48 protein-coding genes are annotated in these 45,173 nt (G+C 36.9%); 23 read left to right on the forward strand and 25 right to left on the reverse strand.

Features of this window, described 5'->3' with window-relative positions; all coding sequences use genetic code 11:
• Window positions 1–200: 200 nt before the first annotated feature.
• The 6 genes from H7K77_RS15290 to H7K77_RS15315 all read left to right on the forward strand — a co-directional run bounded on the left by H7K77_RS15290 (window position 201) and on the right by H7K77_RS15315 (window position 4,279).
• Complete coding sequence (locus H7K77_RS15290; protein WP_186578896.1) at window positions 201–344, forward strand: cytochrome c oxidase subunit 2A; 144 nt, start codon at window positions 201–203, stop codon at window positions 342–344.
• A gap of 12 nt (window positions 345–356) precedes the next feature.
• On the forward strand, window positions 357–818 hold the full coding sequence (locus H7K77_RS15295; RefSeq protein ID WP_186578898.1) for a cytochrome c oxidase subunit II: 462 nt from the start codon (window positions 357–359) through the stop codon (window positions 816–818).
• Window positions 819–831: 13 nt separating this feature from the next.
• Entirely contained in the window at window positions 832–2,508 is a 1,677-nt protein-coding gene (locus H7K77_RS15300; RefSeq protein WP_186578900.1) for a cbb3-type cytochrome c oxidase subunit I, read from the forward strand.
• A 109-nt stretch (window positions 2,509–2,617) separates the two neighbouring features.
• Complete coding sequence (locus tag H7K77_RS15305; protein WP_186578902.1) at window positions 2,618–3,244, forward strand: SCO family protein; 627 nt, start codon at window positions 2,618–2,620, stop codon at window positions 3,242–3,244.
• Window positions 3,244–3,810, forward strand: coding sequence for a hypothetical protein (locus tag H7K77_RS15310; protein ID WP_186578904.1), 567 nt, complete (start codon window positions 3,244–3,246; stop codon window positions 3,808–3,810). Before H7K77_RS15305 ends, H7K77_RS15310 begins: the two co-directional genes overlap by 1 nt.
• 106 nt (window positions 3,811–3,916) lie before the next feature.
• Window positions 3,917–4,279, forward strand: coding sequence for a cupredoxin domain-containing protein (locus H7K77_RS15315; RefSeq protein ID WP_186578906.1), 363 nt, complete (start codon window positions 3,917–3,919; stop codon window positions 4,277–4,279).
• A gap of 139 nt (window positions 4,280–4,418) precedes the next feature.
• Here the strand turns inward: H7K77_RS15315 and H7K77_RS15320 are convergent, their stop codons facing one another.
• Complete coding sequence (locus H7K77_RS15320; protein WP_186578908.1) at window positions 4,419–4,874, reverse strand: GNAT family N-acetyltransferase; 456 nt, start codon at window positions 4,872–4,874, stop codon at window positions 4,419–4,421.
• Between the two features lie 163 nt (window positions 4,875–5,037).
• Between H7K77_RS15320 and H7K77_RS15325 the strand changes: the two genes are divergently transcribed.
• Window positions 5,038–6,654 carry an HsdM family class I SAM-dependent methyltransferase gene (locus tag H7K77_RS15325; protein ID WP_186578910.1) on the forward strand — a complete coding sequence of 539 codons (1,617 nt, stop codon included), beginning with the start codon at window positions 5,038–5,040 and terminating at the stop codon, window positions 6,652–6,654.
• 198 nt (window positions 6,655–6,852) lie between these two features.
• Window positions 6,853–7,599, forward strand: coding sequence for a hypothetical protein (locus H7K77_RS15330; protein WP_222599394.1), 747 nt, complete (start codon window positions 6,853–6,855; stop codon window positions 7,597–7,599).
• Between the two features lie 162 nt (window positions 7,600–7,761).
• Here H7K77_RS15330 and H7K77_RS15335 read toward each other — a convergent pair whose 3' ends face one another.
• From H7K77_RS15335 to H7K77_RS15345, 3 genes are read right to left on the reverse strand one after another with little or no spacing between them, the layout of a single operon-like run.
• Complete coding sequence (locus H7K77_RS15335; protein WP_186578914.1) at window positions 7,762–7,926, reverse strand: FeoB-associated Cys-rich membrane protein; 165 nt, start codon at window positions 7,924–7,926, stop codon at window positions 7,762–7,764.
• Between the two features lie 17 nt (window positions 7,927–7,943).
• Window positions 7,944–9,956 (reverse strand): ferrous iron transport protein B, encoded by a 2,013-nt coding sequence (gene feoB / locus H7K77_RS15340; protein ID WP_186578976.1) that lies wholly within the window; start codon window positions 9,954–9,956, stop codon window positions 7,944–7,946.
• A complete protein-coding gene (locus tag H7K77_RS15345) occupies window positions 9,956–10,180 on the reverse strand; it encodes a FeoA family protein (protein ID WP_186578916.1) in 225 nt (74 codons plus the stop codon). Before H7K77_RS15345 ends, feoB begins: the two co-directional genes overlap by 1 nt.
• 188 nt (window positions 10,181–10,368) lie before the next feature.
• Between H7K77_RS15345 and H7K77_RS15350 the strand changes: the two genes are divergently transcribed.
• The 3 genes from H7K77_RS15350 to H7K77_RS15360 all read left to right on the forward strand — a co-directional run bounded on the left by H7K77_RS15350 (window position 10,369) and on the right by H7K77_RS15360 (window position 13,415).
• Window positions 10,369–10,527, forward strand: a complete 159-nt coding sequence (locus tag H7K77_RS15350; protein WP_186578918.1) for a hypothetical protein — start codon at window positions 10,369–10,371, stop codon at window positions 10,525–10,527.
• 506 nt (window positions 10,528–11,033) lie between these two features.
• On the forward strand, window positions 11,034–12,095 hold the full coding sequence (locus H7K77_RS15355) for a hypothetical protein (protein WP_186578920.1): 1,062 nt from the start codon (window positions 11,034–11,036) through the stop codon (window positions 12,093–12,095).
• A 96-nt stretch (window positions 12,096–12,191) separates the two neighbouring features.
• A complete protein-coding gene (locus H7K77_RS15360) occupies window positions 12,192–13,415 on the forward strand; it encodes a helix-turn-helix domain-containing protein (RefSeq protein ID WP_186578922.1) in 1,224 nt (407 codons plus the stop codon).
• Between the two features lie 68 nt (window positions 13,416–13,483).
• On the opposite strand, the gene H7K77_RS15365 is transcribed toward H7K77_RS15360, so the two are convergent.
• The 4 genes from H7K77_RS15365 to H7K77_RS21065 form a co-directional block, all read right to left on the reverse strand.
• Entirely contained in the window at window positions 13,484–13,909 is a 426-nt protein-coding gene (locus H7K77_RS15365; RefSeq protein WP_186578924.1) for a hypothetical protein, read from the reverse strand.
• Between the two features lie 320 nt (window positions 13,910–14,229).
• Window positions 14,230–16,530, reverse strand: a complete 2,301-nt coding sequence (locus tag H7K77_RS15370; RefSeq protein WP_186578926.1) for a glycoside hydrolase family 3 C-terminal domain-containing protein — start codon at window positions 16,528–16,530, stop codon at window positions 14,230–14,232.
• A 131-nt stretch (window positions 16,531–16,661) separates the two neighbouring features.
• Complete coding sequence (locus H7K77_RS15375) at window positions 16,662–17,411, reverse strand: DUF2087 domain-containing protein (RefSeq protein ID WP_186578928.1); 750 nt, start codon at window positions 17,409–17,411, stop codon at window positions 16,662–16,664.
• A gap of 358 nt (window positions 17,412–17,769) precedes the next feature.
• Entirely contained in the window at window positions 17,770–17,925 is a 156-nt protein-coding gene (locus tag H7K77_RS21065; RefSeq protein WP_222599395.1) for a hypothetical protein, read from the reverse strand.
• A 392-nt stretch (window positions 17,926–18,317) separates the two neighbouring features.
• Here H7K77_RS21065 and H7K77_RS15380 point away from each other — a divergent pair, with 392 nt between their 5' ends.
• Window positions 18,318–18,830 (forward strand): GNAT family N-acetyltransferase, encoded by a 513-nt coding sequence (locus H7K77_RS15380; RefSeq protein ID WP_186578930.1) that lies wholly within the window; start codon window positions 18,318–18,320, stop codon window positions 18,828–18,830.
• A 383-nt stretch (window positions 18,831–19,213) separates the two neighbouring features.
• On the opposite strand, the gene H7K77_RS15385 is transcribed toward H7K77_RS15380, so the two are convergent.
• The 10 genes from H7K77_RS15385 to H7K77_RS15425 form a co-directional block, all read right to left on the reverse strand.
• On the reverse strand, window positions 19,214–19,351 hold the full coding sequence (locus tag H7K77_RS15385) for a YvrJ family protein (RefSeq protein ID WP_186578932.1): 138 nt from the start codon (window positions 19,349–19,351) through the stop codon (window positions 19,214–19,216).
• 68 nt (window positions 19,352–19,419) lie between these two features.
• The gene (locus tag H7K77_RS15390) at window positions 19,420–19,632 is read right to left on the reverse strand and encodes a DUF2922 domain-containing protein (protein ID WP_186578934.1); all 213 of its coding nucleotides are present in this window, start codon (window positions 19,630–19,632) and stop codon (window positions 19,420–19,422) included.
• 37 nt (window positions 19,633–19,669) lie between these two features.
• Complete coding sequence (locus tag H7K77_RS15395) at window positions 19,670–19,891, reverse strand: DUF1659 domain-containing protein (RefSeq protein ID WP_186578936.1); 222 nt, start codon at window positions 19,889–19,891, stop codon at window positions 19,670–19,672.
• A 104-nt stretch (window positions 19,892–19,995) separates the two neighbouring features.
• On the reverse strand, window positions 19,996–20,757 hold the full coding sequence (locus tag H7K77_RS15400; protein WP_186578938.1) for a peptidylprolyl isomerase: 762 nt from the start codon (window positions 20,755–20,757) through the stop codon (window positions 19,996–19,998).
• Between the two features lie 824 nt (window positions 20,758–21,581).
• The gene (locus H7K77_RS21560; protein WP_268911924.1) at window positions 21,582–21,707 is read right to left on the reverse strand and encodes a hypothetical protein; all 126 of its coding nucleotides are present in this window, start codon (window positions 21,705–21,707) and stop codon (window positions 21,582–21,584) included.
• 43 nt (window positions 21,708–21,750) lie between these two features.
• Window positions 21,751–22,560 carry an energy-coupling factor transporter transmembrane component T family protein gene (locus H7K77_RS15405; RefSeq protein ID WP_186578940.1) on the reverse strand — a complete coding sequence of 270 codons (810 nt, stop codon included), beginning with the start codon at window positions 22,558–22,560 and terminating at the stop codon, window positions 21,751–21,753.
• Entirely contained in the window at window positions 22,557–23,414 is an 858-nt protein-coding gene (locus tag H7K77_RS15410; protein ID WP_186578941.1) for an energy-coupling factor transporter ATPase, read from the reverse strand. The genes H7K77_RS15405 and H7K77_RS15410 overlap by 4 nt, the downstream gene beginning before the upstream one ends.
• Window positions 23,390–24,217 carry an energy-coupling factor transporter ATPase gene (locus tag H7K77_RS15415; RefSeq protein ID WP_186578943.1) on the reverse strand — a complete coding sequence of 276 codons (828 nt, stop codon included), beginning with the start codon at window positions 24,215–24,217 and terminating at the stop codon, window positions 23,390–23,392. The genes H7K77_RS15410 and H7K77_RS15415 overlap by 25 nt, the downstream gene beginning before the upstream one ends.
• 16 nt (window positions 24,218–24,233) lie before the next feature.
• Entirely contained in the window at window positions 24,234–25,172 is a 939-nt protein-coding gene (gene menA, locus H7K77_RS15420) for a 1,4-dihydroxy-2-naphthoate polyprenyltransferase (RefSeq protein WP_186578945.1), read from the reverse strand.
• A gap of 12 nt (window positions 25,173–25,184) precedes the next feature.
• Entirely contained in the window at window positions 25,185–26,240 is a 1,056-nt protein-coding gene (locus H7K77_RS15425; RefSeq protein ID WP_186578947.1) for an FAD:protein FMN transferase, read from the reverse strand.
• 387 nt (window positions 26,241–26,627) lie between these two features.
• On the opposite strand from H7K77_RS15425, the gene H7K77_RS15430 reads away from it, so the two are divergent.
• From H7K77_RS15430 to H7K77_RS15470, 9 genes are all read left to right on the forward strand, one after another.
• A complete protein-coding gene (locus H7K77_RS15430) occupies window positions 26,628–28,541 on the forward strand; it encodes an FAD-dependent oxidoreductase (protein ID WP_186578949.1) in 1,914 nt (637 codons plus the stop codon).
• 79 nt (window positions 28,542–28,620) lie between these two features.
• Window positions 28,621–29,040 carry a NusG domain II-containing protein gene (locus tag H7K77_RS15435; protein WP_186578951.1) on the forward strand — a complete coding sequence of 140 codons (420 nt, stop codon included), beginning with the start codon at window positions 28,621–28,623 and terminating at the stop codon, window positions 29,038–29,040.
• 42 nt (window positions 29,041–29,082) lie between these two features.
• Window positions 29,083–29,619 (forward strand): Gx transporter family protein, encoded by a 537-nt coding sequence (locus H7K77_RS15440; RefSeq protein WP_186578978.1) that lies wholly within the window; start codon window positions 29,083–29,085, stop codon window positions 29,617–29,619.
• A 19-nt stretch (window positions 29,620–29,638) separates the two neighbouring features.
• On the forward strand, window positions 29,639–30,619 hold the full coding sequence (locus H7K77_RS15445) for a polyprenyl synthetase family protein (protein ID WP_186578953.1): 981 nt from the start codon (window positions 29,639–29,641) through the stop codon (window positions 30,617–30,619).
• 220 nt (window positions 30,620–30,839) lie between these two features.
• Window positions 30,840–31,619 carry a hypothetical protein gene (locus tag H7K77_RS15450; protein ID WP_186578955.1) on the forward strand — a complete coding sequence of 260 codons (780 nt, stop codon included), beginning with the start codon at window positions 30,840–30,842 and terminating at the stop codon, window positions 31,617–31,619.
• A gap of 7 nt (window positions 31,620–31,626) precedes the next feature.
• On the forward strand, window positions 31,627–31,998 hold the full coding sequence (locus tag H7K77_RS15455; protein WP_186578957.1) for a GntR family transcriptional regulator: 372 nt from the start codon (window positions 31,627–31,629) through the stop codon (window positions 31,996–31,998).
• Window positions 31,995–32,702, forward strand: a complete 708-nt coding sequence (locus tag H7K77_RS15460) for an ATP-binding cassette domain-containing protein (RefSeq protein ID WP_186578959.1) — start codon at window positions 31,995–31,997, stop codon at window positions 32,700–32,702. The genes H7K77_RS15455 and H7K77_RS15460 overlap by 4 nt, the downstream gene beginning before the upstream one ends.
• Window positions 32,703–32,705: 3 nt before the next feature.
• Window positions 32,706–33,623, forward strand: coding sequence for an ABC transporter ATP-binding protein (locus tag H7K77_RS15465; protein ID WP_186578960.1), 918 nt, complete (start codon window positions 32,706–32,708; stop codon window positions 33,621–33,623).
• Window positions 33,616–34,563 carry an ABC transporter permease gene (locus H7K77_RS15470; protein ID WP_186578962.1) on the forward strand — a complete coding sequence of 316 codons (948 nt, stop codon included), beginning with the start codon at window positions 33,616–33,618 and terminating at the stop codon, window positions 34,561–34,563. Before H7K77_RS15465 ends, H7K77_RS15470 begins: the two co-directional genes overlap by 8 nt.
• Window positions 34,564–34,638: 75 nt before the next feature.
• Here H7K77_RS15470 and H7K77_RS21315 read toward each other — a convergent pair whose 3' ends face one another.
• Together H7K77_RS21315 and H7K77_RS15480 are read right to left on the reverse strand one after the other, a co-directional pair.
• On the reverse strand, window positions 34,639–35,628 hold the full coding sequence (locus H7K77_RS21315; protein ID WP_235988956.1) for a polymer-forming cytoskeletal protein: 990 nt from the start codon (window positions 35,626–35,628) through the stop codon (window positions 34,639–34,641).
• Between the two features lie 191 nt (window positions 35,629–35,819).
• On the reverse strand, window positions 35,820–36,665 hold the full coding sequence (locus H7K77_RS15480) for an alpha/beta fold hydrolase (RefSeq protein ID WP_186578964.1): 846 nt from the start codon (window positions 36,663–36,665) through the stop codon (window positions 35,820–35,822).
• 194 nt (window positions 36,666–36,859) lie between these two features.
• On the opposite strand from H7K77_RS15480, the gene H7K77_RS15485 reads away from it, so the two are divergent.
• Window positions 36,860–39,088, forward strand: coding sequence for a UvrD-helicase domain-containing protein (locus tag H7K77_RS15485; RefSeq protein ID WP_186578966.1), 2,229 nt, complete (start codon window positions 36,860–36,862; stop codon window positions 39,086–39,088).
• Between the two features lie 126 nt (window positions 39,089–39,214).
• Here H7K77_RS15485 and H7K77_RS15490 read toward each other — a convergent pair whose 3' ends face one another.
• From H7K77_RS15490 to H7K77_RS15505, 4 genes are all read right to left on the reverse strand, one after another.
• A complete protein-coding gene (locus H7K77_RS15490; protein WP_186578968.1) occupies window positions 39,215–40,183 on the reverse strand; it encodes a sugar phosphate isomerase/epimerase family protein in 969 nt (322 codons plus the stop codon).
• A gap of 43 nt (window positions 40,184–40,226) precedes the next feature.
• Window positions 40,227–41,252 carry a Gfo/Idh/MocA family protein gene (locus tag H7K77_RS15495; protein WP_186578970.1) on the reverse strand — a complete coding sequence of 342 codons (1,026 nt, stop codon included), beginning with the start codon at window positions 41,250–41,252 and terminating at the stop codon, window positions 40,227–40,229.
• A 79-nt stretch (window positions 41,253–41,331) separates the two neighbouring features.
• A complete protein-coding gene (locus tag H7K77_RS15500) occupies window positions 41,332–42,054 on the reverse strand; it encodes a ThuA domain-containing protein (protein WP_186578972.1) in 723 nt (240 codons plus the stop codon).
• A 24-nt stretch (window positions 42,055–42,078) separates the two neighbouring features.
• Entirely contained in the window at window positions 42,079–42,840 is a 762-nt protein-coding gene (locus H7K77_RS15505) for a sugar phosphate isomerase/epimerase family protein (RefSeq protein WP_186578980.1), read from the reverse strand.
• A gap of 205 nt (window positions 42,841–43,045) precedes the next feature.
• Between H7K77_RS15505 and H7K77_RS15510 the strand changes: the two genes are divergently transcribed.
• Window positions 43,046–43,822, forward strand: coding sequence for an AraC family transcriptional regulator (locus tag H7K77_RS15510; protein ID WP_328701138.1), 777 nt, complete (start codon window positions 43,046–43,048; stop codon window positions 43,820–43,822).
• 90 nt (window positions 43,823–43,912) lie between these two features.
• On the opposite strand, the gene H7K77_RS15515 is transcribed toward H7K77_RS15510, so the two are convergent.
• Window positions 43,913–44,725 (reverse strand): STAS domain-containing protein, encoded by an 813-nt coding sequence (locus H7K77_RS15515; RefSeq protein WP_222599399.1) that lies wholly within the window; start codon window positions 44,723–44,725, stop codon window positions 43,913–43,915.
• Window positions 44,726–45,173: the final 448 nt, after the last annotated feature.

Here is a 45,173-nt window from a genome sequence, read left to right on the forward strand (position 1 = left end):
GACCCCACAGGAAGCGGTTTTCTTCCGAGGAGGCTGAGGCGTTGCCCACGGAAAGCAACTGCCCGGAGCGGAAATCAACGTTGCACTCATCCTTTTCAGCTGAACATTAAACTATGACGTATGTTATCTCAACTATGCAATTACAAAGCAACAAAAATTACGTAAACAGCCTAGGTAATAAAGGTAAGGAGGAATTACAGATGGCACTTTCAAGAGAAACGGAGAAAAAGCAACCAAATGAACAACAGTCCTACAAAGGCACGTTATTATCAGTTGGCTTTGTCGCTGCGGTCATATTAGCTATGTGGATCGGTGTGTTTTGGATATACATGATTAGAGTTTAAGGAGGAAATACGATGAATCGTTTGGAAGAATTATGGCTCACAGTAAGTGTTGGTATTTTAGTTATCTTTATGTTCATTATCGGTTACCAAACCTTCGCACTAGGTATGGGGCCACCTAGTCACAAGGAAACGATTGATCCGCAACAAGTTGACCAAATAGAACCATTCGACGAGCCAGGTTTAAAGATGCTAGGTGACAAACAATATGAAGTTGTCATGATATTACAAGCATTTGCTTTTACACCAAGTCATATTGAAATTCCTATAGGTTCTGAGGTTGAATTTACAATGACTTCTAAAGATGTGACTCACGGATTTCAAATACCCGGCACAAACATAAATGCAATGGTTATGCCCGGCCACATCCAGAAAATTAGCCACACATTTAATGAACCTGGTGAATATCTCGTCGTCTGTAACGAGTATTGCGGGATTGGTCACCAAGCTATGAGTACGACTATTACAGTGAAGTAAGGAGGCACCAAACATGGAACAAACTATAAAAGAAACCATTCGTTACCCAAAAAAGTTATTAGGTGTTAATCCTAATGATGCTAAAGTATCTTTAGCCTATTTAAGTGTTGCATTCATTTCATTACTTATTGGCGGTTTATTAGGGTTAGTACAAGGACTTGAACGTGCTGGACTAATTGAGCTCCCTTCCTGGTTAAACTATTATCAAGTGCTCACTGCACACGGACTTTTATTACTTGTCGTCTTTACCGCAACCTTTACGGTTGGTTATCAATTCGCAAATTTATCTCATTCTTTTGGAGGACTTTTACCAAAAGTTCGTACATTAGCGTGGGTTGGCTTTTATCTTATGATTATTGGAGTCGGAATGGTTGTAACAATGATTGTCCTCAATGAGGCATCGGTTCTCTACACCTTCTATCCTCCTTTAGCGGCACATCCTATTTTCTATGTTGGATTAGTATTTGTCGTACTTGGTATATGGGCATGCTGCTTAGGTGTATTTATCAATTACCGCCACTGGAGAAAAAATCATCCTGGCCAAGTTACACCTTTATTAGCCTTCTTTGCAATGGGTGTGTTTGTACTTTGGTTCTTTGCAAGTATCGGTGTAACCATAGAGGTTCTAACATTAATACCATGGTCAATGGGGTTAGTAGAAACAACAAATGTAATGGTTGCACGAACCTTATTTTGGTGGTTCGGACATACGTTAGTGAATATTTGGTATCTTGTTGCTACATCTGCATGGTACGTCATTGTACCGAAAATAATTGGCGGTAGACACTTTAGTGATAAACTAATTCGACTTGTTGTCATTCTATTAGTGATCCTGAACATACCTGGTGGATTCCACCACCAGATTATTGATCCAGCGATTTCTCAATCAATTAAATTTTTACATGTATTCATGAGTCTCTCCATTGCAGTTCCGTCACTAATGACAGCATTTGCGATGTTTGCAGTGTTTGAACGCACGGGTAGAAAGCTCGGTGGAAAAGGATGGTTAGGTTGGTTGAAGAAACTTCCTTGGGGTGATGTGCGGTTCCTAGCACCTATGATGGCAATGCTAGCATTCATACCTGGTGGTGCCGGTGGTATTGTCAACACAAGTAATCAACTCAATCAAGTTATTCATAATACGATGTGGGTCGTTGGGCATTTCCATATCACAGTTGGTATTTCTGTTGTCCTAACCTTTTTCGGGATTTGCTATTGGTTAGTTCCATATTTATCAAAAAGAAAGCTAACCCCAAAAATGAACAAATTGGGTGTTATTCAAACGATTATCTGGACCGTTGGTATGATGCTAATGTCTACCTCTATGCACATCGTAGGGTTAATGGGCGATCCGAGACGAACTTCGGACACAACATATGGTGGCCATGAAGTGGCTGCAAGTTGGATCCCCTATGAAATGGTCTTTGCAATCGCTGCAACTCTTTTACTAATTGGTGTCATTATCCAGGTTTATGCTGTTTTCCATATGATGTTCTTATCTCCAAAAGGTCAAACAGAATTCCCTGTTGCAGAACCTGAGGAGCATGCTCCAGTTGCACCGCTTTGGACAGAGCGTTGGGGATTATGGACAGTTCTTTTATTAGCAGTAATTGCGATGGCATATGTTGTTCCTATTGTCGATATGATTATGAATGCACCTCCAGGGTCACCTCCTATTCGAACTTGGTAACTAGTATCGATGGATTTATGTAAATTAATAGGGCACGTCTTAGTTCTCTTATCTAGTAAACTTACAAGTCCTGCCCTATTCAGTTGGTTAGTAAAGGAAGGTACACGTTATGAACAAAAATAAACTAGCCGTGTTAGTTATACTATTTTTTGCTATTACGTTGTTTGGGATTGCTACAGATGGATTTCGTGCTTTCACCTCTGAAACGGCTAGATCTTTAGCATTAGTAAAGGAAAAGCCAAAGATTCCTGATTTAATTTTACAAGATAGTAAGAGTAGGTCCTATTCCTTTAGCAACCTTACAAAAGGGAAATATACATTTCTAACGTTCATGTACACCAATTGTGGCACAGTATGCCCACAACTTGAAATGAATATGGAGGACGTGTATAACAACATTCCTACTAAGTATTTTGAAAAGGACTTAGTATTTTTAAGTATCAGTTTTGACCCGTCTAGAGATAATTCAGAAGTGCTTGAAACTTATAGTAGTTACTTCGATAGTGATGGGGAGAAATGGAGGATGGCAACTGTACCAAATAAGAAAGAGCTGGAACATCTTTTACAAACACTAGGAGTTGTAGTCATACCCGATGGATATGGTAACTTTCAGCATAACTCTGCCTTTTATTTAGTAGGACCAGATGGACATTTAATTGACATTATGGATTATACAAATACTACCGCTGCTACTAATACAGTGTTGAACTATCTAACACTGGAAGGAGGAGACTAATGAAGCAAGCAAAGTACGGGCTTCTTCTATATATTTTCTTAGCTCTTCCACCAGTCGCATCTTTAATGGAATCGGTCATGATTGTTCATATGCACATGCAATTAACATTACTTGTCCTTTCAGGGTTTTTAATGGGTACATTCTTCAAACAGCGTTTTGCTAGCTTTTTCAATAACTGGAATCAATCAGGTGTGCCTGGGGTCATTCTTGCAGTTGTTATTTGGGCTTATTGGATGATACCTAGAATTATGGACGAAACATTGACTATGCATTCTATTGAAATATTTAAGTACATTAGCTTACCATTTCTAGTAGGCGTACCACTTCGAGATAGTTGGAAAAAGGTAAGTTACACTGTCAAGCATATACTGTACATTTTCATGACCATTAATTTCATTGTAATGGGATGGATATACGTAGCTATTAATCAACAAATATGTAATAATTATCTTTTGGTAGAGCAAAGAACATTAGGATTTGGCTCCTTTGCCTTTGCCGCTTGTATGATTATCTACGGTTTTATCTGGATCTTTTCTGAACGTAAAGAACACCAACAATCAAGCTGAAAATGTGTCTTTTTTATGTCTGTTTGCCTTTTATTGTTACTTGTTAAATTGTTTAGTTTAAAATATAGATAGATTGAAATAAATGATATTCATAGGAGGAACGAAAATGAAAAAAGTAATGTTAACTATCATATTGTCCGCTCTTGTATTTTTCCTAGCAGCATGTGGTGGAAATGACTCGGATAGTAGTAATACAAGTAGTGAAAGTGGTTCAGGTACACCTGTTGATCTTGTCGCATCTAATTGGGAATTTGATCAAGATACGTACACAGTACCAGCAGGAGATGTTACATTTAATTTAAAAAACAAAGAAGGCTTTCATGGGATTAAAGTTGAGGGTACGGACGTTACAATTGAGGGAGAAGGCTCTGCCACAACCAATTTAGAGGCGGGCGAATATACGATTCGTTGCGTTGTTCCTTGTGGTACAGGTCATGCAGAAATGTCAGCTAAATTAGTAGTAGAATAAATAGGAAAAATAATGTAAAGGGGTGGTCATCTAAGACCACCCCTTTTTCAACTGCTATTTTTCTAAAAGGCTCACTTGGAACTGCTCTAGTCACACTAGTCGGCTGTTCGCTTGTATTTATACGCTCCTACCATCTTGATTAATATGGATTCTTTTTAACTCTTTGCAAAAAACGACTAGGGTCATCTAATTCTTCAAAACTGTATTGTTTATATAATCCATGGGCATCCTTTGTAAGCAATAAAAATCTACGTAACTCTTGTAAATCAGGGTGTTTTGTCACTACCTCCATTAACCATTTAGATAGACCTTTTTGACGAAAATCAGGTAAAACAAACACATCGCTTAAATAAGCAAATGTGGCTAAGTCTGAAATAACTCGAGCAAATCCAATTTGATCGCTCTTCCCCTCATGAACGTTACCTTTATATAAACCAAAACATAAGGCAGAATTAGCTATAGACCTCTCAAAAGTTGTTCTCGGAATTCCCTTTGACCAATATGCTTCCTCACTTAGAAATTTGTAAATTAAATCCGTATTTAAATAACGCTTGTCAGTTGATATCGTGAACTCTCCATTAATCCAAGTATCCATAGATTAGAGTTCCCCCCTCTTCTGTTTTCAAAATAAATGTTTCTAAATAAACTATTACCTAAAAGTTTTTTTAAATGAAACGATGTAAAGCCAATTTAATAAACAATAAAAATCTATAAATAATGATATAATTTATTCGGAAACAAATACAGGAGTTGAACTTATGAATACAAAGACATCGGTGTCACTAGAAACTTCCTATATGAAAATGGTAAGCACCACGCACCGAAAAAAATATGGTCAATATTTTACCCCAACGGATATAGCTGATTTAATGGCAACATGGATTTGCTCACATTTGTCAGACGATGCAAAAATACTTGACCCTGCTATCGGACTTGGGATATTCTTCCGCTCTATTTCCAATCTCATTGCCGATAAGCAAAAAAACAACATTCACTTTTACGGTTATGATATTGATGAACATCTCGTTAATCAATCTGCAAAAGAACTACACAATCTTACTATTGATTTATATCATCAAGACTTTTTGACCTCAAACTGGGAAGAATCTTATGATAGCATTATTTGTAACCCTCCTTATATTAAGTTTCGTGATTATGATAATAAGGAAATACTCTTAAATACATTTGTTACAGAAATGAATATGAAGCCATCTGGTTTTGCTAATTTATATATACTATTTCTCTTAAAATCGTTAAACCAACTAAAACCAGGTGGAAGAGCAGCATTTATTATTCCGTCTGAGTTTTTAAATTCTGATTATGGCATACAAATCAAACAATACTTACTAGAAAACAAACTATTAAAAATGGTAATTATTGTAGACTTGGAGCAACAATTATTTGAAAATGCCATTACAACATCTGCTGTTTTTTTATTCGAGAAAAGTGATGAATTAGATGAAATTGAATTTCTAACAATAAAAAAGGAAGAAGATTTGATAAAACTGAACGACTATATAAGAACGTATCCAACAACTAGTACAAATCGAAAAGGGAAGGTCTTCCCATTAGACAAGCTAGATGCAAATAAAAAGTGGAGAATGTACTATCAAGAAGAAAACAGCAAAAAATATAGAAACCTACGATCTTTCTCTGATTTTGCAAAAGCTAGTAGAGGCATCGCAACTGGTGCAAATGATTTTTTTACTTTTAATAAAACGAAACAGCAAAAGCACAATATTGATAACAAATTTCTGATACCTTGTCTGACCAAATCTTCACAGGTTTCTACTAGTTTTTTTCTGAAACAGGATTATGACCGTCTAGTTGAATCAGATAAACCTGTATCGCTATTAAATGTATTTCCAGAAGATTTGAAAGACCCTTCCCTTCATCGCTATATCCAGCTTGGTCAAGAAAATGGATATCATAATCGTTATTTAACGAAGACGCGGAAGCCATGGTATAAGAATGAAAAACGCAACCCTGCCCCCATTTTAGTAGGGGTATTTAATCGAAATCGAATTAAGTTTATTAGAAATGAAGCAGGAGTCCTTCATTTAACTGCATTTCACTGCGTTTATTTACTGCCAAAATACGAACATTTCACTGAATTATTAATGGCTTATCTGCTGACTGATGTTGCGCAAGAACTTTTAAATGACTATCGCAGGGATTATGGAAATGGGTTAAAGAAATTTGAACCGAATGATATCAATCAGTCCTTTATAGCCGATTTAGATTTATTGAATTCAAGTCAGATAGACACTATCCATAGCTTATACCTTAGTATTAGAGCGAAACAACTTGTAGGCGAGGATACTAAAATCGAGCTTGTAGGGCTCAACACTATTTTCCTTCAATTACTGCAATAGGTTAGGTGGATAACTCCTACCTACCCTTTTTAAAACGGTACATAATCTTCCATAAATAATTTCTGGTAATCAGATAAGACTATTACCAAACGACTTAACTTATATGGTGATTAAATGATTAATAAAAATCCAGTTAACAAACATTCGTTGCCGTTTCTAATTTTAGTAATATTTCATTTTTTCATATTAGCGTCATTTATGAAAAAGAAAAAAGAAAAGAATACCTGGATCTTACTATTATCCAATGTAGGTTTTGCCTATATGTTTGAATACATTGCCTTAAATTTGTTTCAGGCTTATTCTTATAAACCATCTGTCTTGAAAGATAAATATATCGATAAAATTTTTGGTGCAATATTATCACAAGCATTATTTGTTCCAATAACGTGTACTTTTTTAACTGTATGTCAAAAAAACTATAGATGGAAAATTGGTTTTTCCCTTTATTATTATCTGATCGAGAAATTATTTCTTAGATTAAACATTTATACTGTCAACTGGTGGAAACCTTTCTATACTCTATTCTTAATTAATTTCTACTTTTATTTAAGTGAATGGTTCTATAAATTTCTTGAACAACGGAAAGCTTGGGCACTAAAATGTGCTCATTTCTTATCGATAGTAGTTATTAATATTACTTTATTGTACGTGATGGCTATCAGACACAAGATTCGATTTGGAAAGGGAACGATTCACTCGTGGAAAGAGCATTTTATCATTGCTCCTCTCTACAGCCTAGGTCTTTCTTTTATTGCAGTAGTAACATCATCTCGCTCTCGGTTTATTAGTCGGTTTTCCTATCTATTCTTCTGTATTTTCATAGATGTTATCTTCCTCCAAAAAGGTATCATGAAAATCAAACATTATTATGAGAATATCTTGTTTCATATAGCTATGCTATCAACATCTCGCATTATCTATAACTACATTAACAAAGGAAATTAATTTAGCCCTTTACATATATCCTGAGCGGCTAGGATTAAAACTGGACCCATTTAAGCAACGATTGAGATAGATAAGGTATTTCTTATTAAAATACAAGTTCTTAGGAAATCTTCTATAAAGTTAAAGAGGTGTCCCGAATGGAGACACCCTTTTGTATTCCTTCTATCTTTTTGTAAGATTACTTTCTGATTTATCACAGGGAACTTGACATGATTTGTTTAGTTCACATGTTGCACATTTTCCCCTTTTACTTCTTTTTATAAACGAGAAAAGCGTCCAAGCAGCATAGCCAAAGATGCTAATACCGATGAGCAAATTAACTAACATAGAAAACACCTACTCTCTTAGGCAAGACCTACTAGTTTTCCTACCTGATAAATAATCAAAACTAAAATATAAGCTATTGATAGCCCATATGCTATCGATAGAAACATCCACTTTTTTGAGTGACTTTCTTTTTTGATTACCGCTACAGTAGCTAAACAAGGTACATATAACAAAACAAAAACCATAAATCCATATGCTGATAGTGGCGAGAATTGTTCTACCATAAATCCTTGTAATTGTGCTTCTGGTACAAAATAAATAATACTCATCGTTGCCACAACAACTTCTTTTGCAAGAAAACCTGTTAGTAAAGAAGCCGCGGCTTGCCAAGTACCAAATCCTAACGGAATAAGAATCGGGGCAATTAGGCCTCCGATTAATGCTAAAAAGCTATCGTTCATATCTACAGCAAAACCACTTGGACCCGCATAAGACAGAAACCAGATCAAAACAGAGCCACCGAAGATATACGTTCCAGCTTTTCTAATAAATCCTTTCCCTTTCTCCCAAGTAGAACGCCATAATGTACGCACTTGCGGAAGACGATAAGGTGGTAACTCCATAATAAATAGTGATTTCTCATTCTTATACGTTGTAGATGACATAACTTTTGCAACGATAAGCGCAACAAATATTCCTAGTAAATAAAGGGATAGAACTACTAGTGCTTGATATTTTGCAAAAAAAGCCCCTACAAACAAGGCATATACCGGGAGACGTGCAGAGCATGACATAAAAGGTGTCAACATAATAGTTAGCATTCTTTCTTTTGGCTGTTCAATCGTACGAGCAGCCATTACACCAGGAACGTTACAGCCAAACCCAATAATTAAGGGGATAAAAGCTTTACCATTCAAACCGATCCCCTCCATCAATCGGTCCATTACAACAGCAACTCTCGCCATGTACCCTGAGTCTTCTAATAGCGATAAAAAGAAAAACAGGATAAAAATTTGAGGAATAAAAACTAGCACTCCCCCTACTCCAGACACAATTCCATTTAACACTAAAGCTTCTATGAAAGCACTCGCCCCAATTACCTGAAGAAATGATTCTATTGCATCAGTCAGCGGCCCTGTAAAAAAGGCATCTAGCAAATCTGATAAAGGGAATCCTAACCAATCAAAAGTAAGCATAAACATTAAAAACATAAGTCCTAAAAAGATCGGAATACCTAGAAGTTTGTGTGTTACGATTCGATCGACTTGATCGGTCAATGTAGGCATACTTTGTTTACTTATAGACACGCTAGAATTTAGTAAACTATCAATATAAGCTTCTCTTATATGATGAATGTGTTGTTGAAGGGTTTGAGCAATGTTCTTGTTAAGAAGTTCTGACTCTGTTTGTGAGCAAATTTGTTCGAGCTCTTGTAAATGTGAGAATCCTTTAATTTGACTCAGAATACGATTATTTCCCTCTAAAATTTGAAGTGCCATCCATCTTTTATGCTGCACATTATAGGCTGTTAACAAGGAAGTAATACGTCCAATTGCTGATTCAACAACTGGACCATAGTCTAACGTCAAAGGATGAATGGTCTTCTTTTCATTTTCCTTAAAGTAATTAATCAGATCTTTACATCCTTTTCCTGTGCGAGCAACAATCGGCATTACCGGAATACCTAAAGAAGAAGATAAACACTGATAATCAATCTTAATCCCACGCAGCTTAGCAACGTCGGTCATATTGAGTCCTATTACCATTGGTTTACCTAGTTCTAATAGCTGAACAGTCAACTGAAGATTTCGCTTTAATTGGGATGCGTCTACGATGTTTAAAATATCTGTGAAGGAATCCTGTAGGAGAAAATCTGTTACAACGCCTTCATCTTTGGAAATAGGACTTATTGTATATATACCAGGAAGATCGATAAGTTCGCCAAGTTGTTTTTTGATGATGCCTACTTTCTTCTCTACTGTTACCCCACTCCAATTCCCAACATACTCATAAGAACCTGTTAAAGAATTAAATAAAGATGTTTTTCCTGTATTCGGGTTTCCTATTAGTGCAATTTGTTGTGCGTGCATCATTTTCTAACCTCAATTCGCATCGCCTCATCAAGACGAATACTTATACAAAGTCCACATGTTTCAATCATACAAGGACCACCAAATGGTAGCTTTCGTTTTAAACAGATTTCCTCATTTTCCTTCACACCAAGTTGAACTAGTCTACGCTGAACAATTTTACTAACAGCTGAAAAGTCTCGTACATGTGCTTTCTCACCTTGAGCTAGTTCTGTCAAATTCATAAACCGTTTCTCCCTTACAAATAATTCAGTCACGTAATTGAAAATGCTTCTCATTTAGATATTATCAGATATTTCCATCATCCATCTGTGATAAATATCACAAATTCCATAAATATCTTGTTTTTAACTTAATTAAAGAGTTAATACTTAAAAATTGGAAATATTACATGTAGAGGAGGTGTTTTTTTATGAACAATAACTATCGTGAGTACCGTACTGGACAGGGGGTACCCGAATCAGGTCATTACATATGTCAGTCTGGAAAAAAAGCGAAGTTGAATAAGGATGATAAGTTCCCAGCTTGTCCGGTAAGTGGAAATGAGACACACTGGACACATGAAGAATAAATGATAAGCCTAGTGCCATTGTGGAGATACCCACAATGGCCTTTTCATTAGGCCATATGGAAACAATTATTGCTTTTGCTGCTTTTGTCGCAATACCCATAAAATGCGTCGCAAGAAATTATTCTATCCATTTCAATCGTTGCGGTATTTTTAGGTAGAATAAATTAGCGCACTAATCCATTTCAATCGTTGCGGTATTTTAAGTTAGAGCAAATTATCTGCACTAATCCATCTCAATCGTTACGGTATTTTGGGCTAGAACAAATTAAACGCACTAATCCATCCCATTCGTTGCGGTATTTTGAGGTAGAACAAATTAAACGCACTAATCCCTCCCATTCGTTGCGGTATTTTGAGGTAGAAGAAATTAAACGCACTACTGTATAATATAAGTAAGAAATGACCAATTGTGTGTGTCTGAAGATATCCTTCCCTATTAGTTACACCTTCAAAATTTATTAAATTTACGAAATAACCATCGTTACATACGTAAAGGAGAAATCTTAATGATACGACTAGCTAAAAAGCGAAATATAGTGTATCTAATTTTAATATTTATCATTCTAACGGCGAATTACTTGCTTTATCATTTGCCAATATTAGGAGTACTGCCTGATAATGTAGTTGTCGGTTCTATCATTGATTTATTAATCGTTATTCCATTATTAAGTTACTTTTTAATTATAAGAAATAAATACTCCATTAAATATGTTGCCATAGCCGTATTGGCTGGCTATGGTGCTGCTAAACTAATTATTCCACACGCTCATCTTAGCCAGGTTGATTTTCTTCTTTATCTCGTGCTAGTACCTGAAGTTATTGTCCTATTTGTTGAACTATTTATCTTGTTTAAACTAATAAAGACCCTACCAATACTGATAAATAAGTTTAAATCGTTAAAAATGACTAATCCCTTTTTCAAAATGAACCTACAGGACGCTATTGAAACTACCCACCATGGGAATCGTTTATTGTCTATTTTGGCTACAGAAATATCTTTATTCTATTATGCTATATTTAGTTGGAGGAAAAACATCCAGATAACAAACGGAGAATGCTTTACATATCACAAAAAAACTAGCACTATAGCAGTACACATCATGTTACTACACGCTATTGTTCTGGAGACCATAGCCTTCCACCTACTCATACACCAATGGAATCCTTATGTATCCTATGTTTTATTATTGGTAAATGGCTATAGTATTCTATTTATCTTAGCTGAAATCCAAGCAATAAGATTAACTCCATTTTGGCTAACCAATAAGAAGTTATACCTTTATGTTGGCCAGACAAAAGGGATGACTATTCCATTGACTGAAATTAGTGAAATAAAAGAATATCAAGGATTAGCAAAACTATCTAAGGCTGATACAAAGACTGTTTTTAAAGCAACCGTTGCAGACATGGAATTAGAACCATCTAAACCACAACTAGAAGTAATATTAAATAACCCTATAAAATTGTATTTAATGTACGGCATGACTAGGAAAGTTGACAGAGTGTTACTCAATGTAGATGATCCAAAAAAATTCATCGATAAGATTAAGCAATATATAAACCTATAAGTTAAGCAATAAACCCATCTTTTAAGTGTTTTAATTCCTTCTATAATAATACAAATTTATAAATAACTTTCTAAAAGTAGATAGGTGGAATAGACCATGCAAAAAATTTCGAAACAAACCTTAAACAATGTAATACACCTAGTATCCAATACATTTCATCTTCCAGTCATACTTATAAACTCTATACAGGCAGATCTACAACAAATCTTTCCTGGTTTTACTTTAAATCCAATATACGCTACTACAGAAGAATACATAGCCAAGCTTACAGAAGCATTACCACAGACATCTCCAATTCACATCGTATCCCCTACAACACTTGAAAATATAATCTGTATCGATGTTTTAGTAGAGGGTCTCCCGAAAAGTACTTTATGTATTGGTCCATCGATTTACTCAAGTTTAGAAAACAATCAAGCTATAAAACACACAAATGAGACAGCTGTGAAACCAATGGATCTTAAAATAGAAGATTACTATAATAGATTACCCGTAATTAACCAGATTGAATTAATTAATATTGCAAAGGTTATTTATTTTATGCTTTTTCAGCAAGCAGTTGAAACGATAGATATTGTTCAACAACACAACGGGTCCACTATTCAGGCAGGAGAATCAGATCTGGAGCTCTCAAAAAATCGACAAGAAGAAGACTTTCATCATGATTGGTTATATGAAATAGACATTTTGCATTGTATCAAAGAGGGGAATAAAGAAACATTGCTAGAGAAACTATTCATTCCTCCTAACGGCCGGATAGGTACGTTATCTAAAACGAGCCCATTAAGGGATCAAAAGAACCTCGCCATAAGTTTGATCACTCTGGCTACCCGTTCCGCTATGGAAGGCGGTCTCAATCCAGAATTAGCCTATACAATGAGTGATATTTTCATACAAAATATAGAGGAATTAAACGATAAGCATAAAGTTCGGAACTATATGTTCGATGTATTGATAGACTTTGCTGACCGCGTTAAAACTAGTAGAAAAAAGCAGTATTCTAGAGTTATAAATACGTGTATGAGCTTTATTTTTAAACACCTGTATAATGAGATTACACTATCACAGCTAGCAGCTATTACAGAAATGAATTCTTCTTACCTCTCCACACTATTTAAAAAAGAAGTTGGGATTTCTTTAAGTTCATATATCCAAAAAGAAAGAATAGAAGAGGCCAAGAGCTTACTACTACTCACTAGTTACTCGTTAACGGATATATGTTCCCTCCTTCAATTTTCAGATCAGAGCTATTTCACAAAAGTTTTTAAAGATGTTACAGGTTTGACTCCAAAGAAGTATAGAGTAAGCTTGCCATCCTAACTGCTTTGTAAATGGATACGACAAAAAACAAAATCGTCATCTTAGTACGTTTTGTTTTTTGTCGATGTTTATTTTGGTAAAATTAACGCTTCCATTTCACCTGTATCGCCATTAATCAAACTTTGTAATCTACTCGTCAAAACATCTAGTTGATTCGGTTCCGTTGTCAGATAGAACTTGGACACTATCCGATCAGGTGGGTCTAAGTTATTGTCCACATCAACTTCTATACCAACTATACCTCTCCTGTTTTTCAGGAAAAATCTTAATGAAAGATAGTGTGTGGCAGATTCGTTCCCCGATATCCATCTATAATCACTGTTTCCAAGTTCGTTACTAAAGTTCATTATCCCTCTACGAAGTTCCATAAGTGCATCGTTATCTGTGTAAATATCCTGTGTTAACGTAATATTGTTACTAGTAAATACAATCCGTAATTCAAAAAAATGTGCATCAGACCATATTTTTTTGATTTTTAATCCATGTTCTACCACTCCAGCTTCTCCCCCATCAAATCATATCAATAGACAATTAATTCAAACCTCTTGCTTTCTTCCATGAATAACTAGCACCTAATACTCTTATAGTACCATAAACTAACAATTTATCTTCCTCTACCTCTTATAAACCTCCACGCCCACGGAAAGCGGAATATTCTGCCTAAGCGAGTTATAGCAATCATCCAATTATTTTTTTACTGCATCGTCTATAATTTTGTGACAAAACAGCAATAGTTATGGGAATACCCTTGAATTATAATATACTTTATAGCTAGAAAAAGCCTAAATCACATGTGATTTAGGCTTTTTCTTGATTATATTTGCTTAATAGACTGGTGTACGGCATCGTTAAATTGGGCAATTAATCCCTCTAACATTTCTTCAGAGAATTGTCCGCCGCTAAAATTAACTATGGCACGAAGAGGCATATTATTCATCATTGCTTTCATCATTTCAGGTGCATCTCCCTCGCCTTCGCTTCCCTGCATATTTGCAAAAGGATTAAATTGTTCCATTAATGAATTAGCAATCTTACTCAGGATTGGATCCCTCATAATATCCCCCACAAGTGTATTTCTGTGCACGAATAAAGGTAGCGTATTTGTTGACTCGACATACAAACTATCCTTCAATACCAAATCTTTTGCTGACTTACCAATACCAATTTCAAAGTCTCCAGATTCAACATGCCAATCTTTTAACTGAACATTGTAGTATGCAAAAGCTCTCTTATCTAAGGTAAAGACAACGGTCTGCTCTTCACCTGGCTGCAAATATACCTTTTCAAATCCTTTTAATTCCTTTTCAGGCCGTATCACCGTACTTTCCGGATCCTTCACGTATAATTGAACGACTTCTTTACCAGCAATCGTACCTGTATTTTTAACATTCACTTCCACTCTAACTTCTGCTGTATCTTTCACTTTTTTATCACTTATTGCCAGGTTGCTATATTCAAAACTCGTATAGCTTAACCCGAATCCGAATGGGAACAATGGCTCTATTTGTTTTGTATCATAATACCTGTAGCCCACGAAAATCCCCTCTTTGTATTCCACTACATCACCTTCACCTGGGAAGTTTAAATAAGAAGGATTGTCACTTAGTTTAACTGGAAACGTCTCCGCTAGTCTCCCACTGGGATTTTTAACCCCATACAACACATCTGCTATTGCTCCACCAAACGCTTGGCCTCCTAAATATGCTTCTACTAATCCTTTGGTTTTGCTTAACCAAGGCATTTCTATAGGTGCGCCATTACTAAGCACTACTACTAAATTAGGCTGAACTTCGGCAATAGCTTCCAATAGTAATTGATGGTTTTCTGGCATATGAAGATGTTCCCGATCATATCCCTCTGACTCATAACGGTCTGGTAATCCTACAAATAAAACAGCTACCGCAGCATCTTGTGCAGCCATTTTTGCTTCCTCAATCAACTGTTCATCTATATCATCTTTATCTAGGTAGTAACCCGGCGCATATTTGACCTCGGTACCATTTCCAGCTACTAACTGAATTTGCGCGACAACATCATCAACTTCAGTCGGATTAATGTGTGAGCTTCCTCCACCTTGAATTCTAGGTTGTTTCGCAAAGGCACCAATGATGGCTACAGAGTCTTCCTTCTTTAATGGCAAAATGGATTCGTCGTTCCTAAGCAGAACCATACTTTCACTCGCTACCTCACGGGCTAATTTGTGGTGTTCTTTCTTATCATAAAATGCATGTTCTTTCTTGTTATCCACTGCTCGATATATAATTGTCAACAACCGTTCAACTGCAATATTTAACGTTTCTTCCTCAAGTCCACCATTCCTAATGGCCTCAACAATTTTCTTATCACCAATGCCATTATTCGCAGGCATTTCTAACTCTAAACCAGCCTTTAACCCGTCTACACGTTCATTGACTGCACCCCAGTCAGAAACAACAAACCCTTCAAACCCCCACTCATCTCGAAGAATTTCAGTTAAAAGTCTACTATTCTCTGAAGCATATTCTCCATTGACTTTGTTGTATGAGCACATTACAGTCCATGGTTGTGCTTTTTTAACTGCTTGTTCAAAGCTTGCCAAATAAATCTCTCTTAATGTCCGTTCATCAATAACCGCATCGACAGACATTCTCCGGTGTTCTTGATTATTTGCGGCGAAATGTTTTAAGGACGTTCCAACTCCTTTGCTTTGGACACCATTAATATGATTGGTTGCCATTTCAGAGGATAGATAAGGATCCTCTGAAAAATATTCAAAGTTTCGCCCGCAAAGTGGTGATCGTTTTATGTTAGCGCCAGGTCCAAGTAATACCGCAACATCTTCTGCTTGAGCCTCTTCTCCGAGCGCTTCTCCAACTTTTTTAATCAACTCTTTATCCCAAGTACTAGCCAAACCAACAGCAGATGGAAAACATGTTGCAGGCACACTGTTATAAATACCTAAGTGATCTGCTCCTTCCGCTTGTTTACGTAATCCGTGTGGTCCATCTGTTACCATGACAGATGGAATTTCAAGCCTCTCGATACCTTTTAAATGCCAGAAATCTAATCCAGAGCATAAACTTGCTTTTTCTTCTAACGTTAAACTATCTACTATTGATTTTATATCTCGAGCCATTTCTTTCCCTCCCTATTGAAACCGTTTTCTTTATTATAAAACGATTAACGACTCATTTATGGTATTATTTTTTGTTTTTTAGAAAATATTTTGGATTGTATGATTTTTATCGATTCGAACTTACTATTCTTTTACCCTTTCACCCAATATTCACTACCATCATTACTTCTATCCATAAATCCATATTCAATTAAGGAACGCCTAAGCGTCACAAAATCACCGAATACTTCTTTTAGTATCTGATTTACCTCCGCTTCACTATATTTTCTCTCGCGGTTAAATTTAGTAATAATATTTTGAAGAACGACAATTTTTCTTTTCGCCTTGCTAGGAAATGCATCTAACGGAACATCTAACCCTTTTTTAAAATAATTCGTCAATACTTTTAATTTCTCTTGCTCCGTAATTGCATATCGTTCATCCACCATTTTAGCCCCCTTATGCACCTTTACTAATTCATCTTCTACAGTATCATTCGCTAATAAATCCATTATTGCTAGTAATACCTTTGCCTGTTTTTCTTTCTCCTTTAGTTTAAACCGATGTGTCCGAATAGTTGATGTACTGCCTGCATCTACTTGCTTAGCAATCTCCTTATCCGTTAAACCATCTTTGAAATGTAATAGAATTTGTTTTTGAATATCAGACAACCCTGTATATTTCTTATCCATTCCCACTAAATAGTGAAACATTGAATCATGCTTACTTTGTATGTGCTGTCTAATTGCGTATTGTGCATCATATAAAACGCCATTCTCTCCAGGATATATAATCCCTTGTTGATAGGATTCATTACAAATTAAACAGCTGTATGTACTATCCTTTTCCTTGAAAATAAAACCACTTTTTAATTCTTCAACTGTCACAGTACCAAAATCCATACTCAACACCTCCACTTTTCCTATTTAAAAACATAATAACAAAACGTCCTTCAAATAACAAACAAATTTAAACTTTGTTTAAACAGTATAGATCTCCAACAATACAATCGACACCGGGATATTTAAAAGAACAAAAGCGCAGAGCGCCGGTAAGCGACGTACGGACTGGACTGAGCCGTAGGAGATAAAGGCAACACGGTGAACGAAGTGAACCGATGTTAACTTATCGTACGAAGGCGAGGGAAGTCTCGCTAGTCGCTGGCGCTCGGAGCTGGATGAGGCTAATCTTGCAGGTTATCCACATTTAGCAGATTTTATAAATTCCTAAACTATAAAAAAGAGACTAGCAAACAAATTGCTACTCTCTGTTCGAACTATTTATATGGATAATTGAAATGTGGCTTGCAAATACTACCCTGAACCCAACAGCCTCCATGTTAGAAGTATATTCAGCTATATTAGGAAAAAACCCAGGGTATTTATCTACATCAAAGTGGTGTCCTAACGCTTCCATTTGCTTTTGTATCTCATTCGTAATAAGTTCAACATTTCCCGTCCACCCAATTCTGCAACAAACCGCCCTTAACTTTTTAGACTTTTAAATATGGATTCCAAGCATCCTTTCCACTTTCATTCGTTTCCCTCCCATTTTTTATTAGAACCATGCGTTCCCAAAGATTAGGTTGTGTTAAAATAGTAGAGAATAAATTTCCAAATAGTGAGAATATTTCAGTTAGTATAGGAATTTGTTAGGAGCTATAATATTGTTACGCGTTAAAACTTAACTAATCCCTATCTATTAAACTTGGAGACTCTTTTATTTTTTATGGCTTTACTACTTTACATGAACATACATTTATTATAATAAAAACGCACTAGAAAAATTAGTTAGTTAGGATGGACTTTATGTTCGAAATAATTCGAATGGATGTAGAAAATGTTAACTTAATTAGCCTCACACAGTTTTATCAAAACGTATGGAACATAAACGACTTATCCATAGCAGATCGGATTCAAAAGCATACTACTTACAATGGTTTCAATGGTTTTATCGCTAAAACTAGTCACGATGAAATAATTGGTTTTGTTTATGGCTATATATCTTTACCAGGGCAGTATTATAGAGAGCTCTTGGTCAAAAACATAAGCAAACACGAGACCTTACAATGGTTTGATAATTGTTTTGAATTAGTTGAACTGGCTGTTCACCCCACCTATAGAAAGAGGGGGATTGGTAAACAGCTGTTAGATCACCTATTTAGTCAAGTTACCAATCAAACAGCAATCCTTACTACACAAATGAAGAACATACCAGCTCGAAATTTATATCTGAAAACAAATTGGGTTGTCGTCAAAGAACCTTTTTATCCAAGTAAAACCTCTGAGCCCTTTGTCATTATGGGAAAAAAATTACGATAGTTACTCATCGTAATTCTCTTCTTTTTTTTGCAAAAAAAAAGGCCAAAATATCTAATAGATACTTTGGCTTGGTTACTACAAAGAATAACCGATAAGACACCTTAAACAAAATAGAGGGAAACAAACGAAAGCATAAGTTATATGCTCGGTAAGTAATGGTCTTTCAGCACCTGTAAGTTTCGTCCTTACAATTGCTATGAACTAAATGTAACACATCCATTAAAATGCTTCTAAACATTTGTAAGAACATCTAACAGACTTTTTCAAATAGTTATACATTCATAGTTTTGCTTAACAATCTTTCGTAATTACCTACCTAACACGATACGTTATTCCCAAATAAAAATACATTAAAACATCTTTTTTAAAAGTAAAACTCTCCTTCACTTTAGCTTTTCTGGTAAGGAAAGGATGGATTCGATCAATGTATTCAGTTTTCCTTCCACTCGATGTAACAAGTAAAATGTTACAGCCGCCGGAAATCCAACGTCCGTAATTAATGATACCCAAGTTTCCTCCATATCCTCTGCCCCTCCCTTCTTCCAGTCTAAAAAAAGAGGAAGGAATTAATTCCTCCCTCCATTTATTATTAAATTTCTAAATCAGCCACATTACGTTCTACAATACGAGCACTCTTCTTACCCACAAGATCACCTCCGGATGAATAGAAGGCATTCTGCGCAATAATAACATCCATCGCATGGTTAATAGCTACTGGATCAGTAGGCTCAACTGGATTATCCAACGAAATAGTCACGACTTTTTCTAACTCATTTACAAATTTCAATTCTAAAGTTTTCAAAGAGATACACCTCCTCTCACTAGTTTCTATTTTCTACTTACTCCCCTGTGATTAACTCTGTATCATTCCGTTTTACTGAATGAAGCGTTAATTGCTGCAATGGAATTAATGCTAGTGTGATTGCAAACAGCTGATCTGCTGTAGCATCAGTTTTGATGTTACTGAAAGACTTTTTCTTATAAATAGCCTTTCCCTCCGCATCCATTCCATCTTCAAAGGTTAACTGCAAACTACTATCTACCTTTTGAGCGACTGCCATGATTACCTCACCTCCCTTTCACCTTTATAATCGTTCAGACGTAGACTTTTGGTGTCTATGAAAAATAAAAAAGCCATAAGATTACACATCTTATGGCTTACAAATTATTTACTTTTTTCTGGTTCAGGGTAATCGATCCCCTTTGTATCTACCTCTACCGTCTTCATTACCTGATCCTCAAGTGGTTTATTATTGTCCATATTACGCTTACTGTTAACAATCTTATCTACGATATCCATTCCTTCTGTCACTTTACCAAAAGCAGCATATTCTCCATCTAGGCTGGGGGCTGCTGCGACCATGATAAAGAACTGGGAGCCAGCAGAATCGGGTTCTGGCGTTCGAGCCATTGAAACAATCCCTCGTTCATGCTTCAATTCGTTATCAAAACCGTTATTAGTAAATTCTCCTGGAATAGTATACCCCGGTCCGCCTGCACCCGTTCCTTGTGGGTCACCACCTTGGATCATAAACTTTGGAATTACTCGGTGGAAGATCACACCGTCATAAAAACCAGATTCGGCTAAAGAAATAAAGTTAGCAACTGAATTTGGTGCAATGTTTGGCAGCAATTCAATGATAATTTGTTCTCCACCTTGCATTGTTATCGTTGCAACTGGATTTTCGTCTACAGTAGGGTATTCTGTTTTTTCTTCGGACTCACTGGATTTCTTTTCATCCGTTTGATCCGCTTCAACTGGAGATTCATCTGACTTTTTTTCTTCTGTTTGATCCGTTTTTGCTTGGGATTCACTTGAATTCTTTTCTTCTGTTTGATCCGTTTCAGAATTGGTTCCACAACCCGCAATTCCAAAAACAACTGCCACAGCTAAAAATACTAATAGTAGCTTATGTATCTGTTTCATAACTACCTCCATATGTAGCTTCTTATTTAGGCCCTTTTCATAAACTATGTAAATTTCGTCACAACCTTTATGTCTCCGCATTAAAGTTTTAAGACCTACTTTCATTATAAAAGATGACTGCTAACCCAACGCTGTGAAAAAACGCTCGCATTCCGTGGGGAACGCTTCAGCCTTCTCGCTCGCAAAAGTGCGTGCGCCTGCGTCTTCTAGTAACGCTTTTGAGCGGGCTCCTCGGCGCAAGGGAACGAAAAAGATTACTCAAGTAGTTTCCCTCGCTCTCTGTGGGGTCTTCAGACCGTTCCTTTCCAACAGGACAAGGAACGCTGCGGAAGCCATACATCGCACGAAGAAAATCGGTCTATATTTTCGAACATCTCGCATTTTTCCGCAGCTTAGTGTAGATCTCTACTTAATTAAGCTTTTAGAAAATATATAACAACACTTAGAATTCAGAAAGCCTATCATAAGTGTAGGCAGAATACGCAGACTCCTGTAGGAACAGCACGAGCCGAAGATCCCGGAGGAGTGTTCTTTCTCCGAGGAAGCTGAGGCCGTGCCCACGGAAAGCGGAGTATTCTTGCGGAACGAGATTCAAGCACACATCAAAAGGTTTTAATAAGTTATGCAGAGTTTCTCTCATCTACGTCATTCTGAATGCAGTAAAGTATGAGAAAAGGGCCATTTTTAATAAAAGCAATAGTTTTGTGATTCGCACTTATTCTATCAAATAATCAGAATAAGAAAAAGAAGATACTCTAACCTTTAGTACTTAAGAACATAAAAAACAAAAGACACGATATATCATGGTTATCGTGTCTTCGTCGTTATTGCTTCTCTAATTGTTTTATTCTTTCTTCGAGCTTTCTTGACCGAGCCTCTGCAGCCCCTGCTACCACAATCGCCGTAACAGCAATAGCCATAGATACTATGCCGAAAAACCATGCCAGCACATGTATTCCTCCTTAATCCTACGCGATGTTTCCTATTTCTTGATTAGTGAATAAACCCACCTGTTCTAAGCACGATCAGTCCAAATGTTAATATTATCATAGTACCTATACATAATGTATCTTTTCTTTTCCATGCAAGTTGACGGAAAGTAGAACGTTTTTCTCCTGATTGATATCCCCTTGTTTCCATGCCATTAGCCATATCTTCTGCACGATTTAAAGAACTAGCAAATAAAGGTAAGAATATAGGGACAAGTGTTTTCATTTGACGTAATAGGTTTCCTTCTCCAAATTCTGTTCCCCTCGCACGTTGGGCATCCATTACTTTTTGCGTTTCATCTAACAAATTAGGAATAAATCTTAGGGAGATTGACAACATTAAGGAAATCTCATCAACTGGAATCTTCAATCGTTTCAATGGTTTTAATAGTGCATTAATTCCATCCGTTAAATCAATCGGTTTAGTTGTTAGGGTTACCACTGTTGATATAAATATTATCATGACAAATCGACAAAAAATGTATATCCCACTTATTATACCAAAGTTAGAAACAGTAATGGGACCTACATCCAGATATATTTTCCCGCCAGAAGTAAACAATATCTGTAAGGTTACTGTAAATAAAATTAGCCAGATGAGCGGACGAACCCCTCTTATATAAACGCTAAACTTCACACCTGATAAATACATGACTACAAGTGTGAAAATCCATAATAATCCATAGCTCTGCCAATTGTTCGCTACAAATAATACCAAAATAAAATATACCCCTGCAAGTAATTTCGCTCGCGGATCCATTTGGTGTAGGATCGATTCACCTGGAAAAAAACGACCTAATATAAGTTTGTTCATACTAATCCCGCCTTCATTAAACAGTTTGCCAATTCATCTATCGTTAAACAAACTTGAGGTAATTTCACACCTGTTTCCTGTTCAATTTTCAATTGCAGTTTTCTCGCTTGCGGAATATCCACTCGCAAACTTTTAAGTGCATGGATATCTGCAAACAATTCTCGTACCCCTTTATGCAAGACTGCTTGCCCCTTCTCCATCACTACCACATTGTCTGCATAATGAGCAACATCCTCCATATCATGTGTCACCATCACCGTAGTAAGTTTTTCGTTATTATGCCATTTAGAGATAAGAGATAAAATCTCTTTCTTCCCTCTTGGATCTAAACCAGCCCCAGGTTCATCTAGCACTAAAACCTCTGGTTGCATTGCTAATATGCCTGCAATTGCTACCCTTCTTTTTTGACCGCCTGACAAAGCAAATGGTGATTTAGTTAATATGTCCGGGCCCAATCCGACTTGTTGAATAACTTGTCTAGCAATTCGTTTAGCTTCCTCAAGAGGTACTCCAAAATTAAGTGGACCAAAACAAATGTCTTGTTCAACCGTTTCTGCAAACAATTGGGATTCCGGAAACTGAAAGACCATTCCCACTTTTTTACGGATAGTTTTTAGACTCTTTTTATTTTTGGAACGGTTGATAACGGTCCCCCCTATATGAACTTCTCCTTTAACAGGTATTAGTAAACCGTTCATTGCTTTTAGTAGACTAGATTTTCCAGATCCAGTATGACCAATAACAGCTGTAAAAGTTCCTGGCTCTAAATTAAAATCTACGGAATCTAATACTCTCGGTGTTCGAAGAGGACCTATTTGATAATCTGCCGTTACATCTTTAAATGTGATTTGCATAACCAGTTCACCAACTCTTCTTCCGTCATATACGTATCGGGAACAGTATTTTTTTGCCGTTTTAACATACGCCTTAACGCTTCGGAAAAGGGAGGCTCTAATTGTTGATGCTTACTAAAAACATCACTAGGTTTACCGCTATCTACAAGCCTTCCCGCCTCTAACAAGAGAATACGATCTGCTTCCGCTGCCTCATCCATATCATGCGTAATAGAAATAATTGTCATATCTGATGATTTATTCAGCTGCTTCAATGTAAGGAGTAATTCTCGTCTACTACCAGGATCTAACATGACTAACGCTTCATCTAATACAAGTACGGAAGGTCTAAGTGCTAAAATGCCTGCTAAGGCGACTCGTTGTTTTTGTCCACCTGATAATCGAGAAGGATCATGGAAACGTAGTTCACTTAAGTCAACCATTTTCAAAGCCTCTTCCACCCTATTGTTCATTTCTTCATAAGGCATATTTATATTTTCCAATCCAAATGCTACATCATCTTGAACAGTAGTCCCGACGAACTGATTTTCTGGATTTTGAAAGACAAGACCAATATGTCGGCGAACTTCCCATTTGGTATTGTCATTTAAGTTAATTCCTGCAATCGATATCGATCCATCGTCCATTTCCAGTAATCCAACCAAGAGTTTAGCTAAGGTCGATTTCCCTGAACCGTTGTGTCCAATTACGGCAACCCATTCCCCTTTGTTCACTGAAAAGTTTATATCAGTTAAGGTCTGTTCTTTATCTCGTTTGTCATACCCAAAAACTAGGTTGCTAACTTCTACTACCCTTGCTGTCACCTTAACTCGCTCCTTTCTACACAAAGAATGAAATAGCCATTACCGCCACGATTGATCCATTTACTAATACTAGATTTTTAACAGCGACAACAAATGTTTCTGATTTAATTTGAACCTGGTTAAACCGTCGAACCTGTTTATAAACAGGTATAGCGATTAGCAAGGATAAAAGCATCACCACTGGTAAAAGGTTTAAGGCAACCGCTGCTATAATAGCGATAAATGTCGCTACATATAAGCTATCGAATAAGATAACTGCTAACCTCTTACCTAAATAAAAAGGCAATGTATAGCGATGATTAGCAATGTCATCTTCTAAATCACAAATATTATTTGCTAACATTAGATTTGCAATCGTAAATACACACGGCAATGAGATTAATATGATTTCAAGAATTAATAGAATATCCGCTTCGAAACTAATCATTCTACCCGCCCAAACTAGCTGTGCAATTCCTTGGTCAAACGCATTCACATAAACAATTAGGAAAATAATTCCAAATCCCATCGTTACACCGGAAAATACTTCTCCTAATGGCATCCTCGAAAGGGGGATTGGACCAAATGTATAAAAAATGCCAATTGCGAAACAAACCATCCCTATTAATAATACGAGCAAATCTGTCCGAAACACTAACCAAACCCCAAGAACTGTTGCTATTACAAGTAAACATAATATAGTTAGGATGACATGTCTTTCTGATATTCGTTGTTGCCCTATAATATTTCGTTCTCTCTTATAGTTGTCACTTTTTGCTTTGCGGTAATCCATATAATTGTTAATCGCTGTTGTTGTTAAATCGAACAGTAGCATAGAACCAAAGAAGATGAATGTGTTAATTGGTTTAAATACGTCATATCTGTAGAAAACAAATAAACACCCGATCAAAAATGGAAACACGCTAGCGATTTTTGTTTGAATTTCTACTAATTTAAAAAAGTTTTTGATAGACATGGTTATATCCCCCTATTGCTCCCCCATTTGAAATGCTTTATTTGTCAGTGTAAATTCCTCTAAACCAGAAGTTACATACACCTTTTTATCTGTGCTTACAAAGATTGCTTCTACACCCTCCATTTTTTCCAAATATTTCATTCCATCTTCTAATCCTTTAGAAAAAACAGTGGTAGATAGTGCATCACCATCTATCGATTTATCACTAATGATAGAAACACCTGCAATTTTGTTTTGGAATGGATATCCATCTACTGGATTTAATAAATGGTGATACTTTACACCATCAACCTCCAAGTACCTTTCATAAATACCTGAAGTGACAATTGATTTATTTGTCTCTGGTAATTTACCAATTACTTCTCCTCGTGCTGAGAAGGGATCCTGAATTCCAACTGTCCAAGGCTCTCCTGAAGGATTATTACCAAGCACATATATGTTCCCTCCAAGATCAACTATTGCTGTCGTAACGTTATGTTCTTTTAAGACTTCTACTACTTGATCTGCAATAAACCCTTTTGCAATCGCACCTAGATCTAATTTCATGCCTTTTTCTTGTAAAAATACCGTTTGTTCCTTTTCATCTAGCTCGACTTTGGCATAATCAATCAACGGGAGAACCTCATCAATTTCAGACTGTTCGGGTTTTCTTGCATCATCAAAGCCAATGTGCCAAAGGGATGTTAATGGCCCGATCGTTATATCAAAGGAACCACTTGCGCTCGTACTATGTGCAAGCCCTGCTTTTATTAGCTGATAGACATCCTCGGTCACTTTAACGGATTGGAGACCGGCTTTTTGATTGACTTTATCAATCTCTGAATCTGTTTCTTCTGTAGCAATTTGTTCTGCAAGTGAATTAATTCTTTCAAAAACGGGCTTAAGTACCGCTTGTTTATCTTCATCATAAATTTTCACCGTCACAACTGTTCCCATTAAAAAAGCTGTTTCTTTATAGGGATTTGTTGTGAGCTTATCTGTTTCTGTTTTTCCTTCTACAGAAGAACCACATCCAACCATTACACTAATTAGCATGATTAATAGGATAGGAACAACTACCTTTTTCATATTCAATCAGTTCCTTTCATTCACATTGTTGTTTTTATTTTCCTTACTTTTTAAACATTCTATTGTGAATACTTTCACATTTATGAACTCAGTATAGCACCGACAATTTCTTCTGTCTATCTGCTTTCAGGTACAATTTATATACTTTTTATACCTACTGATCTATGAAGCATTGACACTATTGATTTCGCTTGATATATCAACAATTGTGACTAGTTTTCGAACTTTTTAGTATAGTAATATTTGTTACTATTTCGTGAACACTTTTTCTAGTTTTTTATATACAATCTTTAAAAAGCATAGACAGTTTTTCCTACACAAGTTACAATAACATTGTTCAGTAATTCACATATTTAAACTTTTGAAACAAAAAAGGAGTGAAAGAAAATGGCAGATACAAACATTGTCATTATAGGGGCAGGATATGCTGGTGTTCATGCAGCTAAGAAGCTTGCAAAAAAGTATAAAAATGACCCATCTGTTTCTATTACATTAATAGATCGTCATTCATATCACACAATGATGACAGAGTTACACGAGGTTGCTGCACACCGTGTCGAGCCAGATGCCATCCAATTTGATTTACGAAGATTGTTTAATAGGACGAAAGTAAATCTCGTAACAGATAGTGTGACACATGTTGATCATGACACAAAAGTCGTGACTACTAAACAGGGCACTTATAACTATGATTATTTAATTCTTGGTATGGGTGGAGAACCTAATGATTTTGGTACACCTGGTGTTGGTGAACACGCCTTTACACTTTGGTCTTGGGAAGATGCTGTTTTATTACGTGAACATATAGAAAAAACAGTTCACCAAGCTGCACAAATTGCTGATGAGGCAACACGTCGAGCTATGCTAACCTTCACTGTTTGTGGTTCCGGTTTTACAGGAATTGAAATGGTTGGCGAGTTATATGAATGGAAAAACCGATTAGCAAAAGACAATAAATTAGATGAAGAAGATATCACGTTATATGTAGTAGAAGCTGCACCAACTATTTTAAACATGTTAGATCGAAAAGATGCTGACAAAGCAGAATCATATATGGTTAAAAAGGGAATCAAGATCTTGAAAAACTCCCCTATTGTGGAAGTAAAAAAAGATCGCGTTATTTTGAAAACCGGTGAAGAGATTCCAACCCATACACTAATTTGGACTGCTGGTGTGAAAGCAAACTCTGATACGAAAGACTATGGTATGTCAGCAGGACGCGCTGGTCGTCTTAAAGTTAATGAATACATGGAATCAGAGGATTTGAAAGATGTTTATGTGATTGGAGACTTGGCTTATTACGAGGAAGAACCAGGAAAACCTACTCCACAAATTGTAGAAGCAGCTGAACAGACTGGTATGACTGCTGCAAAGAGCATTATTGCAGAAATAAGCGGTGGAGAAAAACAAGCATACAATGGTAAGTATCATGGTGTCATGGTTTCGATTGGCGCAAGATATGGTGTTGCTAACTTAAGCGGTATTCGTTTAAGTGGTTGGTTTGCAAACTTCATGAAGCATATGGTTAACCTTTATTATTTCTTTGGTATTCGCAGTGGCTATTATATGTTCCAATACGTTATGCATGAATTTTTCCATACCAAGGATAAACGTAATATATTCCGTAACTTCACAACAAGATTTGGCAATGTATTATGGAGCTTACCTCTCCGTATCTTTGTAGGTGGTTTCTGGCTAGTGGAAGCCGGGGCGAAAATTTGGGGTGAGACTACTTGGCAGAAAGCAACATCTAGTTGGTCAAATGTAAAATTGTTATTTAAAGGGCTCGGAGAAGATTCATGGTTAGTTGGTTCAACAGTAAGAATGCCATTTGAATGGCTACAAACTACAACAAGTGGTGCAAGTGAATCTGCTACAGAAGGGGCTACGGAATGGGCGGATCCGATCCTAAGCAGAATGCCTGGTATCTTCCAATGGTTTATGGAAATCGTTCTTCCAAATGCTGATATGGCTGTATTTATGCAAAAATTCATGGTGTTTGTTGAATTAGGAATTGGTTTAGCAATTTTAGGCGGTTTATTTACTTGGTTAGCAAGTGCTGCGAGTGCCGGATTCTTAGTAATGTTTACCCTATCCGCAATGCTTGGATGGGATAAAGTATGGGCATTGCCAGCCTCTATCGCTTTAATGAATGGTTCTGGACGTTCATTTGGATTAGATTACTGGGTTGTACCATTCCTACAACGTAAAGTTGGAGACTGGTGGTACGGAAAAGAAAGATCTATTTACCGAGATAATAAAGATGTAGTAAAACAAAACAAGAAACAAAAAGCAAGTTAATCTATTTAGGAGAGTGGCAACTGCCTCTCTCCCCTACAAAACTGATAAGCTTTTAAAAAAGCAAAGGAGAGAAAAGATATTGAAGGCTTACTACCATATGATTAAACGCTGGGACATCATTATCATTGTTCTGCTTGTCTTAATTTCTTTTTTGCCCTTTGCTATTTTCAGCTATCAGCAAACTGGATTAGCAAAAGAAGGTTCTGAATTGGTTGCCATTATAACAGTCGATAATGAGGTCATCAAAGAAATTAATTTGACTGGGCACGAAGGAACAGACATACACGAAATTGTCTTAGATGATGGGGATTACAATACGATTGAAGTTAAAAATGAGCAAATTAGAGTAAAAGCAGCTAATTGTCCTGACCAAGTGGATGTCCTGACAGGCTTTGTCTCCAAGCCTGGACAAACGATTATTTGTTTGCCACACAGATTAGTGGTAGAGATACAAACCAAAAGTGGAGAAACGGAAGAAGATATTATAGTTAGCTCCTAATTTTTAAACAAAATAATAACGATAGATTGGAAGTAGAATATGATGACTAAGAACCAGCGCCTTGTTTATATCGCCTTACTAGCCTCACAGGCAGTTGTTATTAGTTTACTAGAGCGCGCAATCCCCTTCCCTTTCGCTTTTGCACCAGGCGCAAAGCTTGGACTTGCTAATATTATCACCTGTATGGCGCTCTACACGCTTTCTACTAAAGATGCTATCAAAGTGGTGATCATTCGCCTTATTCTTGCGGCATTACTTGGAGGTACCATTTCCACTTTTTTATACAGTGCATCAGGAGCCGCGTTAAGTTTTATAGGAATGTTGCTTGTGAAGAAGCTAGGTCCATCGAGGGTTAGTATTATTGGGGTTAGTACTACCGGAGCAGTTTTACACAATGTAGGCCAATTATGTATCGCAAGTTGGATCGCACAAACATGGACAGTCCTTCTTTATTTACCAGTATTATCGTTCATTGGAATCTTATCAGGAGTTGCAATCGGAATTGTAGCTAATTATTTGCTTTCACATGTAGAAAAATTACATTACTATCGTGACTTACAAGAATTAAATCAAATATAGATAGAAAGAGGTTAGAACAATGCGTGTACATCATATGTGGAATACTTTTCCTGAATTAAAAACAGATTTAGCAATGGTCCTTAAATTAATAGAATCTCATGTTAGAGTAAGAGACAAAACAGTGGAGATGACGATAAAAGAATTAATCCATTCTGGTGGTAAACTATTACGTCCAGCCTATTCCTTATTATGTGCCCAGATCGGTCCTGATCAAGATAAGCATAAAGCAGTAGCTGTTGCCGCAGCACTAGAAACACTTCATATGGCTACCTTGATACATGACGATGTAATTGACGAAGCGAATACACGACATGGCATAGCAACCATTCATTCTCAACATGGCAACCAATTTGCAATCTATTCAGGCGATTATCTATTCTGTGTTTGTTTTACCATATTATCACGTTATGCTACTTCTTTAGCTCATCTGGAATTCAATTCTAGAAGCATGGAAAAAATATTGAGCGGTGAATTAGATCAGTTAAATTCTCGCTATAAATCAACTCTTTGTGCAAAAAATTATTTAGCTCGTGTAGCAGGAAAAACCGCTCAGTTATTCGCTGTAAGCTGCTACTCAGGTGCTATCGAGAGTGGTGCATCTCGTAGACACGCCATGATTGCGTGGAACATGGGACACTATATTGGAATGGCCTTTCAAATTATGGATGACATCTTAGATTTTAAAGGTGATTTTGCTACAGTCGGAAAGCCGGTTATGGCAGACATACGACAAGGCATCTATAACTTACCTCTTATCTATGCGATGAAGGAGAATCCAACCGCTTTCCAACCTTTATTAGAGAAGAAAGAAGCAATAACAGATGAAGAATTAGAACAAATCGCCTCTATGATTCGGGAATATAAAGGAGTAGAAAAAGCACAAGAGTTGGCAACACGTTATACAGAAAAAGCATTAAAACAATTAGATAAATTACCTGTTGGCGACTATAAATATACTTTAAAAGAGATCACTACTAAATTATTACAACGTACTGCCTAGAAAGCTTGAAATCATAATTCCATATTCCATTATTTAAAACGACTCATTTGAGTCGTTTTATTATTTTCCTCCCCCTTGCCCTCAAGCATTATCTGCATGCACGCTCTCTCGACACATTTCGATCAAATTCGGGTGGTGACAGGCACCCCCTTGACTATTTTCGTGTATCGGTGTACTATCTAATTAATACACTAATACAAATTAAAAAGGAGACACTTTTATGAGTCCATTTACTGGGTTATTGATGAGGGACTATCGTATTACAAGAAACTCGTTTCTATCAAACACGATAGTCATGGTTTTATTTTTTATTTTCGGTATATCTATTTCCAGTTATTTTGGTGAACCAGCTGGAACGCTACCTATCATAATTATTTCTGGCATTATGATAGCCGCTTTCCACCCTATTTCTATGTTTTTGTTATTAAAAACAGAAGGGAAAAATCAGCTCTGGCTTTATAGCCCTCGTCCAAGTTACATGCTTGTTCTTAGTAAATTTGTTGTGTTGTGGATATATCAATTAATTCTTCAACTACTGTTTACGACTTACACCATTTTCTGTCTTTACTGGTACGGGAAAGGGGTTTATCCCGCAGTGCCCGTTGGAACATTTACCGAAATCATGATGTTCATCAACGTTGCTCTGCTACTAGTAGGAGCTTCCTTTAGCTGTTGGGTAACGTTATGTTGGACTGTCTTTCACTCCTTAAACAGATACCCTAAATTAAAGCCTTTTAGAGCTTTAATTGTCATTCTAATCATTGTTATTTATAACACATTCGAAACGTTAATGGCCCGACTTGACGTAGTTAAAGACATTATTACCGAATATAGTATTCAATTTGTTTCCACCCCTTCCCTTAATTACGATGGAGGTGGATGGGAGGTCATGTTAGAATTTGCTGAAGTTCCTGTAATACCAATTATTTATTACGGCTTCATGTCGTTTCTATTATTTTATATCTCAACAAAGCTCCTCGAACGAAAAGTGGAGGTGTAATTGAAAAATGCCAACAGAATTCGAATCATCTAAGCCTATCTACATGCAAATCGTCGATCGAATTAATTTCAATATCGTTCAAGGAAAGCAACCTTTAGGGGAAAAACTTCCATCCGTACGTGAAATGGCCGTACAAATGGGAGTAAATCCAAACACTATTCAAAGAGCATACAGTGAATTGGAAAGGATGAATATTGTGGAAACTAGACGTGGACAGGGCACATTCGTTCTCGACGATACAAAATTGTTAATCGAATTACGCCGCTCCTATCAAACTGAAATTATTAATACCTTTGTGGAAAGCATGTTGGAGATCGGTGTATCAAAGGAAGACATGGTAAAAATCCTATCCCAGCACCTTAAGGGGGAAAAGCAATGACCATTCAATTGCAAAATGTCACGAAAAAATACGGTAAAGACTTTGCCCTTCGTAATGTCAATCTTAACTTTGAGAAAGGCAAAATATATGGACTTGTTGGTCCAAATGGAAGTGGTAAATCAACCACACTGAAATTAATCAGTGGATTAGTTTTTCCTAACAGTGGTGTAGTCTCATTAAATGATGAGGCTATTTCCAGAAAGTCTAGTGAGAAAGTTGCTTATCTTACAGAATTAGATATGTTTTATGACGCTTTTAAAGTAAAAGATGTCGTTGACTTTTATAACAGTCAATTTCAAGATTTCAACTATGAAAAAGCTCAAATACTTTTAAAAGAAATGAAATTGGATCCTAATAAAAAAGTTAAATTTTTATCAAAAGGAAACCGAGGCCGCTTGAAACTCGTAACTACATTATCAAGGGAAGCCGAAGTGATTTTACTCGATGAACCTTTTTCTGGTTTAGATCCCATGGTACGAGATGCGATCGTTCAGAGCTTGCTACAATACATTGATTTTGATAACCAGATTCTATTAATTGCCACGCATGAGATTGCCGAAATTGAACCGCTACTAGACGAAGCGATTGCGATCTACTATGGGGATGTCATTGGTCAAGAAAAAGTAGAAGTGATGCGTGAGGAATTAGGATTATCCGTTTTACAATGGTTCAAACAAATCGTTGCAAAAAATGAGGAGGAATAGTACATGGAAGCAGTATTAAAATTAGAAAATGTTTCAAAAAAAATCGGTAAGAAAACCATTATTGACAATCTTAGCTTATCCGTTCAACCAGGTGAGGTATTTGGGTTCCTCGGACCAAACGGCGCCGGTAAAACGACAACCATTCGAATGATTGTTGGCTTAATGAAAATTACCCAAGGTGACATTGCGATTTGTGGTAAAAGCATTCAAAAAGACTTTGAGGAAGCAGTTAGTCACATCGGCGCAATCGTTGAGAATCCAGAAATGTATAAGCATCTAACTGGCTATCAAAACCTAGTTCAATACGCTCGAATGCATAAAGGAGTGTCAAAAGAAAGAATTAATGAAGTAATACAATCTGTCGGATTAACGAATCGAATTAACGAAAAAGTCAAAACATATTCGCTAGGTATGAGACAACGGTTAGGCCTTGCTCAGTGCCTATTACATGAACCTAAATTACTTATTTTAGACGAGCCAACAAACGGCCTAGATCCAGCAGGTATCAGAGAAATAAGAGATCAATTACGCACACTCACAAAAGAAAAAGGCATGAGCGTGATTGTTTCTAGTCACCTACTTTCTGAAATGGAAATGATGTGTGATCGAATCGCAATTATACAGAATGGTAGATTAGTAGATGTACAAAATGTGAAAGACTTTTTAGACACAGATCAGTTAGCGTTTGTAGTAGAAACTGGGCCATTAGACAATTCAGTGACCTGGCTAAAAGAAGATTGGGGTGTTGAAATACTTGAAAACGGCTTTTCAGTATTAGCCCGCAAGGAGGAAATACCTGCGTTGCTAAAACGTTTGATTGACTCAGGAGTTGATTTATACGGAGCCAAGCAAGTTTCCAAATCATTAGAGGATCGTTTCCTTGAAATAACAGATATGGCAGGAGGGCAAATCAATGGTTAATTTAATTATTAATGAATGGGTAAAACACTTTAGAAAAGCCGGAACATATGTGATGATAGGGCTAATATTACTTGTTGTAATAGGAGTCGGTGCACTAGAGAAATATGAAGAAATAAAGAACCCTACTTTTAATCCAGATTGGAAGGAAGAACTTCAACAACAAATTGCTGATGATAAAAAGTTTTTAGAAGAAAACAAAAATGACAATATCGATTCGATGACAGAACGTAATATAGCAATAAATGAATATAGGTTGGAAAATAACCTCCCACCTTCTCCCGAAAAGAACATTTGGTCATTTGTCTATGATGCTAATATGGCCGTTGAGCTAGCCGGATTATTTACGATTATCATTGCTGCTGGGATTGTTGCATCAGAGTTCTCAGGAGGAACAATTAAATTACTTCTCGTACGTCCAATAAGCCGGAGTAAAATACTGCTGTCTAAATACATTACAGTCGTTTTATACGGGGTATTTTATTTAGCTATCATCTATGTATTTTCCTGTATATTAGGCGCCATTCTATTTGGAATGCCGAACAGTGATGTACCACATTTAGCTTATGTAGATGGTCAGGTTGTAGAAAGAAATATGGGCATTTATTTAATCGGTCTATATTTATTAAACTCTATTAACTTATTAATGATTGCTACCATGGCATTTATGATTTCAGCCGTATTCCGAAATAGTTCTCTTGCATTAGGAATTTCCTTATTTTTGTTTTTCATTGGTAGCTCAGTAACGTATATATTATCCTCCTATTTTGATTGGGTTAAGTATATCTTATTTGCCAATACGGATTTAAGCGTTTATACAGATGGTGGACCGATGGTGGATAGTATGACACTTGGCTTTTCTATCACGATGCTCATCATCTACTTTATCGCATTCCATGCCCTCGCCTTCGGAATTTTCAAGAAAAGGGACGTTTCCGCCTAACCCATTCGACAAAAATCGGGTGGTGACAGGCACCATAAAAAAAGCCTGGCATTTGCCAGGCTTTTTAATTTTAAATTATTGTACGGCTTGTTCTCCAGTTACTTCTCCGTCAATCGCTGCTGCTGCTTTTACATCTTCGTTTGCGAAGTAGATGTTACCTTCTACTTTTGCTGATTTATCTAAGTTAAAGCCGTTTGCTTCTACAACGATGTCACCTTTTAATATGCCACCTTGGAAGCGTAGGTTTTCACTTTGAACAGTTAATTTAGGTACTGTAATCGTGAATGATTCGGTAATGTTATGGTCTTCATCTTGTGTATAAGGAGCAATTTTACGATAGATATCGTTTGCTGCATCGCCTTTATCATGGAATTCACCCGCTACAACTACATCTTCTTCAATTGTCAAATCTCCTAGTGTTGCAATGATCCACGTACCTTCTTCACTAACAGCACTTACAAATGCATCTGCATCATTTACGATAGAAGCTGTTGTTACGACATCAGCATCCCCTGCTGCCACTTCAGTTGCACCAGTAACTTCACCATCAATAGCCGCTGTTGCTTTCACATCTTCACTAGCAAAGTAAACATTACCATCTACTTTTGCTGATTCATGTAGGTTAAAACCATTTGCTTCAACGTAAACGTCACCTTTAATTACTCCGCCTTGAATTCTTAAGTTTTCACTTTGAACGGTTAACTTTGGTACTGTAATCGTGAATGATTCTGTAATGTTATGGTCTTCATCTTGTGTATAAGGAGCAATTTTACGGTAGATAGCCTCGGCTGCATCCCCTTTATCATGGAATTCACCTGCTACAACTACTTCTTCTTCAATCGTTAAATCTCCTAGTGTTGCAATGATCCATGTACCTTCCTTACTAACTGCACTCACAAATGCGTCTGCATCATTTACGATTGATGCTGTAGTTACGACATCTGTTGCTTCTTCCGTTTTCTCTGTGTCTGTGTCTTTTTCTGCGGAAGTTTGTTCATCCTCTCCACCACACGCAGCTAAGAATCCTACCAAAAGAAAAGATAATAAAAATGCTTTGAATTTCATCTTTGTTTCCCCCTAAAGTTGAGTAATGTTATTTGTGATGTCTTTCACAATTGAATAATAACATAAAATACCGACATAAAAAGATTATAAGTGTGTATATTTTGTGAAATAGTGATCAATTACTTTTACCATTCTTCTTTTTCCGGGGGAGGATTATAAATAGAGCCTTTAAAACTAGGAATTCCTACATATTAATAGAGGAATCCCTTGATTTTTTCCAGGCATTTTTCGTCTGACCAGTGTACATAGTGATGACTATCCATTTCATATAAACTTACATGAGTATTACGTATTTTCACTATATTCCTTTCAACGTTTTTCGCTTCTTTTACATCATGTCTTTTCTTTGATGCAAAGATTAATAGGCATGGAACTGATAGTTGGTTAAGCATCTTAGGTAATCGTAAGCGACGATAACCGAGCATCAGTCTCAAGCCAGCACCATTAACAGGTACTGGATCTTTGATTGCCTTTTCTATATAAGATGACGGTTGTACATCAAATCGTTCACAGAAACTACGAACTTGTTTTGTCAGCTCTTCCTTTGAGAGATTCCCCTCTTCTTCATCAGATAGAAATAGTTTTTCTATCCGTTTAATAAAGAAGTCTCCTAATAATCGTTCTATTCCACTAATGAGGGGCACAAGAAGCCCTACTTTACCAAGGTCCTTCGTAGGAAACCTAGGGATAGGCACATGACCTTGGTCTAATAGAACTATCTTTTTAACAAGTGTTGGATACTGAACAGCTAAACACATTGCTAGTGCAGCCCCCATAGAATGCCCTGCAACCGTAACCCCATTAGTAAAACCTTTATACTCTATGTATTCTTTTAGCCAAACAGCTATTTTGGTTTGAGTTATTCTTCCTTCCATTCCTTCACTATTACCAATACCAGGCATATCCAATAGATGACACTCAAATCGGTCAGCTAAATGCTCAGCAATATTAAGTCCCTCTATACCAGAGAAGCCAGCAGCAGGTAAAAATAGTAGCGGTTCACCTCGTCCAACAACGATAGAATGAAATTTACTCATTTTCCATCACTTCCTCTCCCTCTAAATGCCTATTTCTATTGTACTCTATTCACTTGTACATAGTCCTTTGCAATTTGGTGAAAAGTCTAACTTTTAATTATTTACCCTCAGCTATTGTTTGCTCTCTCTAAATCTATTAAAATAATAGTTCATGGCTTTTTAGAAACTTAATTTATAATATGTAGGTGACAAAAATGACGAAGCAGCTAGAATTTCATAGAGCCCCTATTAATAGCAAAGATTTATCTATCCATGATGCTGCTTTAGCTGATAATCGTACCAGTGTCGAGTTGGTCTCAGATAGTGAATCAGACGCGTTCTTTTTTAGGGCACTAGAAGAAAGAGGCATTCTCTTGAATGAGGCTCAGATAGAAGCGGTTAGACATTTCCATGGTCCCGCACTTGTTTTAGCAGGGGCTGGAAGTGGAAAAACTCGTGTACTAACATCGAGAGCTGGCTATCTGATAACGATAAATAAAATTGATCCTAAACAAATAATGCTCGTGACCTTCACCAAAAAGGCTTCCGAAGAAATGAAAGATCGGATCAGCCAACTTCCCGGATTGTCAAGACTGCAGGCCAATCAAATTACTACTGGTACCTTCCACTCTATTTTCTTTAGATTACTAAAGAGTAGAGGATACAATCAGCAAGTACTTAGTAATGAGAAAAGAAAACAACTGGCAATTAAATTAATCTTAAAAGAACAAGGTCTACGTGATACCTATGAACCAGAAACATTACTTGCTATTTTGTCAGATAATAAAAGTAAGATGAAAGGCATAGATGAACTTCCAAGTAAAACATCCATAGACAAGGAAATTAAAGATATATTAAACCGATACGAACAATGGAAAAGTGCGAATAACTTTATCGATTTTGACGACATGCTATTGGAAACCTATCACCTATTAAAAAATGATCACCAGTTATTACAAAGCATGCAAAATCGTTTCCAATATATCCTCTGCGATGAATGGCAAGACACAAATCCATTACAATTTGAATTAATAAGAATGATTTCCAAACCTAACGATCACCTGTTTGTTGTTGGTGACGATGACCAAACGATCTATAGCTTTAACGGTGCGGATAGCTCCATTATCTTAAACTTTGAGTCTCTATATCCAAACACAAAATTAATTACACTGGACATAAATTACCGTTCTTCAACGAGTATCATTGGGCTAGCCAATCAAGTCATCCAGTTCAACCAAGGACGTAAAGATAAGATTCTCAAAGGTACGAAAAGAACGGAGTCTCCCCCATACTTTCTTCGGCCAAGTAATACCGATGAAGAGGCACTTGCTATCATAGATCGAATCGAGAAAGAAGTTAATACTGGTAATTATGCTTATCGAGACTTCGTTATTCTACATAGAACGAACAGTAGCTCTCGAGCGGTCTTTGATCAATTAGTGGTTCAAGGTATTCCATTCTTAACTTATTCAAAAGGAGAAACCTTTTATGAACAACCTATTGTAAAGCCAGTGATCGACTATTTGAGAATTTCACTAGATCCAGGAAATATCGAAGCAATCCCTAGTTTGCTTCCATCGTTATTTTTAAACCGAGAAAAGGCGATGTATCACTTAGAAGCAGAGCAATTAATCAATCCTAGGAAACAAATTCTCAAGCACCTCCGCACATTATCTGGTTTGAAGGACTTTCAAAGAAAACAACTGGATGAACGGATTAATATTGTTAAGGACTTAAAGGATCTTAGACCTGTACAAGCAGTGAAAAAAGTGCGTCAGTTCTACGATCATTATATCGAAACAGATGAGCGAAAAGGCGTTACACTACACAAAGAAATCATGATCGAAACCCTTTCAGAAATTGAAGCATCTGCTAGTAAATTTGAAACAGTTGCAGCGTTTATTGAGTTTATTGACGAAGTAAATGAGAAAAATCAAGAGATGGAAACCATTAGAAGAACACCCAATGCAAATGCGGTATCTTTAATGACAATCCATCGATCGAAAGGGTTAGAATTTCCTGTCGTCTTTTTAACTGGAGCTTCGGAATCAATACTCCCACATAGCTCGGCGTTAGATGCCAATGATCGAAAGGATATGGTATCTAAGAACAAAGGCTCAAAGAAAATCGAAGCAGCTATAGAAGAAGAACGAAGGCTAGCTTATGTTGCCATTACACGAGCTAAGGAACAATTGTATATTAGTTCCCCTAGCTTTTACCGGGGAGAAGAAATCGAGGCTTCTCGTTTTATTCTAGATCCTTTCAAACCAACGGCGGATCAAAAGCTTAACAAAGGGGCAAAGATGACACAAATTTTAGTATGGGAATGCACAAGCGATACATGCCCTTGTTGGATGCGGTTGGAGAATAAAGATATATCAAAAACAAGTCGGGAATGCCCTATGTGTAAGGGGGAAATGCTACAAGGAAAAAGAGAAGTCTAAAACCCTTCTCGAATCTGACCCATTTCTATTTTAAGTAACCTTCAGAAAAACTTTTCTAACCTATAACAAAAAAGGTGCCCATCCAGGACACCTTTTTTGTTGCATTTATTAAATTATAAAACCTCTTTACACCCACCACATATCTGCTGGAGCTTCTTCAATATTAATACTTTGCAGGTTCTTAACTGCTTTACTAAATCCTTCTTCAATTGACATAATAGGGTCCTCATGTTCGATGCTAATCACATGATCATACCCATATGTTCTTAATGCACTTACAATGTTAGACCATTCCTGTATGCTATGCCCATAACCTACAGAACGGAAGCTCCACGCTCTAGTTTTTACCTCTGTATAGGCTTGCATATCTGTTAATCCATACATATTAACATTGTCCTGATCAATATACGTATCCTTCGCATGGAAATGATGAATGGCATTTGCTTTGCCTAGTATCTTAATTGCCGCTACAGGATCAATCCCTTGCCACCATAAGTGACTTGGGTCAAGGTTAGCACCAATTGCGTCATTGGTAGCCTCTCTTAGCTTTAACATCGTATATGGCGTATGAACTAGAAATCCTGCATGTAGTTCAAGGCCAATTTTCACTTGAAGCTGCTGCGCAATTTCCCCTATTTCTTTCCAATACGGAATTAGCTTTTCTTCCCATTGCCACTTTAAAATATCGCCGTATTCATTTGGCCATGGCGTTACAGGCCAATTCGGGTATTTTCCTTTCTCACTATCCCCAGGAGTACCAGAAAAAGTATTCACTACGGGAACATCTAGAAGATTTGCTAGTTTAATCGTTTTTACTAATACATCATGTGATTGTTTCGCGAATTCCTTATCAGGTGAAATCGGATTACCGTGACAACTAAAGGCACTAATCGTTAACCCTCGTGCATCCACCTTCTCCTTAAACGCTTTTCTCTCCTCTTCACTTTCTAATAATCTATCTACGTTACAGTGAGCATTACCTGGATAGCCACCTGTACCAATTTCAACGGCTTGTAAACCAGAAGCTTTTACATGATCAAGCATTTCTTCTAAAGACTTCTCTGAAAATAAAACGGTAAATACCCCTAATTTCATAAACTAATCCCCTCTTCTCATTTTTGATCATCACGATCAGACTTTATTGGCTAACAATACGTTTTGTTTGGGCTGATTCAAGTGCAGAAAGAATAACTTGCAATGATTTCATGCCCTCTTCCCCACTGATTAACGGTTCTTTATCCTGTACAATACTGTCAACGAAATGTTCGATGACATGAGAATTATTTTGACCGCCTTCCTCATTCGATTGTATTTTTCCTAGCTCATACTTAACTATTTGGCCGTTCGCATACTGTGCCACTAATGAGTTGATTGGATCATCTTCTAGGCGTAATGTTGCTTTTTCCCCAAAAATAATAGTAGAATTATCCTCACTTCCTTTGTAGGCCCAACTAGCAGTCAAAGTCCCGATAATACCGCTAGCAGTTTTCAGTACACATACAGCATTATCATCCACATCGGTATCTTCCTTTGCATTATTTTCAACAAACCCTGCTACTTCCACAAATTCTTCTCCTAGCAGGTAACGCATCAGGTCTGATTTATGGACACCAAGGTCGCCCATTGCACCAATAAATGCCTTCTCTTTCTTGAAAAACCAACTTTCCTTTCCGTCTACACTCCAGCCTTCTGGACCACCATGGCCAAATGTTGTGCGAAAGCTATAAATCTTTCCTAATTCGCCTTTTTCAATTAATTCTTTTGCTTTTACATGCGATGGAACAAACCGTTGATTATGCGCAATCATTAGTTTTTTGCCATTATCCTTTGCAGCCTTTATCATATTTTCTGCTTCCTCTTTGGATGTTGCCATTGGCTTTTCACATAACACGTGGCAACCAGCTTCAAGTGCAGCTACACTAACAGGAGCATGCAAGTAGTTTGGAAGGCAAACACTAACTGCATCAATCTGTTCTGTTTTTAGTAACGTCTTATAATCTGTATACGCTACTGCACCATACGTTTCGGCAGCCTCATTTGCTCTTTCTTCGATTAGATCACAAACCGCCACTACTTCTACCCCACTATGACTACCGTATTCTGGCAAATGACGAAACTTAGCAATACTGCCGCAACCTATAACAGCTACTCTTAATTTTTTCACATCCATTTCCTCCAATACCTCTATGTTTTAGATTTCGCTTCTAATTTTCTGTCATCTCGTAAACTCACACTGTAACAGTTTATTTATTTTCAATCTTTTCAATAGGCTCGGCATTCCCATAAACCGGTCTCACTCGTTTTACAGGTGCTGTCCAGTTCACACCATTTGTTATCACGCGTTGGATTTCTTCATTATGGTAAGTAGGATACGTCTCATGACCTGGGCGGAAGTAGAAGACTCTACCATTTCCACGGCGGTATGTACAACCACTTCTGAAGACCTCTCCACCTTCAAACCAACTTGTAAATACTAATTGATCAGGAGCAGGGATATCAAAGTGTTCGCCGTACATTTCTTCTCGCTCTAACTCAATATACTCACCAATCCCTTCTGTAATGGGATGGCTAGGATCTACAACCCACAGACGTTCTTTTTCATCTGCTTCCCGCCATTTCAAGTCACATGTTGTACCCATTAACTTTTTAAAAATTTTCGAAAAGTGTCCAGAGTGAAGGACGACAAGACCCATTCCTTCAAGCACACGTTGATGAACCTTCTCTACAATTTCATCTCTTACTTCATCGTGCGCCATATGTCCCCACCATACTAAGACATCCGTATCCTTTAATACACTATCAGTAAGACCATGCTCTGGCTCATCTAATGTAGCTGTCCGTACATTTAGATCTGCCTTTTTTAAAAAGGAAGCGATCGCACCATGAATTCCTTCTGGATAAACCTCTCTCACTTTAGGGTTAGATTGTTCATGTCTATTTTCATTCCACACAGTTACGTTTGTCATTTTATAAATCTCCTTTAAGGTCAGTTATATTTGAGGAATTTTACCCTTTAAGTAATTGATACTAATTTCCAGACTTTCAAATGGTGTTTTCCTACTAACATCTTGCTCTACTACCCACCACTCTACTGATGCTTTATCACCTAGTTTAAGAATGGAATCAATATCGACACCACCTGTTCCTAACTCAGCAAAAAACTTTTCCGTATCTGTTGTCATATCCTTTAAATGAACGAGTGGTGCTCTGTCTGCAAATCTATTAATCCATGCAACAGGATCCTCACCAGCTTTTTTTAGCCAATAAACATCCAGTTCTGTTTGCACAAACGATGCGGATGTATCATGAAAGATGGCTTCCAATGCGCTTCTTCCATCCGATAATTTTTCTAGTTCAAAATCATGATTGTGATAGCAAAGTGTTATCCCTTCCGCCTTACACTTCTCTCCTACCTGTTCTAAAAAAGGGATTAACGCACGGTAATCTTCTTCCGTTCTCTGATCTGGCATTAAAAAGGGACAGACAATAAATTTACTGCCCAATATTTTTTGATCCTCAATCACTTCGTCTAGGTTATCTTTTAATTGATCGAGCGGGATATGACTGGAGGCTGCCTTAAGTCCTAGATCGTCCAAAAGCTTTCTTACTTCCTTAGATGTTAATCCACCATACCCCGCAAACTCAACTCCATCAAAACCAAGCTCCGCTACCTTTTTAAGTGTACCTGCAAAGTCTTTTTCCGCCTCTTCTCGCAATGTAAACATTTGAACTGCAATTGGAATTCTTTTCACCCTTATCTCCTCTTTTCTTTGAATAGTTAAAGCAAACCCAAAAGTAACCGTTGTCATTTAAAGTCTTTCTAAAAGGTCTTTGTTGATCACATCCTCCTTTTTCTTTACATCTATTAATTTTCTTTTATTAAATTTATATTATCTTACACACATGTAAATGAACATTAATGATATGATTGATACATGCACTATTTTGCTATAAGAGGTGATCAAAATAAATATTAAATTCTGTGGCTATTCCTTCCATACGAAAGGGTACCATTCTTCTTTTAAATCGGGTATAGGAGGGTACCTTTTTCGATTACAAACCGAGGGAATGTGCGAAGTCGTCGTTAAAGGCAAAAAAAGAAAGATAGAAAAAGGAGATCTTCTTCTAGTCAAACCAGGTGAAGACTACGAAATAATTATTAAAGAAGGCCAAAATAGTGGTGATTATCATTTATTGTGTGAGGGAGAATGGATTGATGATTGGTGGTTACGCTCACCCAAATCGACTGTTTCACGGATTGAATTAGAGGGGAATTTTGTGTCATTATGGCGGCAAATTATTGCAGAAATACGGAGGCCACAGACAGATCAAAGCGATGAATTAATGGATTACTTTCTTCGCTCCCTATGCTTGTTACTCGAACGAGCCATGACAGAGAAATCCCCTAGTTTCAATCGCCCCTATGTCGTTACACAAATGATGCGGTATATTGAAGAACATGCTACTACTTCGTTTACTGTAGATGACGTAGCAAAACACGTAGGTCTTAGCGTTTCACGAACCGTTCATTTATTTAAAAGCTATGTTGGGGAAACGATAGTGGAATATGCCCAGAAAATCCGACTCGCTACTGCTATTGATCAAATGAGATATACAACCTTAACACTAGAGAGTATTGCTTATAATTGCGGATTTAGCACCTACCCTTATTTTCATCGAGTTTTTAGAAAACGATATGGCATTTCACCAGGGAAATATAGGAAATTTGAATAGAATTACACTCAAACCATAGGTATATGTCTACCTATGGTTTTATGATACTAGTAAACTTGCACTATTCTGCTAAATTCCTAGAACTGAAGCTTAATTGTTACCTACTTTTACAAAACCAAGATCGTGTAGTGCTTGGTGTAAATTGGTGGCTGTTTTAATCTGACTAAAATCAATCCCTAGACTTGTAACGGTTTGCGCAATACTTGGACGAACACCAGTTATGATAGTCTCCATTCCCAATAGTTTTATAGAATGTATAATAGTGAAAAGCTCATTACTAACCTGCGTGTCAATAACAGGTACACCTGACACATCTATGATTAAATACTCTAACCCTAACCGACTAGCCTCACTCAATACTACTGTTTGGATAAGATTTGATCGTCGTTCATCAACCGATCCAACTAAAGGGACCACGGCAATATCCTCTGTAACGGGTACAACAGGGACAGAGAGCTCTTCAAGTGCCGAATAAGCTAAATCTGCTAGCCTTTTGTTATATATTTCATGCTCGCTCCCAAACACTTGAATGCACGTATCAATTAATCGCTCGATCCTTTGTCCTGCCTCCAAAGCAGTAGCAGGTGTAATAGTTTCATTCCGAATTTCTTCGTTCAGGAAATCCCAAATAATAGGTTGGATACAAGAAAAATTTTGCAACGATTGCGAAAGAGATATACCGTATTTAATCGTCGATCCTGCCACATCCTTAGCCCATGTGCTTACCTGTAGTACGACGTCTTCCTCTTCTTCTATAAAAACGCCACCAAAGTGTTCAAACAAATCTAGTCTTTTTTCTGTGAATTCGGTTTCAGGCATCCCAGACCTCGCAAAGCTTTCTGTTCCTTTTTCTAGGATTACCTTATTTAAGATTCGCGTTAATTCATACTTGTGATCAATCATTTTCTTGCCTAGATAAATCAACTCATTTTGCAAAATAATTCACCATGCCTAACTGTTATAAATTACTGCAAGTATAACACAGTATCTATAGTAGTTAATTGGAATACGATTAATTCTTTTGAATATGATTATTTGGTATTTCCACTGTTTGGATACATACTTCGATTCGCTTGGCGAGAACACCGTTTTCCCAGCAGTTACACGCACCTTTCCATCCTCTACCTACAAAACCCCCGCTAACCAATCACATCCATCACAAGACCATTCCCACATACTATTAAGTTTCCAAATGACTGATTTGAGATAAAATGTGACATAGTGTAAATATTTAGCTGAAAAGGATGAGTGCAACATTGATTTCCGCTCCGGGCAGTTGCTTTCCGTGGGCAACGCCTCAGCCTCCTCGGAAGAAAACCGCTTCCTGTGGGGTCTTCACCTGTTGCTTTTC

It is taken from the genome of Aquibacillus kalidii (genome assembly GCF_014280935.1).
In the GTDB taxonomy this organism is placed as follows: Bacteria; Bacillota; Bacilli; order Bacillales; family Amphibacillaceae; genus Aquibacillus_D; species Aquibacillus_D kalidii.

What these genes read in the sequence shown, in the direction of transcription:
- H7K77_RS15290 (WP_186578896.1), top strand. Translation starts at nt 201, where the DNA reads ATGGCACTTTCAAGAGAAACGGAGAAAAAGCAACCAAATGAACAACAG.
- H7K77_RS15295 (WP_186578898.1), top strand. Translation starts at nt 357, where the DNA reads ATGAATCGTTTGGAAGAATTATGGCTCACAGTAAGTGTTGGTATTTTA.
- H7K77_RS15300 (WP_186578900.1), top strand. Translation starts at nt 832, where the DNA reads ATGGAACAAACTATAAAAGAAACCATTCGTTACCCAAAAAAGTTATTA.
- H7K77_RS15305 (WP_186578902.1), top strand. Translation starts at nt 2,618, where the DNA reads ATGAACAAAAATAAACTAGCCGTGTTAGTTATACTATTTTTTGCTATT.
- H7K77_RS15310 (WP_186578904.1), top strand. Translation starts at nt 3,244, where the DNA reads ATGAAGCAAGCAAAGTACGGGCTTCTTCTATATATTTTCTTAGCTCTT.
- H7K77_RS15315 (WP_186578906.1), top strand. Translation starts at nt 3,917, where the DNA reads ATGAAAAAAGTAATGTTAACTATCATATTGTCCGCTCTTGTATTTTTC.
- H7K77_RS15320 (WP_186578908.1), bottom strand. Translation starts at nt 4,874, where the DNA reads ATGGATACTTGGATTAATGGAGAGTTCACGATATCAACTGACAAGCGT.
- H7K77_RS15325 (WP_186578910.1), top strand. Translation starts at nt 5,038, where the DNA reads ATGAATACAAAGACATCGGTGTCACTAGAAACTTCCTATATGAAAATG.
- H7K77_RS15330 (WP_222599394.1), top strand. Translation starts at nt 6,853, where the DNA reads ATGAAAAAGAAAAAAGAAAAGAATACCTGGATCTTACTATTATCCAAT.
- H7K77_RS15335 (WP_186578914.1), bottom strand. Translation starts at nt 7,926, where the DNA reads ATGTTAGTTAATTTGCTCATCGGTATTAGCATCTTTGGCTATGCTGCT.
- feoB (WP_186578976.1), bottom strand. Translation starts at nt 9,956, where the DNA reads ATGCACGCACAACAAATTGCACTAATAGGAAACCCGAATACAGGAAAA.
- H7K77_RS15345 (WP_186578916.1), bottom strand. Translation starts at nt 10,180, where the DNA reads ATGAATTTGACAGAACTAGCTCAAGGTGAGAAAGCACATGTACGAGAC.
- H7K77_RS15350 (WP_186578918.1), top strand. Translation starts at nt 10,369, where the DNA reads ATGAACAATAACTATCGTGAGTACCGTACTGGACAGGGGGTACCCGAA.
- H7K77_RS15355 (WP_186578920.1), top strand. Translation starts at nt 11,034, where the DNA reads ATGATACGACTAGCTAAAAAGCGAAATATAGTGTATCTAATTTTAATA.
- H7K77_RS15360 (WP_186578922.1), top strand. Translation starts at nt 12,192, where the DNA reads ATGCAAAAAATTTCGAAACAAACCTTAAACAATGTAATACACCTAGTA.
- H7K77_RS15370 (WP_186578926.1), bottom strand. Translation starts at nt 16,530, where the DNA reads ATGGCTCGAGATATAAAATCAATAGTAGATAGTTTAACGTTAGAAGAA.
- H7K77_RS15375 (WP_186578928.1), bottom strand. Translation starts at nt 17,411, where the DNA reads ATGGATTTTGGTACTGTGACAGTTGAAGAATTAAAAAGTGGTTTTATT.
- H7K77_RS21065 (WP_222599395.1), bottom strand. Translation starts at nt 17,925, where the DNA reads ATGGAAGCGTTAGGACACCACTTTGATGTAGATAAATACCCTGGGTTT.
- H7K77_RS15380 (WP_186578930.1), top strand. Translation starts at nt 18,318, where the DNA reads ATGTTCGAAATAATTCGAATGGATGTAGAAAATGTTAACTTAATTAGC.
- H7K77_RS15385 (WP_186578932.1), bottom strand. Translation starts at nt 19,351, where the DNA reads ATGGAGGAAACTTGGGTATCATTAATTACGGACGTTGGATTTCCGGCG.
- H7K77_RS15395 (WP_186578936.1), bottom strand. Translation starts at nt 19,891, where the DNA reads ATGGCAGTCGCTCAAAAGGTAGATAGTAGTTTGCAGTTAACCTTTGAA.
- H7K77_RS15400 (WP_186578938.1), bottom strand. Translation starts at nt 20,757, where the DNA reads ATGAAACAGATACATAAGCTACTATTAGTATTTTTAGCTGTGGCAGTT.
- H7K77_RS15405 (WP_186578940.1), bottom strand. Translation starts at nt 22,560, where the DNA reads ATGAACAAACTTATATTAGGTCGTTTTTTTCCAGGTGAATCGATCCTA.
- H7K77_RS15410 (WP_186578941.1), bottom strand. Translation starts at nt 23,414, where the DNA reads ATGCAAATCACATTTAAAGATGTAACGGCAGATTATCAAATAGGTCCT.
- menA (WP_186578945.1), bottom strand. Translation starts at nt 25,172, where the DNA reads ATGTCTATCAAAAACTTTTTTAAATTAGTAGAAATTCAAACAAAAATC.
- H7K77_RS15425 (WP_186578947.1), bottom strand. Translation starts at nt 26,240, where the DNA reads ATGAAAAAGGTAGTTGTTCCTATCCTATTAATCATGCTAATTAGTGTA.
- H7K77_RS15430 (WP_186578949.1), top strand. Translation starts at nt 26,628, where the DNA reads ATGGCAGATACAAACATTGTCATTATAGGGGCAGGATATGCTGGTGTT.
- H7K77_RS15440 (WP_186578978.1), top strand. Translation starts at nt 29,083, where the DNA reads ATGACTAAGAACCAGCGCCTTGTTTATATCGCCTTACTAGCCTCACAG.
- H7K77_RS15445 (WP_186578953.1), top strand. Translation starts at nt 29,639, where the DNA reads ATGCGTGTACATCATATGTGGAATACTTTTCCTGAATTAAAAACAGAT.
- H7K77_RS15450 (WP_186578955.1), top strand. Translation starts at nt 30,840, where the DNA reads ATGAGTCCATTTACTGGGTTATTGATGAGGGACTATCGTATTACAAGA.
- H7K77_RS15455 (WP_186578957.1), top strand. Translation starts at nt 31,627, where the DNA reads ATGCCAACAGAATTCGAATCATCTAAGCCTATCTACATGCAAATCGTC.
- H7K77_RS15460 (WP_186578959.1), top strand. Translation starts at nt 31,995, where the DNA reads ATGACCATTCAATTGCAAAATGTCACGAAAAAATACGGTAAAGACTTT.
- H7K77_RS15465 (WP_186578960.1), top strand. Translation starts at nt 32,706, where the DNA reads ATGGAAGCAGTATTAAAATTAGAAAATGTTTCAAAAAAAATCGGTAAG.
- H7K77_RS15470 (WP_186578962.1), top strand. Translation starts at nt 33,616, where the DNA reads ATGGTTAATTTAATTATTAATGAATGGGTAAAACACTTTAGAAAAGCC.
- H7K77_RS21315 (WP_235988956.1), bottom strand. Translation starts at nt 35,628, where the DNA reads ATGAAATTCAAAGCATTTTTATTATCTTTTCTTTTGGTAGGATTCTTA.
- H7K77_RS15480 (WP_186578964.1), bottom strand. Translation starts at nt 36,665, where the DNA reads ATGAGTAAATTTCATTCTATCGTTGTTGGACGAGGTGAACCGCTACTA.
- H7K77_RS15485 (WP_186578966.1), top strand. Translation starts at nt 36,860, where the DNA reads ATGACGAAGCAGCTAGAATTTCATAGAGCCCCTATTAATAGCAAAGAT.
- H7K77_RS15490 (WP_186578968.1), bottom strand. Translation starts at nt 40,183, where the DNA reads ATGAAATTAGGGGTATTTACCGTTTTATTTTCAGAGAAGTCTTTAGAA.
- H7K77_RS15500 (WP_186578972.1), bottom strand. Translation starts at nt 42,054, where the DNA reads ATGACAAACGTAACTGTGTGGAATGAAAATAGACATGAACAATCTAAC.
- H7K77_RS15515 (WP_222599399.1), bottom strand. Translation starts at nt 44,725, where the DNA reads ATGATTGATCACAAGTATGAATTAACGCGAATCTTAAATAAGGTAATC.